Genomic DNA, 57671 nt, shown 5'->3' with positions numbered 1-57671 from the left:
ATGTGTACCCTTTACGTCCAGCAGCAGTCCCAGATAACGCGACAGCGCCACCTCGTTATTACGCAGGTGATCTACCATGTTAAAGTCCGGCGCGAGCTCAGCGGCATAACGTCGCTTCGCCTCGGCCAGAGAGGCAGTGCGAATACGCACGGCATCGAGCAGATCGATTACGGTTGCGGATGAGCTCATGCCAACACCGCCTCAACGACACGCTCAGCTTCTGGCAGGCGCAGCTGGCCGGAGATCAAGCGGGACAAAAGGGTGTCGCGGAGTTGGGTGAGGGTTTGGGCCTGTTCATGATTTCCCGCAAGACTTGCAAACAGCGGTTTAGCGATCTGATGGAATGCAAGCAGGATCTGAGTAGGTGGAATCGTCGTAGCCAGACCAGCCACTACCTCTGGCCGTATAGCTGGGTAGGCACCACCATCTGCAATATGAGTTAAGTATTCAATATTGGCGTCCGAAGTTGCCGCCAAGTAGACAAACTCCATGCTCTCACTGCTTTTCGGTCGTAAAACTGCGAACCCGGTACTACCCGTAAAATTCTTTGCTGCGTTGGCAATAAAAGCGAACGACCTATTCCCGGGACGCACAGTGCCAATAATTGTGTCACCGTCACGCAGAACGCGACGCGCTCGACTTGGAGCATCATCAAAGCGATAGTCCGCGATCTCTGCAATCACGTTTTCTTTAGCATTAGCCAGATCCACATATGCCACTGTCTCGGGTCGAGTCTTGGCTGTCCAAGACTCAGGGTTCAGATTGGCTAGGTCGGATAATGCACCACAGGCCCACCCCTTCGGCACCAAGCCCAGCTCGGACTCTTCGAAGCTATCGGGGAACAGGGCGGTGCTGGTGGCGTCCATACCTTCCGGCTGGCGGCCTTCAGCCTTGGCGCGCACGGGGTCGAAATCGACGAACCAGGACTTGAACAGCGCCTGAGCGATTGCTTCCAGGGTGGCGTTAGTCTCTCGAAGTAATTCAATACGGCTACTCAACTGGAAGTAACAGTCTCCAACCCAGCGCTGTATTTCAGAACCTGGAAGCGGGATTAACAGTTTGTCAAAATCCGTTTTCTTAAGATGAGGAATGACGGCATCTACATTCAACGCCCTAATTCTCTGCTGAACAAGATCCGAGCGAAGTGCTGCAAACAAGTACAACGGGTACAGTTTCTTAGCGTCAGCCCTTAGTGCGACCATATCCTGCGCGATGCAAAAATCTACAGGATTAGGGACAAGGCAAACAGCTCCATTCTGACTACCCTTATTTGTCAGAATTATGTCTCCTGGCTTCGGATGTGCACGAAACCATGTATCGTAAATCTGTTGACCAACATAGCGGAGATTCAGCTTTTGAGGGTAAAGATATTTGTTATTGACGCAATTAGTGGCGATTAGAGCTATTCCCTTCTCTACTATCGGGGCAGTTCTACCACGATTATCAACAATGAACTCCACGGCATCCTTAAGCGAAATACACCTCCAATCAGAACTCATACCCCAGCCCCCCTAGCTTCTGCCGGATCAACTGATCGAGTTCCGCGCCCTTGTGCATCTGCTCGCCCAGCTGCTTGGTCAGCCGCTGCATCTTCTCGGCAAAGGCTTCGTCGTCATCTTCCACTTCCTCGGCACCGACATAGCGGCCCGGCGTCAGAACGTGGCTATGTTCGGCAACCTCATTGAGAGTGACGCTGCGGCAGAAGCCTGGGATATCGGAGTACTCGCCAACCTGCCCTTCCTCATCCAGAGCCTCACCGCGCCAGGCCGCCACGGTGCTGGCAATGCGTTCGATATCGGCATCGGTCAGTTCAATCTGCACCCGGCTAACGTTGGTGCCGAGCTTGCGCGCGTCGATAAACAGCACCTGCCCGCTACGGTCGATCCCGCCAGTACTGAGGGCATGACGCTTGTCCTTGGCAAGGAACCACAGACAGGCAGGAATCGTTGTATTGAAGAACAGCTGACCGGGCAGCGCGACCATCACTTCGACCACGTCGGCCTCGACCATCGCGCGGCGAATCTCGCCTTCGCTGTTCTGGCTGGAGCTCATGGAGCCATTGGCCAGCACGATGCCGGCGCGGCCGCTGGGCTTGAGGTGGCAGAGCATATGTTGCAGCCATGCGTAGTTGGCGTTGCCCTGCGGCGGAGTACCGTAGACCCAGCGCGGGTCGCCTTCCAGGCTGCCGTGCCACCAGTCGCTGATATTGAACGGCGGGTTGGCCAGCACGAAGTCGGCGCGCAGATCGCTATGCTGGTTGCGGATAAAGGTATCCGCCGGCTCTTTGCCGAGGTTGAAGTCGATGCCGCGAATGGCCAGGTTCATCGCTGCCAGGCGCCAGGTGGTGGGGTTGGACTCCTGGCCGTAGATGGATACATCGCCCAGTTTTCCGCCGTGGGCTTCGATGAACTTTTCCGATTGCACGAACATGCCACCCGAGCCGCAGCAGGGGTCGTACACCTTGCCGTGGTGCGGATTGAGCACCGCCACCAGGGTTTTCACAATGCTGGCCGGGGTATAGAACTGCCCGCCCTTTTTGCCCTCGGCGCTGGCGAACTGACCGAGGAAGTATTCGTAGACCTGGCCGAGCAAATCGCGCGCCTTGCCAGCGTCGTCACCGAAGCCGATGGTGGAGATCAGGTCCACCAGCTCACCTAGCTTGCCGTCTGGTAACTGAGCACGAGCATAGCGTTTGTCGAGGATGTTCTTCAGCTTGGGGTTTTCCGCCTCGATGGCAGCCAGGGCTTCGTCGATGCGCTTGCCGATATCCACCTGCTTGGCGGCGGCGCGGATCGACTCCCAGCGCGCCACTTCCGGCACCCAGAACACGTTGACCTCACGGTAGTAATCGCGGTCTTCCAGTTCGGCATTGAGCGCCTCCGGGTCGTCATCGCCCAGGTAGTAGTCGTCGCTCTCGTCAGTCAGCTTGCGTTCCAGCTCGGCGCGGCGGCCGGCAAAACTGTCGGAAATGTACTTGAGAAAGATCAACCCAAGTACGATGTGCTTGTATTCGGCGGCGTCCATATTGGCGCGCAGCTTGTCGGCGGTGGCCCACAGGGTCTTCTCCATAGCCTCAATGCTGGTGGCCTGCTGCACCTTGACCGCCCTAACCTTTTTCACCGAGGCTGCGGCTTCAACCACATATTTAGCTGACGCCTCTGCGGCGGCTGTAGGCTCGAAGCTCGCGCGCGATTTTCTCAGTGTCTGCTCGGCCAGGCTGCCACCTGCAGCTTGCGCGCGGAGCACCGAACCGCCGCGACCACGACCTTTAACCAGCACGCCTTGCTTGATCAGGGCATCGCGCGCCGCCCAGAACTGCTCCTCGGACACCTCGGAAAACTGCCCACGCAATTGCTCGAACAGCGACTGGTTGCCGATGCTGCCGTCGGCAGGCACGGCGGCAAGCAGGGCCTGAGGTAACAGGGCCAGATCTGTCATGCATAACTCCTCATGCGAGCCCTATGCAGTGGGCTCGCCGATACTTAAACGGTAATGGCAAAAAGGCTTTGAGCCGAACGGGGACGACTTTATAGCGTACTGACCGAGCGGGCAGTACAGATTGGAGGGCCATCCCTGGGATACCGCGGCCTGCCATGCTGTGATGCCCGTCACCTTATCCATTGGCTGAGGACGGGTAAAGCCAGACTCACAGCTTTTTGCCAGCATGGTCGGCTTATTGGTGCATTCATGCCTAAGGAACCAGCAACCAGAGGCTGGGCGTTGCTCTGCGCAAAGCCCGTGTACACCTATAGGAGACGGCAACAACCTCATGCACCTTACTGATGTTCACCAGGCTGCCGCGTAGAGTTCATGGAAGGAGGTCGCCTCAAAGCAGTAACGCAGCTAGCCCGTTTGATGGTGAAGTGAATCGCGACTGCTAGTTATGCAGATAGAGTTCCACAATCTTCTGAAGAATTGAGCTCTTGGCCGACTCTCGGAGCTTCACGATGTCGTAGGTAAAGGTGGAAAAGAACAGTTCGCCGAGCGGATGGGTCAGCACTGGAATCCGGACACCATTCTCACCGGTAACAACGACGTTATAAGCAAGGCTTTGCTTCGCAATAGTGTTATTGGCCGCTTTGTTAGACGAAACAAAGTACCACGCACCGTCTACACCATTGTCTTGGATAAAGATGCTATGGCGCTGTTTCTGCTTGGTCGGCGTCAGATAGTACGGAAGTGAAGCCTTTTCGACAGCAACCTCGCGCGAAGGGGAAATACCGCTATCTTGACGTTCCTGGTTGTCGAAAAGGGTATTCCCGATGATGGCGGGAACCCGAAGGGTGTTGTAGGCGTTCAGCCAGGTGTTAGAGCGCTTGTCGCGGATCAGAAATGCGCTGTTCCAGAGGGCATCGAACGCTTTCGTGCCGTCCTTCCCAAAAACTGTACCGAGCTGCTTGAATTCGTGGTTGAACTCGCCTTTAGAGCTCTCGTCAAATCGACGAGAGCTTTCGATTTTGATCGTCTCGCCACCGACAGCTATATCGAGAACCTGAATGTAGACATTCTCATTCCAGTCCCTTCTGCAGCTAACCAGTTGTAGCGAATGCATCGGCAATTTCGCACCGCTGATTGTCAGAGCCTTGTCTCTGAAAATGGACTCTTTCAGAGCCAGTTCCTGCAGGCTCTTTTCGATAGCCGCTTCCGATAAGCGCTTTTTAGGGACTACATCAAAGCCCTGACAGATCAAGTCGACCGCCGCGGTGAAGCGATGCAGCTTTACTGATGTGTAGTAATCAAATTCTGCATCCGGGTTGCGCTGTTGAGCGTTGAGAGCCTGCCAGAAGCTGTTGTACGACTTATCGCCTTCGGCATTGGTTTTGAGGATGCTAGAGCCATTTTTGCTCCCACCTGGAGTCTTGACCTTCTCATTGACAACGAGGTAGTTCGTAGAGCCCACCTCAAGCGCAGTGGGTGCCGGTAGGCTGTCAGCGGCCACCACCCTGGACGCACCAAACTTGCTAGCCAGCGTAGCGATCGCGCTGAGCCAGGCCTGGTTATCCGAAGGGCTCTTGGCCGTATCGAGTAACCAGAGCGGATTAGACATGGTCGGAAGCCCTTCCAAGAAGGCTTTGACTTGGTGCGTGGCCTCATAAACAACAGGACTGAACTCAACGTCAGCATGCTCCAGCAACCGCTCCAGACGGTTCAGGCAGTCAGTCTGATGGTAGTTAATGCTGTTGTGATACTGGTCGAGCGCTTTCGCGTTGGGGTTGCCTGTGGCAAACGCCATGTAGTTGCGATCACTGTTGGTGGTTGCACTGAGTGACCGAGAGCGCTGAAAGCGCTTACCAGCCCAATCGAACATCAGCATGCCAGAATCAGTGAATGGTCTACTCACGGTGTTCTGGGATGGAGTGCACTCCATAACAGCTCGTTTTAAGGTAACGACGAGCTCTTGCTCTTTGGAGAAGTACAGATCGTACTCCAGGGCCTCAAACACGCTAGTGCCATTTCTGGCAGTACGGCTAAGCACAAGCCCAATATACAGATCCGCGTTGTACTCAACTGGAGCTATCTCGTAATTTTTGTTAACGTCCGATAGGTACGAAAGCTTGAGCTTCAAATCCAGCAGCGCCTGAATCGCATAACTGGGATTGAGTGAGTATTCAGCAATCACCTGGCGAACTTGGCCAGGCGCTGATACCAGAGTACTGAGGTAGAAAAAGCCGAATAGCCCTTTTCTGCCGTTAAATTTGCTGTAGTGCACCTGCGTCGAGTCGGGAATACCGAGGGTTTTGCGAATAAAATCCTTGATGGTCGAGTCGACTCGTTGGTAATACGCAGCAGCTTCTTCTCCGGCTCTCCTGGTGACTTCGACAACTGCTGCCTGAATGTGACCAATCCCCTCGCTGGGAGCCGACAAGCGATCGATGATGCCCTCAAGGTCGCCAGGCAGACGCAGCATGTTCGTGCGCGCCTTCGCGGCGGTACCAGACTCCAGAAGATTGAATAGGGTCATTGCGCGTTCCTTAGCAGCTGTACCAAAGTGGGATTGATCATCAAGCGGTCATCGACTCTGTGCATGCGTGTCGTGCCTGTGAGAGGTACGTACTGAGTGATTTTCTTGAAGGCGTTCAGAAAATGAATGGACTCCCCGGCATTAAACTCGCGTTCAGCATTCAGGCTGTTGTCGTCGGGTTGTGTGTTGACGTAGAGGAAACGTGGTTTCAGATTCAGGCGTTCACACAACTCGGAAATTTCCTTTCTTTTGGTTTCAGCACTGCGCAGGGTTTTCAGAGATAGGTCTTCGTTTGCCAGGCTTCCCGACCAGCGCTTCACATCAATGCAGATCAGGGTGTTTTCATCATGAACATAGGTGTCATAGCGCTCGTATACTGCAGGCCCCAGCAGATCGACCAACTCATCCAAGCTCAGCGGCGAAACGCCAAGTGCGGATAGCACTTTCGAGAAAATAAATTCCCCGACATTCCCCTTCAACAAAGGGATCAGCGCAGGATTCGGCAGATGCACATCAATCCCGCCGTTGGCCATATTGCATGCCATGTTGATGATCCCAGGGCCCTCATCGCGATTTTCGCCATCAGCACGCACGTAGTCGGGCACAAGCCATTTTCCTGGCTGGTAGACGGTCTGCCCGTGCAATAGATCGCTGAGGTGAAGGGAGCTCTCCGAGGTAGTGCAGACAGTGATCCGATCTGTGATTTGCTTCGGTAAGTAAAAAGCGCTGATGACCTCCTGGTAGTATGTGGAGGCCTTCACCAACGGTGATGACAGCAGCATGCTTAGGTACTTTTCCGGGGCGGTAATGCTCTCCGGCAATCTAAGCATCTCGTTGAACGACATCGCATCACGATTGCCTTCACGCGCGCTTCTCAGAATCTTGCTGCGGAATGCTCCTTTGAAGAAGTCCTCGATATCACCGGCTGCGCTAGCCACAGTAGCGGTGAACTTCTCACGCTCTTCCCTGGTTGCGAAACATCGGCTTTCTGCTTCCTCCAGGCAGAATTGCATGAGTCTATGATTCAGCAACGAGAGGCTGTTAATGAGCAAGTCGTTACCGTTTCGGCGAAGCTGGCTATAGCGCACCACCAGATCATCAATGACGTCACTGGGCAAAAAAATCTCGCTATGGAGATAGCTGTCACGCCGCTCGACTCGCCCTACAGCCTGAATGATCGCCTTGAGAACCGCCAGATCGTGTTCCTGATTCAGAATACGTCGGTTCTTAGGCTGCATCAGATTGGAATCGAACTCTGCCAATCGAATAGCCTCGCTCGCCCCCGATGAGATGTGCTTGAGCAAAAGGATGTGATTTTTAACTGTATTGAGGCCAGTGTCTTTCTCACGGATCGCGCTGTAGAAAGGGGTATTCACCAACACCAGACGATCAAAGTCCTGGTAGAAGTTGTCTTCTGCCCGCTCTACGAACAGATTCAGGCCGGTGCCGGCGCTGCCATAGGCAGAGATCAAGCAGATCCGTGTATCAGCATCTACCTTGAGATACTTGTCGATGTCGATCTCCCTCGCCAGCTGAGCACTGAAGAGGATGACCCTAATCTTAGTTTTGCCCTCAAAGGGTTTGAGCTCGAATATCTTATCTTGATAGAGCCGGCTGAGCCCTCGAAGTTGGCCATTACTATCTTGTGCGAACAGGTTCTTGAAGAGCTCCGCAAAGCGATTATTGAGGGAAAGAACGAAGGTGTTCTTCTCATCCCAAGCCGCCATGAGCATTGCCTCGATCTGCCTGCGATATGCAGACATTCGATACTTGTTTTCGTGGTAGCCAGGTGGGAGCAGCAGACCTGACCAAAATCTGTATGCACTCTTGAACGTCGGTTCATCCCGCAGACCGCTGACGTGATCGGCAGACGTATTGTGGAAGGGCCTGATTTCCACCGTTCTGGCCTTGGCGCGGGCATCTCGAAGATCTGCCATCGCGCACACATCATCTTGAGAACGCAGAACCACACGCACATCAAGGTTATTGGGAGCAGCCTCCCCATAGCGAGCGAGCATTTTCCTAGAGAAGTTGCCGGAGTAGGAATCCTTGAAGCCAGTCGTGGCGCTCAGGCACATAACGCTATTCTGGGTTCCATGCAGGATTCGAAGCAACTTGACCTCGGGCAACTCCAAGATCAGGTCGATGTGGAAATCGACGAAGACCCGGTTCTTCACTGCGTCGCCACCGAAGGGGATCGTGCCTACCTTTACCAAGGAAAACACGATCTTCGGGGCGAAAAAGGTGAAGAACGCATCAACAAAGATCTCCGCATCCTTGGCACGGTCGAATACGGATGCTACGTAGGATCGGTGTTGGCGAGACTTCTTGATGAACTCAGACAGAGGGGCGTTCTGAGTAGCATCCTCACCCAACTCCAGCAGATGCTGCAGAGGGCTGTCCTGAGAAATTTTGGAGCATGCATAGAGCGCACAGAGCATGACCTGCAGGAAGTCATGTAGGGTCGGATCGGTGCACGGAGCGCCATCATCAAAGTACAGACGAATCTCGCTCTTTCCGCAGACTGAACGCATGCGGATTCTTTTTAGCGCTTCCTCGTTGTAGAAGCGCCGAGGCGTCAAGCTGAAGATATTCCGTGACAGTGCAAGGATTTGCTCAACGTCACGGTTGTTGATCGTAATATGACCCACATTCCCAGAGCACATCTGAAGGATGTCATCCAGACCTACACTGGTTTCGCAGTCCTGTTCGTAGTGCCGCCGGAAATCATTCATCAGGTCAACTGTTTCGTTGAACGCGATGGGCTCATCATCATCTGGGCCATACTCTGCCGTGATCGTCTCCATCAGACGGTGAAGACCGGCAATGACATGAGGCGGTTTAACTCTCTCACTGACCAGCTTCTTCTTGCTCTCCTCGAAGATCCGATCGTAGCTATCGTGCTCTTCATCTACGACCAAGTTAAAGGTGATCCCGTGCTCCTTGAAGTAGTTGGAATCGTCACGGATGAAGAAGCCATCCCTCAAGTAAGCAATTTGCTCGCCGTGGGGCAGACTACAGGCCTCTCCGATCGGGGCAATTTCCTCCTGCTCAGCATCCGTAGGCGGCCGTTTAGCCCCCAGGATTGCATCAAAGCTCAGCTTCTTGATATTCGGCTCTCGTTTCTTGTCGAGGTACACGATAAACGCGCGTTTGAGAAATCGAGCGGTGGTGGCGATGAAAATAGTCGGGCCGACCTTGGCTCGCTCGAAGGGTAATACATGGTCGATGACCTGGATCTTCGCGCGCTCTCGATCATTACCGGCGAGCTGAAAAAGTCGTTGCGTGGTCACGAATCGATCGTCGACCTTCTCTTGGATAACGGCCTTGGCTAAGTCCTGAAGCGCATGGAGCAGACGCTGTTTGGAGAGATTAACCCGTCGCTCCAGCTCAACTTCGCGCAAAAAGTCGGCGATACCCGATTTGATATACCGCGCTCGTTCAGACTCAGTAGCCTTGAGCCCACTAACCGCATTGTCCAGCTCGCCAATCGCCTCCTGGTAATAGCCGGCTTTGAAAGCCTTTATCCAGCCGAGGTACAGGTCTTCATTGCGCACCTTCGACACCCAACCGACGAAGTTGAGGTCGGACAAGTCTTGCTCGGCTAGGAAACTCAGGATGCTGACGCCACGCGTAGCGGCTTTCTCTTGAGTCACCTTAGAAACGTCTATTTGAGCCTTGTGCGGAGTAATGAAGAACAGGTTGCGATGGCCGCCACGCTCACACCGCTCTGCCGAGTGCTCGACGAACTGATCGAACACGTTGTATGACTTGCCAAAGCCAGTACCATCATTCGCAAAACTCACCGAAGGGTTGGCTTTGGCATTCCCGTTAAAGAAGGCTGCTAACTTCGCTCTGTGCGAGTTGATTTCGTTTCTTAGTTCAGCGGGGATACTACCGTCCAGGAGGCTCATAGAATTCCTTTACGTGGTCGCAATTTAGTACTGGTTGACGGAGCTAGTTAGCTGACTTCAACGCTGACATATCTCGCGGGATCACCCCGAGGTCTCGCCAGCTTTCCGGGTGGCAGCTGAACAGCAGGATCTGATGTCGCTGAGAGGCGTCAAACAGCACACGCTTCATTTGTGCAAGACGCTGTTGATCGCTATGAACCAAGGCGTCATCCAGGATGATCAAAGTCGGGCGACCAGCTTCTTGTAGAAGGTCGGCATACGCCAAACGACTGATCAGCCCCATCTGCTCGCGTGCACCGAAACTCAGAGCAGGTAGCTCTCCGTATTCAATACGGTTATCGACCGAACGCATGAGTTGAACGGGCTCAAGCTTGTCGTTGACGACAAGCTGCGCCTGAGGGAAAAGCATCTGCAGGTAGCGATTGAGGTGGCGCTGCAAGGGAGCCTGGAGTCGCTGCGTCAGCGCATGACGTTTGCCGTTGAGAAGCTCCAGCAGCAGATCCAGAGCTTTCGCACGACGCATAAGCTCAGTATGCCGGGTCGTTGCCATCTCGAGCTCTTGATCGACCCCAGCCAACTGCTCCTCGAGTCCCTCCGCCCCCAGCGCCTCGAGCGAGCTTTGCAGTCTGACTATATCAGTCGATCGATTCCGAGCAGCCTCCTCCAGTGCTTTAGCGGTATTGGTAAATCGCTCAACATCCTGGCGAAGCAACTGCAGTTGAGCCGCTTCGATCTGGCTCGCCCTGGCATCGATAGAGGTCTCCAGGCGCTGGAGCTCACTTTTCAATTCAACCAGACGCGTACGAAGATCCTGTTCGCGCTGCTGCCGATCGGGTGCATTCAGCTCATCGCGCAAGCGCTGCCACTCCTCGCTGGCTGCCTCCAGGCGCTGCTGAGCTACAGCAAATTGAGTCTGGTACTGACTCATCGCAGCGCCCGCCTCGCTCACGCCATCGGCAGCGTGTTGCAAAGTCGTCTCCGCCACGGTGATCGAGGGCAGATCAGGCTGGGTCTGCGGTAGCGCTTGCACCTGGCTCTGCAGATCGCTCGTCCTGAGCTCATCGAGTCGACGTGCCTCCGAGAGCACATCGACCCCTTTCGGTGCCAACTGATTCAGCAGCAGCTCGACTTGGGCAATCTCTTCACCAAGCGCTCGATTGCGTTCTGCTCGCTGCTCAGCCTGAACCAAGCTATCGACTCGCAAACTGGAAAGCAGGCTTGCGATCTCGTCTTGCAAAGATTGCGAACGCAGCGCCAACTCATCCAGGTCTTCTCCACCGGGGCTGATCTGCAGTTTACCGATGCCTTGGATATCTATTTCCGTCGGCGCCAGCAGAAGCAGCTCATCCTGTCCGCTGATAACGGTTTCTCCGACACGCAAGCTCTGCCTAGGATTAAGGGCGTAACGCAGTCGCGTCGCTACAGCCTGTTGCTTGATCTGTACGGCCTCAAGATCACGAGTGAGCGTGCGCAAGCGCTTCAACTGAACCGCATCGATAACTGTCGCCTGTCGGCTCTCCTGCAATTGGCCGAGCTTGCTCTGAAGGTCTTTCGCTTGGCCAAGACTGTCCCCTGAGGCGTCCAAACGCTGCTGCACGACCGTCAACTCTCTGGACAGAATACTGCGTTGCTCAGCCAGTCGTGCCTGCGCCAAAAGCTCACGCGCGACATCATGCTCTGTGCGCAGGCGAAGCAAACGCTCCTGCAAATACGCTTCTCGCCCTTGCAGTTCCTCCAATGCAGACAACGCAGCATTCCTGGTTTTTTCGCGTTTTTGCAGCTCGTCTTCCTGCGAAGCGAAGGTCTTCAGTTGCTCCAGCGTATAGGCATGGTTCTGCTCGCAGTGACCACGCGCCTGCTGCTCCCTCGCTTGCTCTTGAAGCCACCCGTCTACTTCATCGACACGCCGTTGAGCTTCCGCCGCTTGCTGACGGAAGCTGTCCCAAGGCTTGTCTCTGTCTTGGTGCTGCTCGTGTAGGAGAGACGTGAGTCGATCCACTTGCTGCTGGTAAGTCGCAACCTTGCCTGACAGCTCATCACGTTGCCCCTGAAGCGCTGCAACCTCTTGCTCCACGAGTGCCAAATCGCCGGTGGACTTTCCGGTTTTAGAGAGCAATTTGCTTCGCTCAAGGGTAACGTCATCGATCAGCTCACCGCCCGCGCTGCTGACCAACTCGCCGAGGCTTTCACCCAGTGCAGATTGCAGATGGCCGCCGGCATGTTTGACCGAGTCGTTGAGCTCCTGCCCTGCCCCTTGCTCGACCCACAGCAACCCCGGGATGCCCCAGTGCTCAGCCTTGCTGAGACCACGTCCAGAAAACTCATAGCCAAGTAGATTGGCCAGCTGATCTTCAGCCTCATCACCATTGAAGGAGCGGCCATCAATCAGCAGGTCGCAACGCCTCTTTCTCACAAAAGTTTTGCTCAAGTGCCAGCGTTGATCTTGCCAGTCGAATTCAAGCTCGACTTTGGGAGCAGCCTCGGAGTCGCCCCAAGGCTGCATAGTGTCGAGGCTGGTGGATTTTGATCGCTCAAAGAAAGCCGCGCGAATCGCACTCACCAAGGTGCTTTTGCCGGACTCGTTGGGGCCGACGAACAAATTGATGCCTGGTTGAAAATCGCGGATTTCTACTGGCTGACGGAATTGACGCAACTGTTCGACACGTAGGGCTCGCAGCTTCATACCCGGCCCTCTTGATTCCGCTCACGCAACAGGCCAGCAATAATGACTAAAGCATCCCGTGCATCCTGAGAGTCATCCGCTAATTGGCGCTCACGCAATTCGGCGATCACCTCCCCCACATAACCATCAGCCTGCAAAGCAGCGATGTCGTCATCGGTGGGCTCAAAGCGCAGTCCAGCCATATTGCACTGCACACTTCGATGGCGTGCCTCGGCAATGGACAGGGCATCTTTCAAACGTTGTTGACCAAGCAAATCGATCTGACCTGACAAGCTGATACTTAGTACCGACTTATCGTCAGTGGCTTCGATTCGCTCAATCAATCGATCCAGATCCGAGGCAACCGAGAGCTGCTCACTCCACTGCTGCCAGCGATATTGACCGACGCTTCTCGACTCAACCAAAAGCTGCTGCCCTGCTCCTGAAATGTCTACCAAGAGAACCTGCCCCGCGCCGTTGTCTTTGAAGCGCTCCTGCTCTGGCGAACCGCTGTAGTAGGTACGCGCGTCGATCTGCTTGAGCCCGTGCCAGTCCCCCAGGGCCAGGTACTCAAGACGCGCTCTTAACGCACGATCAGGTGCAATCGGATTGGGGGAGTCGACTTCATCAGGCAACATGCCCTGAATGCTGCCATGAGCGATACCGATGCGTAGCAATGCCGGGTCAGTTTCAGCAGTATCGAACCACTCGGTCAAATCGTCGTAAGTCTGCCGCTGAGCCAAGGGGGCCGCGAGCACCACCAAGCCAAGATCTGTCAGAGGGTATGCATATGGCTCCAGCAATACTTGAACATTTGCCGGCATGGCTCCAATACGCGCTGCACGGGTCCAGACACTTTCTGCCAATGCTGCATCGTGGTTGCCAGGAAGCATCATCCATGGCCCAGTGAAACCTTGCATCGCATTGAAGAGGCGGCGGATAGTTCGCTCGCTGACTGTTTGGGCATCGAATATATCGCCGGCAACCAGAACAGCATCAACCTGCTCCTTGGTCGCCAGCTCAGCAATGCGCTCGACAGTTGAGAAGCGCGCTTCGGCTAGTGCAACCGCATCATCCACAGCAAAGCGGTTGTACTGACGGCCAACCTGCCAGTCAGCAGTATGAAGAATCCTTGGCATACTTTCCCCTCAAATCCTGTTCTCGAGTGCCAGCGTGCGGGTGCCAAAGCATCACCGTCTTTCACTGGCACGGTGCCTGCTGTCAACTTCGCTTAGCCACTGCAAAATGGCACGTCGACATTAGTCGTGTTATGACGCATTACATCTCAAATACCAGATGCTGAATTGCTCAGACTGGCCCAAGGCCATATGAAAATCAAAGCTGAGTAGCGGTCTCGCTTGAGTGGCCTGTCAAGGATATGTAATCTAAAAAGACACATCCAGAGTGTTTACACGTACAGGTAAAGTTTTCGTGCAGGTGGAGTGGCTATGAAACGCAAGCAATCGATCGAATCCGTGCGCTGGGACTTGGCGCTTCGCTACCGCCTGATCGAAACAGTAGCTTGGTGGGAGGGCCGTCTGACCACCAATCACCTGATGCAGAGCTTTGGAATCAGCCGCCAACAGGCCTCCAAGGACATCAATACCTACATCGCAGAGCATGCGCCGAAGAACCTTGAATATGACAAGCATTTGAAGGGGTATGTACCCAGCAAACAGTTCAAACCGCTTTTTATCGACGACAGCGCTAGCGCCTATCTTCATCTGCTGAACCAGAACCACGAGCGCGCACCTCACATTGAGGGCCTGGCTGTCGCCTACACGCATACCGAAGTGCTGGGTGTACCGGATCGTTCGGTACGTCCTGAGGTTTTGCGGCCACTGCTCAAGGCCTGCCGAGATAACCTGCGCCTTGAGTGTGATTACGTTTCCTTCAGCACCCCTGAGAGCGAAACGCGTCTGATAGCTCCACATACACTGATCTATACAGGCATACGCTGGCACGTACGCGCCTACTGCGAGAAAAACCGTGACTACCGGGACTTTGTGCTTAGTCGCTTCAGGGACACTCCAGAGCTGATGGACGACCGATCCGAGCAAGGCCGCGAACACGATGATGATTGGGAAACACGGGTTTCAGTCATTATCACTCCAGACTCTAGGCTCGAACCACGGCAGCGCTCGATCATCGAAGCCGACTATGGAATGCAAGATGGGCAGCTCGTCATCGAGACCCGCGGCCCTCTGGTGCAATACGTGCTGCAGCGCTATCAGATAGACCCCACCAAGGTGCATACCAAGGCTATTGCCCAGCAGATCGTGGTAGGCAATTTAGATGACTTGCGAGACTGGCTTTACCACTGATAAGGATTTGCCTCTCGCTCGACCTCCCCCCTCTCAAATCTAAGCCCTCCGTAGCGAATTCATCGACCCGAAGGGCGATAAACCCAATTAAATTAAAAATTTACGATGCTTGATCGCTTACTTGTACGCCTACTTGATCGGTAGCAGCACCTACAAGCACCTAACCCGCCCAGGTTCACGTGACCTAGCTCGATTCAAAAAATTTTCAGACCTGTATTACCTAAGGGAAGACGGGCAGCTATCGCCCCCTTCAGCCCTTCCCTACGTATGGAGTCTGAACGATGTCGATCCACTGTCCTTTCTGTAATTCCGAGCGTGTCCGAACACGCAATATCGCCCGCAAGGTGGGCGGGGCTGCTGGCGCTGCGGGTGGTGCGGCGACAGGCGCTGCCAATGCGGTGGTGGGTGCACGCAGCGCGCCGTCGCCGGGCCAGAGGGTATCGCGCTGGGCGGTCTGGCGGGCGCCATTCTTGGCGGCTTGACCGGGGTCGCCGTGGGTAGTCTGGCGGGTGCCCGACTCGGCGAGGAGATCGATGCCCGGGTGCTCGACAACTTCGAATGCCAGGCCTGCGGGCATGTGTTTTCTGATCCCGACAGCTGATGCCCTCTGTTGCGACGCAGCGTGTTCGGCGCCTTTACCAGTGCTGACTACCAGCGCTTTCTGACTCTCAACACGCTGGTCTGCAGTATGAGTGCCGTCGGACATTGCCGGCGCCAACGCTGTCTATGAAGGCTTCTAGGGTCTGCTCAAGCAGGAGCGCGTTGTCCATCAGTCGCATCGAACTCGTGATGAAGCACGGGCGGATATATTCGACCACATCGAGCGGTTTCATAACCCACGAATGCGTCTTAGAGTCTCCCGGCAAGATCTGAAGTTTTCAGTGGCCACCTTGTTCAGCCAGCGCGTAAATCGTGTCATGACGCTCATTTAAGTCACCCTGTAGTGGTCTACTAATCCCGGACACCTTTTTAGGCGAGAATGATCGCCATACAGAGGTGTTCGATGAATAGACAACGACGTACCTTCACGCCGACGTTCAAGCGCGAGGCTGCCAGCTTGGTCCTCGACCAAGGTTACAGTTGCCCTGAGGCCGCCAAATCTCTCGACGTGGGAGAGAGCGTTTTGCGCCGCTGGGTCGCCCAACTGCAGTCGGAGCGAGGGGGCATTACGCCCAAGGCCAAGGCGCTCACGCCGGAGCAGCAAACGATCCAGGAACTTCAGGCACGCATCCACCGCCTGGAGCTTGAGAAGAAAATATTAAAGGAGGCCACTGCGCTCTTGATGGCCGAGGAACACGGGCGCAGACGTTGAAGTCGATTCGGCAGTTGGCGAAAAACTACCCGGTTCAACTGTTGTGCTCAGTGTTCGAAATACCCCGATCTTGTTATTACGCTTACCAGGCTCGGCGGTGTCGTATCGATGTCCACCGAGTAGGCTGCGTAGCCGTATCCACGAGCTGTTCAGCCAAAGTCGTAGCTCGGCGGGCAGTCGTAGTATCGTGGCCATGCTCCGGGATGGAGCGTCTGTTTCGTAGCCTGAAAACAGAGTGGGTGCCGGCGATGGGTTACATGACGGCTGCGTTGGCCGAGCAGGACATCGGTCGCTATCTCATGCAGTGGTACAACTGGACAAGACCACATCGGCACAACAGTTTCGTACCACCAGCGGTTGCGGAAGAAAAACTTAATCCTGTGTCCGGGAATTGTTGACCACTACACCCTCTACCGGCCGCAGCGAAATTTGGCGAAGCCATTCAATTCGAAGAAATCTCAGTCCTACATCACTGCCATGACATCCCCACCCTGGAGTCTCAACCCATGTCATTGCAGTGCCCCCGCTGTCATTCCCCCAAAGTCGCTTCACTCCACCCAGCCATGAAGATCGCCGCAGCAGTTGGTGCTGTAGGCGGTGCCGCTCGTGGTGCCAGTGCTGCCCTGGCCGGTGGTCAGGCTGGTGCAGTAATTGGTGCTGTTGCCGGCCCCTTGGGCATCACGCTCGGATCTGTATCGGGCGCCATCCTTGGCGGCCTCGTCGGCGGTGTCGGGGGCTGTGCCCTTGGTGCTCAGCTTGGCGACAAGCTGGATCGCCACGTACTGGCCAACAACCTGTGCCTGATTTGCGGGCACCGCTTCAACCTGCCGGTCTGATCCAGCAGCACTCTCCTTCCCTTTTATTCATTACTTCCGGCCTGTGCTGCGTGCTACGCAGCGCTTTATGCCGGCTCACCTACAGGAATCTATCTCATGGCTCATCACATCGAACAAATGGCTTATGTCGGCTCGACACCCTGGCACGGCCTGGGCAACAACCTGCCGCGCAAGCAACCCATCGAAGTCTGGCAACGTGAAGCCGGCATGGACTGGCAGATCCAGGAAAGCCCCGTTCACTTCAAGTCCGATGCCATCGGTCATCTGGGCACCATCCACTCCTTCCCCGAGCAGAAAGTGCTCTTCCGTTCCGACACCAAAGCACCGCTGTCAGTGGTATCCAAGCGCTACCACACCGTACAGCCGCGCGAGGTGCTGGAGTTCTACCGCGATCTCACCGAGGTCTCCGGCTACGAGCTGGAAACCGCTGGCGTGCTCAAGGGTGGCCGCAAGTTCTGGGCACTGGCGCGTACCGGTCAAGGGACTGCGATTAAGGGCCATGACCAGGTCAATGGCTATCTGCTGCTGGCCACCTCCTGCGATGGCACCCTGGCCACCACGGCAACGCCGACCACGGTGCGTGTGGTGTGCAACAACACCCTGACTGTCGCCCTGGACGGTACATCTCGCGCAATCAAGGTACCGCACAACACCCGCTTCGACTCCAATGCCGTGAAGAAACAGCTCGGTATCGCCGTCTCGCAATGGGACGACTTCATGTATCGCATGCGCGCGCTGGCCGAACGCAAGGTGCAGTGGCATGAGGCCTTGGGCTACTTCATGAATGTATTGTGCGAAACCTCGCCGACCGGCGCCCTGCCGGAAGTGCTGCCGAACGAACGCGCTCTGCGCAAGGTACAGGAGCTGTATGAAGGCCGGGGTCGTGGCTCGAATATGGAGTCCGCCCGCGGCACCGCCTGGGGCTTGCTCAACGCCGTGACCGAGTACGTCGACCATGAGCGCCGTGCTCGCAGCACCGAATACCGCCTCGACTCAGCCTGGTTCGGTCAGGGTGCGCAGATCAAGCAACGCGCCCTGGACGCAGCACTGCAGCTTGCCGCTTAAAGGCTGCGGCATAGCCCATAGCCCTTCTGATCCTTGCCGGGATCAGGGGGCTCGAGTAGCGGATCGTCATGACTCAGGGATTCACCCAGTCCTCTACTCGCAAACCTGGGACGCGCTCGAACTCTCGAAGATTATTCGTCACCAGAATCAGTCCTTGGGAGCGAGCGTGCCCTGCAATCATCTGGTCGTACGGGCCTATCGGTTTGCCAACACGGGCCAGTTCGGAACGCAGTTGACCCGAGTGAGTCGCCGCCTGGCTGTCATAGGGCAGGACGTCCAGTCGTGCTGCAAAGCCTTCAACGTCAGCCAGGTTACGCTCGGGGTTGGAGGACTTCTCCGCACCATAGATCAGTTCCATCAATGTGATCGTGCTGATGCTCAACTGCCCTGAGTGGCGCTTGAAGGTCTCACGTACCTGCTCCGGCCGATTCTTGATGGTGAAGATGCAAATGTTGGTATCGAGCATGAACTTCAGCATCAGAATGCATCCCGCTCCTGGTCTGCTGGCTGTTCACGATCGGCCATGTAGTCGGCGGTCACACCCTCGCCATCGAACCAGCTATCCCACGCCTCGCCTGCCGGGGTAATGATCCGGGTACGCCCCACCACCACGACATCGACCCGCTTTACATCCTCAGGCAGTGCTACTGCCTTGGGTAATCGCACCGCCTGGCTGCGGTTGCTCTGGAAAACAGCACCTTGTTCCATGGAACACCTCCAAGGGATATGTCTTATGTATATCCCAATCTAGCAATAAAAAGGGATATGTCAACGGTATATCCACGACTTCCCGAACCGACTCAAACCTCATAAACGCCCAGTCAGCCTCGTGCTGACTGGGCGTTTCTACGTCTGCATGGTGAATATGATGAAAGCAACGCCATTGAACAGCAGCGCCCAGAAGAAACGCCCTGCCCTGCGCCTGGTCAGCACCAAGGAACTGCCCCGCGAAGACTGGCTGGCTGTGCGCAAGCAAGGCATCGGCAGTTCGGATGCGGCAGCAGCGGTTGGCCTCAATCCGTACAAATCACAACTGGAACTGTGGCTGGAGAAGACCGGTCGCGATGCCGGACTGCCAAAGACCGATCCCCAGGACGAGGAAAGCCCGGCCTACTGGGGCAACGTGCTGGAACCTATCGTGGCCTGGCACTACAGCAAGCGCACCGGCAACAAGGTGCGACGCATCAACGCCGTGCTGCAGCATCCAAATCCCGATCTGCCCTGGATGCTGGCCAATATCGACCGTGAGGTGATCGGTGCCGAAGATGTACAGATCCTGGAATGCAAGACAGCCGGCATAAACGGGGCACGCCTCTGGAAAGAGGGCGTGCCTGAATATGTGCAGTTGCAGGTGATGCACCAACTTGCCGTCACCGGCAAGCAGGCTGCGGATGTGGCCGTGCTGCTCGGTGGCCAGACGCTGGAAATCCACCGCATCGAGCGAGACGAGCAGATGATCGCCCGTCTGATCGAACTGGAACGCCGCTTCTGGCAGTACGTGGAAAGCGATACGCCACCGCCAGCGGATGGCAGTGCTTCGGCTGAGATGGCGTTGCGTTGCCTGTACCCGCAGGACAATGGCCAGGTCGTCGATTTCAGCGGCCATGCCGGGCTGGCGGCCGCTTATCTGGAGCTCAAGGCTGTACGGCAATCCATTGCAGAGAAGGAGTCCCGCGAGGCCCAGCTCAAGCAGATGCTGCAACACGCCATGGGCGAAGCAACCAAAGCAGCCTTTTTCAACGGCTGTATCACCTGGAAGAAAGCCAAGGACAGTCTGGTGCTCGATGTCGAGCGCTTGCTGAAAGAGCAACCCGGCCTGCAATCGCACTACGCCAAACGCAAGGAAGGTAGCCGCCGCTTCCTGATCAACTGATTTCCCAACCCTCCCTCACAGGCCAGCTCATGCAGCGCGAACTGCATGGGCTGGCCTTTTTCATTTCAAGGAGAACCACCATGCTGAAAGGCCTAGCAATCACCCCGCCTGTGCTCGGGCGGATTTCCATTGGCAGGGTCGTCGAAAAGAATGGCAAGCGCCTGCCCGAGAAAGACGATCAGTTCACCATCACCTCCCAGGTGCAAAGCAAGGATGGCTGGCTGCTGCACCCGCTCAACGATGAGTTGCGCAAATCCCAGGAGGGCAAGCTGCGCAGCATTCCGATTCGCCTGCTGTTCAACGAACCGAAGCTGAACTTCCGTGCCGACTACACCATGTTCGACCGGCAGACCGGGCGCCCGGTCTGTGTCGGCAATGGCGAGACGTGCAAGCGGTTGGGCAAGGACGGTATCCAGTCACTGCCCTGCCCCTCGCCGGATGCCTGCCCGCTGGCCAGGGGCAACGCCTGTAAACCCTATGGGCGTTTGAATGTGGTGATCGGCGATGACGATCCGCTGGGCAGTTTTGTCTTCCGTACCACAGGATTCAACAGCATCCGTACGCTGGTCGCCCGGCTGCAATATTTCCGGGCCATCTCGGGTGACCGCCTGGCATGCCTGCCACTGGAGTTGCGCCTGCGCGGCAAATCCACCCGGCAAAGTCATGGCACGCCGATCTTCTACGTCGACATCACTGTGCGTAGCGGCCTGTCGGTAGAAGAGGCCTTGCAGACGGCGAGACAACTGGATGAAAGCCGCCAGGCGGCCGGCTTCGACCAAGCGGCCCTGGATACCGCCGCTCGCCAGGGATTTGGCAACGGCGCTTTCGAGGAAGACGCCGACGATGGCGGCAGTGTCGTCGAAGAGTTCTTCCCTGAGTCAGCCTCCCTCCCCCAACCAACACCAGCAGAAGCCCCCGGCTCCAGCAAAGCGTCTCTGGCCGAAAAGCTGGAATCCCAGGCCAGGCGCAATGCCTCGCCGTCAGCCCTTCAATAATCCCCTTATCCCGGCAGCGAGCTTCTGATGGTTCGCTGTCGGCAGGTACCTGTCCATGAAACTCCACAAACTCCAGGCCGGAGAAAAGGCCGGCAGCTACGTCATCGATTCCCCCGTCACCGAAGCCGACATCCTGCGCATGGCCCAGCAGTTGGCCAACCGGCGAATGGCCAAGGGAAAACACCTCGGCAACCCTCAGCAAGCTGCCGAACATCTGCAAACGCTGTTGCAGGACCTGGAGCATGAAGTCTTTGCCCTGCTGATGCTCGACAGCAAGAACCGGATCATCGGCTTTCGGGAAGTGTTCCGGGGCACGATCGACACCACCCGTGTCTATCCACGCGAAGTGGCCAAGACCGTCCTCAAGCACAACGCAGCCTCCGTGGTGCTGGTGCACAACCACCCATCGGGCGATCCGGAGCCTAGCCAGGCCGACTACCTCCTGACCAAGAAGCTCAAGACTGCGCTCGAGCTGGTGGGCACTCGTACGCTGGACCACATCGTCGTGGGGCGCGAAGGCTTCGTGTCACTCGCCCAGTTGGGCTACCTGTAATGCAGGAGGCCAAGGCATGAACCTTATTCGCTTCATCGTCCTGCTGTTCGTGTTCGTCGGCGTACTGGCCAGTTGCACCGTTGCAATCGCCCTACTGGTACTCGCGCTGCGTTTCTGGCCAGTGCTGCTGGTGGGTGCCCTGGCACTCGCACTGTTCAGCTGGCTGCTGCGACGCGCAGGCATCCACATCACATCCAGGCGCTGATCCTCAGCGCCTTGTCTCCACTGCTTAATCAAAAGGAATACAGCATGGCCTCTGTGAGTCATCCATCGTGCTTTCCCAGAACGAAGCACGGGCAATCGCTTTACTGGTAGGCGCTCTGAATGGTTTTTTGCAGGGCATTCAACGTCCCCGTAAGGAAGTCCCGGAGCGTCCTGGTGCGGAGCCTCTGGAACCTGTCGCCAACCTGATCATGGCGGGCTTATCCAGCGCGCTATCGAGCCAGAGCGGGACAGAGGCATTTATCCATGACGTCAGGAAATTCCAGTTCAGGGGGTATGACTGTCTCTGCCTGCGCTGCGGGGCGCTGTTCGATGAGCAGGATGCTGGTACGGCCACAGCAGAAGAGCCTGCCAGTTGAAGCTGAGCACTTCAGCTACGTGCCAGGCGCTCTACAAGGCTTTCAACCACGCCCATGACGAGTTGCCTGTCGTCCTTGTCCAGGATTGCAAGCAGGGAATGAAGGTGACGGGCCTGGTCCTCGGCACGAGCACTTGCTTCAGTCAGTAGTTCAGCCGTTTCGCAGCCAAAAATCTCGGCCAGCTCGGCCAATCGCTCGATGTTGGGCATCACGATCCCACGCTCGATACGTGACACCGCCTCACTGCCTATCCCCAATCGCTCGGCGACCTGTTCCTGGCTCAGCTTGCAGCGCACCCGCTGACGCGCAATCGCGCGCCCTACGACATCCGCCAGCTTCTTCACATCGGTCTTTGGCATCTCACCCTCCAGTCAACCTAGATGGTCGAGGCACAACCCCATTGACATGAAGGACTTGGAAAACCGAGACTCAACCTATTAGGTTGTTTTTAATCACAAAAGGAGGTGACCAGGCAGGAAGTCCAGCCCCCTCTCCACATCCACGCACACAGCAACGTAACCCACAGAAGGAAATTCAAAATGAAGGAAACGTCCGCCATCACAGCAGACAAGTGGTTCTATGAAGAAAAAGGCCAGCGCCTCGGAGGCATCGATGAGCCGGCGATGATCGCCCTGATCCAGTCAGGCAAGCTCGGCCACGGCAGCAGTGTCTGGAAACAGGGTTTCTCGGACTGGGTGAAGCTGGAAGACACCCCTTTGCGAGTACACCTTGACCGGGTGGCTCCGCCTCCCCTGACGGGCCGGAACGTCAACAACACGCTGGTCTGGGTACTGGCGTTCGCCCCGCTCCTGGGCCTGTTCCTTGAGAGCTTTATCGCCATGCTGGTCTACGGCGATGAAAACAGCGCCATGGAAGCTGTCGCCGAAAGCAAGTTCTTCTACATCACCATCGCGCTGAACATCTTGCTTTCCGTACTGGATGAAAAGCGCCTGCAGAAAGCCGGCCACAACACCAGCGCGTTCAAAGGCTGGGTCTGGCTCGTACCGGTCTACCTCTACCAGCGCGCCAAACAATTGAAGCATAACCTGGCTTACTTCAGTGTCTGGATTGGCTGCTTTGCATTGGTTCTATTGAGCACAATGGCCTGACTCTCCATATATCAACAACAGCACACTCAACCAAAACGCACGGCAAGAACAAGACCAGCTTAGACTCTAAGCTGGTCAACAAAACATGCAGTGAACAAAGGAAAACTGATCACTAATAAAATCGCCCTCTCTTTATATTCCACTCACCTGATACAGGGAACCATCCGAATGAGTAAATCGCTTACCCAACTTCTTTTATTACCGCTCCTGGGCTTTCTGATCGTCGTTACAGCACAGGCTGGAACCTATGAATGGACATCTGGCTGGGCCATGGGCACCACCGAATACCTGGTCGACGATGGCAATGGAAATGAACTGAATATTTCTTGCCCTGATGACGAAGATCGCTACATCAGCGCTTTCGCAACGATACAGGGAAAGCGGTATAGCTCGGATGAAGGTGCAGGCTTCGATGTGATTGTCGACGGCGAGCTGTACAGCAATCCCTTCAACACGGATTGCCGAGTCTGTGCAGATATTTTCAAGCATGCGTTCTGGGAGGATTTGTATCGAGCCAATCGACTGCAAATCACTGCTGATGGCCAGACTGTCAACCTGCCGGTCAAGAACATTGGCAACGTCCTTCTACCGCTCAACGATCCCTACAACAGTTGCCGAGTCGCATGGTAAAGCGACACCAGTATTGGCCACTAACCAAGTCCATCAGAATCAAATAAATTCAACTATCTTAGACATAGACCAAACCATCATGAGACCACATAAAGCGCTTCCATTACTGATAGCCATCGCTGCACTGACAGGATGCGATCAAGACATCGAAAGCATTAAATCCTCAAGACTCGAATTCAATGACACCTATACCATTGACCAAGCGTTCAGTAATAGAGAGATTTGCGAGCATGTCACATGGACAACGAAGAAAGACTCAAGAGATAGAAAACTGGTCCAGTACAGGTGTGAAATAAAAGGAGCATCCGAGTACATTAGGGCGCAGAAAGAGCAAACAAGGCTACAGATAGCCAATGAAACAGAAGCAAATAAGGAATTTCTTGCAAGAAAAGAAAGTGAAGCGAGGGAGGCCTATCTGAAAGAACAAGAAAGTAATCACCGGCTAAAGGAATCCACTGACACAACACCTGAATCCATTGAAAAACAAGTACAAAACAGCCCTGAAGTGAAAAATATAAAAAACCTCCTAAGCTCGCTTAATCAAAAAGAAGCACAAGGATTTTCAATTTCCTCAGACGCCAAGAATTACCTCAGCCTAAGTAGCAAGACAGAGAAACTTTCTGACATATCTCAAAAGCTGGGATTCCAAAAAGCCAGAGCAGCCTCCAGGCCTTCTTTCTCTAAAAGCGCAGAGAAAGACAACGAATACATAGAAAATTTGAGCAAGCAATACAAAGAGGAAGCAAAAAGGCTTATACCCATTATAAATTCAGAGCTGGAACTCACTATAAAATCAAAGACAGAAGAAATAATCAAAGACGCCAAGCTAGCCCTGCAAGAGAGTGAATACAGAGAAGAAAAAGCATTAGAACGGTACGAGCAGGCAAGGATTGAAACACAGGAGAAGAGCAAACTTGCAGACCTGAAGGCGCTCAAACGCATTGCAGAGGTTGACCAAAACCCCGCTATAGAAAAAGTCACCGAAATCTTTGAATGGGTCATAAAAGGGGACGAAATAGAGATCGTAAACCGTAAGATTGAGCACACCGACTCTAACAGCAAGGCATCTGCAAGATCTCTGGATATCATGGCCGGGCTAAGGCAGGTTTATGAGAACGATGCAAGAAACTACGCCGATTTTTCTTTCTTCAGATGATTATGCCTTCAACAATATAGGCTATATATAGCTGGAAATAAATTAAAGACAAGCCATCAATGGAATTGAAAAATACAAATGACGATTACGCACTAACATATCCACCATAATTAAACCAACCTTTGGACCGCGGCGACCTTCACTGCAATGGGTGACCTAAAAAATCACCCATACTTCATAAAGTATCAGAGCAAATAAAGTTAAAGTCCGACAGCCATTCTTGCTCTGAACCTGGACACATCACCTATTACATTGAAACGCTCACAGCCGGGGGCTACCTCATTCGGATTTAGAGCCAGCCTCCATTATTTTTTTCATCGAATTTAAATCCGGTCAGTAGTGTGCAACCGACAAAACGACTGGGGGCAGAGGTGAGCACCTTATAGCCTAACTCGGCAGTACCAACCAGCGCCCGCGCGATACCTTCAATAGCAACACCTGCACCTGCAAAGAGTGACTCTACACCGTCGCCACCGTTTTCGTAGGGTCCACCAGCATGGTTGGTACCACTGAATAGTGGCTGAGTATTCGTATTGGTTCCGACATCAATTCGCGTGCCTAACCGACACCTATTCACCCCACGCCGACAGTTCGCTTTGCCGACACCCGAAGATAGCCAGTCACTGACTCGCAGTTCCAAATGGCCTCTCGCCGACGGCCGCTACCGGCCATAAGCTGCCGGTGGCATTTAGGCAAAGCAGACGCTCAACAATGGAGTTCAGCGGCAGTCTGCCAGCTTCGCTGTCGGACTGCCGCTGGAGCGATTTGTTAGGTGTACTTGAGCAATTCTTTTTCCCAAGCATCAATTGAATTTCTATCGCTATCCATTGCAACCCATTCCAAAAATTCATTTTCTCGCTGTTTATTATATTTACGGCTTTCAATAATGACGGCCATGTTTTGACCGACCATATGCGAGTAATTCTGGAGAAATTTTTTTAACATCGCCCGCCAAGTTGCATCCGATATGGCAGTGTAGAACGGGTTCGCAAAATCGTTGTTGTCCGCTTCGGATATAAAACTGAAATCATTAGAGATCCAGATGTGAGAGTGAAAATCCCTAGCCCGTAATATGTCGGTCAAGTAATCAAAGGATCGAATCTCTATGCCTTCGTCTCGAAAAATTTGGTTTCGCTTCTCTATTTCGTCTTGGCTAGAGTTTCTCCTGCCGATTACAACCATGTAACGTATTGAGGGGACGCCGGTAATCAGGAAGCGCTTTGAGGGAAATAGGCGTTTGGCAGTGTCTGTGTTTGCGGCAATCCAACGCTTCCAATCCCTTACTTGCTCAAGTGCGCCGCTTAAGTCAGAAGTTTGTTTTCCGGATCTAGTGTAAATTTCGTCATGTGGCGACTCAATTTCAATAAAGGTGTATTCGAAACCGTAGCTCCGATTCCCATTAATATTTACAAAATCCGTTATGTAATCTGAACCGAGGCTAATCTTTTCCAAGACAAGTTGATCGCCAGAAATGTCATTTTTTCTCGAAAAAAAGAAGCCAGCATGCTCCCGTAGAAAGATCTGGTAGTCTTGTTCTTTCCTTGTGTTGTCATCTAAGAGCGCAGACCATTCATTATGAATTTTTGAGAAAACTGGCGATTTTCTTAAATTTTTCCAGGCAATCATATTTTATATAGATGATTAGCGGTGACGTGTTTGAGGCGACACCTAACGTTTGACAAGAGAGGCGACGAAAGGGCACAACCCTTTTTTTGAAGAAATGTGCCCATGACAGCTAACGCCCGAATTAAGCCGTACCGCGAAGCGGCATCAGTTTGAATGAATTTTTAGGCATCCAGCCTATTTACCGAAGTAATAGAACCAATGTCAACTACCACCTCACTCTCTGAGCCGCACTCAAATACGTGAATAATATTGCTGAAGTTTAGACTTGTAACCGCAACTATGCCATCTTGTTGATCTTCGTATGTGGCGGTGGCGAATTTTCTGGCCACCTCTATGTCTGTTGTCCAAGATTGCCCAAAACCCCTCGAATCAAACTCGGCGCAGGACATGCCTCGGTAGATATTATCTTTACCTGCCAGAAGATTCAATTTTGGGTTTGGGCAATCTGACTTGGCCAGTCTTACTATTGGGCCCTTCCATTCGGCCTGTCTGTGTTTGTATAAACCTATTTTTCCGCCGTCCTTAAAGCATCTCAAATAGTTAAAAAAATCGTATGCCGAATCATGGATTGCATCTTCAGTTGAAATTTTTGTTGTGGCAAAAAAAGCATTAAATTGAGTATGGTCCAGGTGCTTCAAAGGCGTGTTCCAAAAGGAGTCGATCAGGCTTTTGAAGATTTTGCTTTGATGGCCAAACTGATCTGCGAGCTGCTGGTGATATTCGCGTGCGTCGATTCCCATTTCTTTGAGTCGATCAACGCTTATTTTATCAAATGTCATGAATTTTGCCTGATGCCTAACGTAATGCAGACCGCACCAACCCGCAGGCCATATCTGGCGCTTGCGATCTAAATTAGCACGAAAAAACGCGGAAAGGGGCTTGTAGCCTAGCTTGACGGAGCGTTTGCCATATGAAAATACAGTGCCAATTCCAGCCATGAAACCCGCCTCCCCTCCTATGTTGCGCGCTACACGGTTGCTGGATCAGGTCCGTGAGCGAATTCGTTACAAACAACCGAGCATGCCTATGTACAGTGGTCCGGTTTGCGACCTCGCGTGACATGGGGCTGCAGGAAGTCGAGGTTTTCAGACCATGTTGGCCAATGAGTGAGGGCTTTCTGGCTTCTCGCTGGATGGCGGCTTAGGGCCGGTTGCTGCCGGTGACGACAGGCTGGAGTCGGCCAAAAGCGGACAGCCTAATTACAGGTAATCCGCCCGTTTCTTACTCGGCACTTGAGGCTAAGAGCGCCTCCACTTGATCAAGGAACAAAGCAAGATTGCCGTTGCCGGCCCCCCCCGACCTCCATTCGTCCATCGGTCTAACCATCGCTAACTCGCGGGTGTCCAACGACAGTCGCTCCAGTTCGTTGTCAGTAATACCGCGCTCACGCAAGTAGTATTCACTCCAACGGGCAAAGGTCAGTATCCACATCGATACCACTAAAGCATCGTGCCATCTTGTCCAATCAGAAGTGCTAGCGAGAGGCTGACGCACGATCCGTTGCTGCTGCCTCAAGATGTTCCACATCTTTTTCAGACAGTCCTGCTGCTGCTCGTGGCCGCTATAAGCAAAGAGAAAAGCAGCTGTGTTGGTCATCCTCCCCTCACGTGAAAGCTCAAACAGCCTTGACTGATTTTTAAGCTTTGGCTCCAGTAAAATCGTCAGTTCCTGAACCCAGATACCGCAAGCATCGTCAGTATTTGCGCGATCATTTTGCAGCAAGGGGAAAATTACATCCTGAGGGAGCCACGGCTCGGCCCAAGTTAGGTGCCGCATATGTCCGCGCATGGAGTCGACTATATGCCTTAGTTCTTTGCCAGAGATGTTCGCTGCCATTACCCCATCGAGTGCTGCGATTAGGCCTTTGTATATCTCACCTTTATCTGGTCTCCCGGCCGCGTGGCAAATCATCCAGCCTAGAGCTCGCACCTGTTCGTCGTACGGAAAATCGGACACCAACTGCAGTACGCTGTCGAGCCTCCCAGATTTTTCCAACTTCATCTCAATTGCGTTCAGTCCCATCCATTGCAGCAGACCGCTACTGCTATGGACGAGCCGGCGCTGTTGTACCTCACTAATTTGGAACTGCAGTGACAGTGCAATTTCATTGATGACCTGGCTTAAGAGGGACAGCCTCACTGCATCAGACTCTTGCGGTTCAATCGGTACGTCGACTATCTGCGTCTCGACAATTTCCAGCAGAGCGTCTGAGGCATACCACCAAAGAAATTTAATGGTGAAATACTCCGCCCAGGTTAGAGCTGAATACTTTGTCGCATGACAAAAGTGGTGTGGTTGATAAGAGCTGCGTAGCAAAGTCTCAATCGGCTGCTGAAAGAACCGAGTGTCTGCCACAGCCAATTCCTCATCCCCCCGCTCATGCGTTCGGTTGAACGATGAGTTAAGGAACTGTACCAAGCACTTCAGAATACCGCGCTCGAATTCGAGTTCATGAAAGTGGCTGTTCTCAGTGCGTGAATGTGCAAGCAACTCGCCTAGCACCTCCCAAGTTGCTGTGAAACCTTCCAAATCGCCAGTCTGCCGCTCTAGGCAATTGCGCAGGCTTTCCGTCTCAGGCAGGGCGAGCGAGTCCCCCTTGAGTATGTTCAGTGTCACCATCCGTTCCCTCAACGGATCGCCACTCAGCCCTTGTAGTGATGGTTCTCCGGCCCATACGCTTAGTACGTCACCTGCCTGTGGCTTTTCTAAGAAGCGCAGTGGTTCATAACGGCGCGGTGCCATTGGCAGCGCTGTGGAGTCGAATAGAATCCGCATGGAAGGATTCCCGATTTCGCCCTCAGACAGTACGGCCTCCGTTTCCCGTAACAGCACGGACTTGTATTGTTCAACCTGCAGCAGGACATCCGCTGGAATTGGAGTAACCAATAGGGGGTAGTTTTCGGCGGCTTTCTGAAACGAGTTGGATAGATTGAAGCCCGCGACCGGTAGCCCATCTGATCCCATGACTAGAATGTAGCGGTCATGCAGTCGGCCTTCCTTAAGCCCGTAGATACGTAGCTTGAAGCGCGCCATGAGATGGCGGTTCTGTTCGCAGTTTGCCAGCAAGTTATTAACACCTTCCTGGCCTGTCTTATCGGACTTACGACGTAGGGGTTTATCTTCCTTGATGTGCTTTGGAAGGGATCTGAAGACGATGTAGTCAGTCTGCTGTGCTGCACAGATCAATACCAATCCCAAGCCAGCGGAGTCGAAATACGGATCGAAGATAATCACCTGATGCTGCTGGTATTTGGTTAGCAGTGTCTTAAACCACTCCACAAACTGCAGCCGTCCCTCGCCACTGCCTTGGCTAAAACGTTGGAAAAAACACCCCTCTGACTTAGGCGGATGGAGCCGCGTAAACAAAGATGCGAGGTCGCGGTTAGCCGGAACCCAAGGATCCGCCTCGCGTCCACCTACACGGCTGGCGAGATCCATATTTCTGCGGCTGATCGTCAGGGCAGCTTTCACCCGGGGCGACGTGGCGGGACGAGTAGTTCTTTCTAGCCAATCGAACTTGACCGGGTTGGCTCCTTGACCCACCGCATGCCCCTGAAAATGAATCTCTCTAACGTATCCGGTTCCCCATCGGCAACACAGCGTGCTCCCGCGTAGAGGATCATCATGAATGCCGAAAACCTCTAGTTCTGTGCCGTCGACCCTGGCATGCAACTGGTCGCCCAGAACGAACTTGCACTCAAATATTCCTTCCGCATCAAGTTTCGCAGTGATGATATTTGAGTAGACAATTTGGTCGCCGTTCGTGACTTTCAGGTGGAATTGGAAGCCTTTGAAGTGAGGTATCTGAGCCGGATTGAAGCGGGCAACCAAGGCACGAGGTTTATCAACCCAGTTCGCGCTCAGTAAACATCGCTCTAGGTCGTCCAGCGCAGGAAAAACTAACAGCTCAATATCGCCAAATCTGACGGTATCAGCCCCTCCAAAGTCCAGGCCTGTATCTGCGCTCAGGTGATTAACTACCAATTCGGTCAAGGCGACATCGTAGCCCTGCCCCAGATGAAACAGCGCCCCCTTGTCTCTCTGAGAGATCGATGCACTGAAAGCGCCGGAGCCACCGTGAGGGCTGGAGATTGAATGGCGGTCATGCGCATCTCTATTGAGCAGGTAGGCTGCGGGTCGATAAACCAGATCATCTGCAGCGAGTGCGGTCGTGCCGAACTGCGCTTTTAATTGGTCCGCTAGCCCAATATTCAGGTTTTCGCTGATTGTTGAGATTGAGTGGCCGACGCTTAGTTGTCGTAAAAGCTCCGCACAGTGGACGCTGCTTACGCACAGGTTGAGCCGGACTACCTGAGCCTGGAACAACCCAAAGTCCTGAAATTTATTGTCGTCGCTGTATGACCAGCTATTACTGGAGTAACTGTAGGGGAGCAAACGGCCATAGACGATGCGATTTTCGATCTGTTGCTCGAACCTGATCTGCAAGATCCACAGCTGCAAGGCACAGTGGCGAGCATCCGTTGAAAAAAGCCGTGCCAGCCGATCATCATTGAGCAGGTCATCTAGCGTAGGAGCCATTGATTCCTTTCGAGTATCTTTCCGTATTCTCATTTGAACCCCAACGCTGGAATAAGCCACCTTGAGGGAGACTTATCGACGTCCGCGAACATCGAGCTCAATCCCGCATGTTTGTAGGGGCCGCGCACATATCAGATGGCTCATTAGGTTGTCGGCGCGGAGACTCAGAGTCTGAGTCGGTGCCAACAGTATACTGTTCGCCTCAGGTCGGCACCGGCTATAAGCAGATGTCCGCTTCTGGCCGAAAGCTCCCTCTCACGGGCGACCGCTATCGGCCACGGGTTTGTTTCATCTGGACTGATTGTCTTGCCATGATTCACCTCATTGCAGTTTATCGCTTAACGGGGTGTCCACTGGAGGTGTAGAAGATCAGTTGTAGAAGTCGCCCAAAAGCACAACGCAGCCACATTCTGTCACCCGCGACGGGGACGCTTCAGCTGGCCCGTCCGCAGGCTTCGAGCCCCCTCGGGCCTCAAGCGCAGATGCTGAGCGTCTTTGACCATATACTTCACCGTATTGTGCACATGGCGCCGAATTGCTCGATCACTCCTCAGAATGCGACCGATACCACACTCGTCACCGTACCGATCCTTGTCGTGGTTGCAACTGTGCAGGTAGCCCTGGCCGTCTGTGATGTCGTCCCATAGCTCGCCTAGCTGGATGGCCTTGTAGACGTCGCCCTGTACTACGTTGCCATTGAAAAAGTAGGCGGCATGGACGTGGTAGCCCCCGCCATCACTCCTATCTCCCTGCTCCACCGAATAAATGTGACCGAGAAGGTGCTCGAATAGAGGGTTACGCCTGTGCTCGTAGATCAGTTCATTCAAGTTATCGAACACGTGCTCGACTCGTAGACTGGCCTGCGCCTCTGAACGGTAGTGGAGGTCAACCCTGATGATGGTAATGCGCGAATAGATCTCACATAAGGCATCGACGTAGTTGCAGACCTGGATCTCCTGCCCCTTGGCCTGATGGCGGAGGTCATGCTTCCTGCGGAGATACCACCGCTCACGGGTCAAATGTCGAATCCGGTCGACCAAGACATTCATGCTGTGATGATGCCCCAGGTATGCCGTACCCTCCTTATTCAGACAGGCAGGACCACCGAGATGGCGCTTCAGCCCAATGTCTTGACATGCAGCCCTGAACGCTTGCAGGTGTTCGCTGTAGCTGTACGCGATACGGCCTTCGAAGAGATCGACCATCTGCTGAATGTGATCGAAGTACCGAGAGAGCTTTGTCTCTTGGACCCGCTCGTACCCGGTGCGGACTGGCTTGATTCGGAATGCTGGTGAATCGGAGTCCTCGATGGCCTGGACAAGTCGCTCGATCTGAAGAGCAATGTCGGCCTGCGAAAGGCGGGTGTAAATCTTGCGATTGGTCATGGGTGGGTACCTGGTTGGTTGTTGTGCATACCAGATACGTGGTGTGTATTTTTTAACCGACGACCTACTCCTACCCGTGCAATAGGTGCAGTACTGGATCAGTGCCAATGGCTATTGATCGGTTATACATTGATAGTCAGTAGCTATTAGCTATATCACTAGAAGCAGCCCACCCCATCACCAAATCTCCCGGCGAGACCTGGAAATGGGGAGCAACATTGCCCTACCTACCCAGAGATTTGCCGAATCGCATCCTGGGAGAGTTAGCTGAGAACACAGGACCTTCCCAAGCGGCATAAACGCCATGACCAGCCATAGCCAGTCATGGCGCAATTGGTCAGTTCTAGCTGGCCACACGGAGGCCGGTGCCGCGCCCCGCACTACCTTCTGCCAGATCGCGCTCCTCAATCCTAGCCAGGATCCAGCAGTGCACTTCGCTGTCGACCCAACCGACGCAACGGTCTCCCAGCGAGACCGGTTTCGGGAAAGTGCCTTCCGCAATGTATTTGTAGATGGTCGACCGGGCCAAGCCGGTCGAATCGATGACTTCTTTTAGACGGATGATCCTCATGAACGGGGCTCCTCGTATTCGTTCAGAGGATTGGCAGAGCCGGTTAAAAAACACTGAAAAACGACACGCAGGCGCCTCACCGGGGGCCTAGAAACTGTAAATACCCGACAGCTCTCTGGTCCCGAACGCAGACTCGATACCTAGCTAGCCGAGTCTCGTGACCTGCCAATCGTATTCAGGTACCACACAGCACAACATGCCCAGCAAGGCACCCAGCTTGAGCATTAGATCACCGTCTTATTCATCAGCCCGCTACCCAACCTCCAGATGCTCTATCACGTGTCGAAGCGTGGTTCTCAGAACCGAGCCTACAGCACCAACGTTCCGTAGCAAGCTCTTGCCTTGAACAAGGACAAGCATGAAAAAATCCTTAAATCTGCAAAAGACCAATAGAACCCCAATAAAAATAGGCCTACAAGCAAAAAAATAAATTTAGAATCACCATAGAATCATCATAGATCGCACATAGAAATAACCTAGATGAGATATAGAAAAGCTCTAGAATCATCTAGGCTTACCCCATAGCGGCCCACAGACATGGATGAAATAACGTGACAATCGAGAGCAGAAAGGATGCGGACAGGCTGAGCGAGCTGCTCCAAGATCCTCATCGGAACCATCGCCACGACATCTGGCTGTGGCTGTACCTCTACCACTACGAAGAGGCCAGTCTTGATCGCAGAACCTGTAACGGTCTCACCATGCGTGACGAGATAGCCAGAGCCCTGAAGTACAAAGAGCGCCTCCGGTCCCGCATCCCTGGAAAAAAGGACCAGTTCCTGCTTCCAAACGAAAAGCTGGAATGGATCAAAGAAGATGAACGGCAGTATCAGTGGCTGCTCCGCAAGATACGGCAGATGACTGGCCTACGCCTGCCTATTGACTTAGTTCACCTCATTGGCAGAGATCACCTTATTGCCATGATTGACCTTTGGGAGATCGACATTGGGAAGAAAGCCTTCGAGGTCGAACTCCTTCGTGATAGCTGGCTCAGGCACAAAGCAAAGGACAGCGAGCTCGATTGGTTCGCCGATAAAAAAGACGGCGAGAAGCGGTGCGCCTGCGCCTGGGAGTGGCTTCAGAAGAAGTATCTGGCGTTATTCTCAAGGCAGCCTTCCATCAGCAACCACCAAGAGCTACTGATGTTCTTCGACCATGAGGATATAGGTCGAAATGAACGAACGGCCATGATTCGAGAGATCAAGAAGCGATGGGACCGTAAGCAATTCAACGAGCGCACCCCCGACAAGAAGCAGGTCAACGTAATACTCTCGAAAACGGTGATTGCCCAGTTGGATGCGCTAGCAGAGAAGCATGGCCTGAAACGCGCCCAAGTCATTGAGAACCTGGTGAGGATGGAAGCTGACGCTGGCGTATACTTCACCGATGCTTGAATACAACCCCACCGGCAGAGACCATAAGATCAGCCACCAGTCGCGCCACGACATCCTGAGAATCCAGCCGCCCGGTGAACATCGTCAATATCAGCGACAGCGAGCTGTCCAACTGCATGGCGCAGAACACCGACGGTCGTGTCTACAGCACGCGCAACAGCGATGAAATTCGCAGCATGCTGCGCGAAGCCAGCGAAGAGGTCTCAGCCTCGGCAAGCTGCAACAGCAAACTCTAGCTGTACCCAGCCATATAGTCGCTACGGTGCCCTCGCTGGCTGATCTGATCATCGACAAAGCTTTTGAGGACGTCCGGCCAAGAGATATTCATGGCTTCCTCCGTCGCTGATAGAACTTACCAGCGCATACACCGCTGCCCCCTACCCGCACCAGGGTCGAAACCACTATTCCAACTCGCGACAGACACGCCATCCAATCACAATCCGAGATCAAGCTTGCTAACTGAGCTGCGCGATATTGTCGTCGATACGCGCCTGAACCGTACGCAACGTGTCACGGGTGATACCACGAGGGAACTGGCGATTGGCGCTGGCAGTAAAACCGCTGGCCACTTGGCAGGTCCGTTCGATGACGTCGGCGGCCTCCCGGGACGAAAGATCCGCCTCCTCCTCAGCCAACTTGAGCAGATGCTTACGCGTGATACGAAGCGCCTCCCCCATGACGTCCATCTGGTGGTATCCGCCCGGCCCTTCGCAGAACGTCACGTCGTAAGCCGGGGCCAACTTCCATTGGCCGCGAGAAGACATGAGGTAAGCGAAATTCTTGGGGTGATCATCACGGTTGTTGAACGCCACATTGAATACGATCCGCTCGAAGGCTATCGCTTTCTCCCGCACGTCGTTGCAGCAGTACTGGGTCGCTCGTAAGAAATTGCTGTAATCCAGCGCGCCAGCTGCGCGGAAATCCGCTCCTGTAAAGGCGGCAAGGCTTTGCATGGGTACTCGCATGCCGTTTTGCCGGTCGAATCGGCGGGTAGCGAAAGCTGCCTGTCCATTCGGTAAATCGAAATGTTCGGTATCCGGAGTATCGATGGCGCATTCGCGCAGGCATTGTGCGTAGACGGCCTCGATGGCACATACCTCGGGATGCTCACGCGCCCCCGGGAATTTGATCAACCAGGCTTCCAGGCCAGGTGCCGCAGCGGTGCTGAAGCGGCCGTGCTCAGGATCGCGATAGAGCAATACCTTTGGACGCGCACCATGCGGCGAGCCGCCCATCAACAGCAGTTGCTGCAGGAACTCCCCGCCCTCGCCATCGAGCACGTCTTGAACCTCGGCAGCCAGTTGCTCAAGAAGAATACCTTCGGGCAATGCGAGCAGTTCCGGCACCACGGGCTCGAACGACATAGCCCCTATGGCATGGGAGCCGATGTAGGCCAGGCGCTCCAGGGGACCAATACGCGCAGGATTGAGACCTCGGCGTTTGAACAGGCGATCCATCAGCAGCATGCCCCAGCCGTCGGGCAGCGAATCATAGACCGGCCCGGGCAGCCATAGCTGATGATCGGGAAAGTCCTTGCGCAACCTTGGCCCCTTCAGGGGTAATCGTAGCGCCGACAGTTCCAGCCTCCGCCCCAATGCCTCTTCGCTATACTCGAAGGCAACCAGCGGGCGCCCGGTGAGCGCGGTCGAGGATACGAGCGAACCCCAGCGCCAATGCTCTCCCCAGCCATCGTAGTAGACGTCTACCCGCTCAAGCATTGCCGGACTTCCTTCTGACACGCTGACGCTGAACACCATGCTCGTAACGAAGGACGTCGTCTAGGCTATCCAGTTGCGGCCGGAACAACGCCTCCAATTCATTGAGACGCCCCAGAACCATGGCCACGCGAACGACACTGTCGAACGCTACGCTACGCCCCGCCTCCAGATTGGACAGAGTACCGACCCCGATGCCGGCACGAGCGGCTACTTCAGCCTGCGTCATCTGCTGGGCCAGGCGCTCCTGGCGCAATCGCGTGCAGAGCAGTTTGACGACCTCTTGCGGCCTGGTAAGTGATAAATTCATAATTTTGAGTCTTAAAATACAAAATAAAACTTAATAATCGTAATTATAGAGTTATATGGAAATCATGAGAAGACAGTAGCCGACCACCAGCATGCGCCATCGACTCTGAATCAATCGACGATCGCACGGTGAGGCTGGAGAAGTGAACCAGCACTGCCTCGTAGGAGGTGTTGAGAGCACACCATGGCTATCAGGATCAGGAATACCTGGGATGACGACTGTAAGGCCGCTGAGAATGCCCTCACCCATCCGAACTATATGGCTAAATGCCTTTATTTCAGGCAGTATTTCCAAGGTCGCTAAAGGCCAAGGAAGACCGACCCCATGACGTGGGTACTGACAGTAGTAATAGACGAGAGTACCTACCCGCTGAGGGTCGCGCAGAAATCTGCATACGCTTTGTCTTCGACCCTCTCGATACTCATTGCTCGACAAGAGGGCTGCCTGCACCTCACCGTCACGCCTGCAGATCCTAGAATCGACGCACCTCAATTGAGTGAAGCGTACGCCCGCATGCTGATTACTCGCTCGCTGAATGACTTTTCTCTTCGAGAGCAGATTCAGCAAGAGACTGCAGGCCTGCGAGAACTGCTGGCCGGCGTCGCTCTCAGGGAGGCAGGGGTTTAAATTGGGGATAGCATTGGTAGCGAGGGAGGTCGGCTACAAGCTCCTGCCTTTCCGATTCCTGCGCATGGAAGATACCAGCACGAACAATGTGCTCATTACTGCTGAAACAGGGGAATACCTGTTCATATCCGCGCAACAGCTGCGCCAACTCGTAGATAAGCAGCTCGAACGTGGGACGTCGCTGTACAAAGACCTATTGGCCCGACACTTCATATTCGAGCCGCAACGGCACAACCCGATCCCTGAAATCGCAGCACAATATCGCAGCCGGAAAGAGTTTCTGTTTGGTGGGCCGGCCCTGCATCTATTCGTCGTCACGTTGCGATGCAATCACACCTGTCAGTACTGCCAAGTATCTCGGGCGCCGCTCGGGGGCTCAGGCCACGATATGTCGCCTGAGCATGCACGCCATGCAGTTGATCGGCTGTTTGAGTCACCCTCACCCGTTCTCACGGTGGAGTTCCAGGGCGGCGAGCCGCTGCTCGCATTTGATCGCATTCGGCAGATCGTTGAAGCCGTGGTGGAACGAAATGAACATGCGAAACGCAGCATTCAGTTCGTCATCAGCAGCACCCTGCATCACCTGACAGATGAAATACTGGATTTCGCGAAGACCCACGGCATCCAGTTTTCCACCTCTCTGGATGGCCCAGCATTCCTGCATAACGCCAACCGCCCTACTCCCGGGAAAGACGCCTACGAGCGCACACTGGAAGGTATCGAGAAGGTCAGGGAACGGTTGGGGAGCGATGCTGTATCGGCGTTGACCACCCTGACCGCAAGAAGCCTCCAATACCCGCAGGCCATTATCGACGAGTACGTGTTGCGGGGCTTCAACAGCATTGCACTGCGCCCACTGAGCCCATACGGATTCGCGAAGAAATCCAGTCAGCGCCTGGATTACTCAATGGATGAATACCTCGATTTCTACAAGGCATCACTGGCCTACCTGATCAAGATCAACCAACAGGGCGTCTACCTTTCTGAAGGCTACACCTCCCTGTTGCTCAGTAACGTACTGACGCCATTTTCGTCAGGCTACGTGGATTTACGCTCGCCACTCGGGGCAGGACTGGGCACCCTTCTCTACAACTATGACGGTGACGTCTACCCATCCGACGAAGCACGCATGCTGCTCGAAATGGGAGAAAACGGCCTGAAACTGGGACACGTGACACAGCCACTACAGAGGCTGCTGAGCTCACCAGTCATAGAGCTACTGCTCTCCGCTGGCGTGGCTGAAGCCCTCCCAGGCTGTTCAGATTGTGCGCTCGTGCCTTACTGCGGCGCTGACCCCATCGAGCACTTCGCGCGTCAGGGTGACCCCGTCGGCCACCGGGCGTTCAGCACCTTCTGCCAAAAGAACTCCGAACTGCTCACCCACCTATTTCGCCTGCTTCGCGACGGTGATGAGGCCACGCAGCGGGTACTTCTTTCCTGGTTATCTCGGCGCTCCCTGGGGGATCTTCCAGTCGCCGGCTACAGAGGGTAGAAATGCTTCGCCTGGATACTCAATTCGATATACACAACCTGACTTGTACCCGCCTGTTCAAGGTCATCACTCCAGCAGAGTTGATCGAGAAAGGCACGGCCGTGTGTGCAGGAGAAGCCAGTTTGAGCGACTTCGCTCTTTGGCTGGAGGAGCCCGAATCAGCCTACTCCCAGCAACTGCTTTCCCTGCCCGTCGGAGGCCTGATTCTCCCTGGGAGCGAAACGGCGATTGACGATTTCCATGGCCCGCAGATTTCCAACCCCAATGACCTGAGCGTCGTTCAGCCTGGAGATGTGATCGTCGTCTCTCCGGACTCCCGAGTGGTAAGGGTGCTCTACAGACGCGGCTCCAACAGCAATCTGATGTTCATGACTGATCGCTGCAACAGCCTGTGCCTGATGTGCTCTCAGCCCCCTAAAGATATCGATGACCTCTGGCACGTCGAAGAAAACCTTCGCCTTATCGACTTGATGGATCCTGGCGAGGAACAGGTCGGAATCAGTGGTGGAGAGCCCACGCTGCACAAAGAGGGACTTCTCGCGATCATCGCCAAGGCCAAGGAAGTCATCGCAGAAAAATCATTGCACCTTCTAAGCAATGGCCGTCTACAGAGCGACTCCAACTGGATTTCCGACCTCAAGGGAATCGATCACCCGTATCTGACTTGGGGCATTCCGCTATACGCCGATAACGCAGATGACCACGACCATGTCGTCCAGTCTCCCGGTGCCTTTAGCGAAACGCTTCAGGGGCTCTACAACCTCGCTCGTGCGAACCAGCGCATCGAGGTTCGCGTCGTCTTGAGCAAGCTGACAGCACCACGGTTGCCAGAATTGGCGCATTTCATTTTCAGGAACATGCCCTTCGTTCAGCACGTCGCACTGATGGGCATCGAAAACATGGGGCTCGCGAAGAAACACTATGACGAGCTGTGGATCGACCCGCTGGACTATCAGAAGGAACTGGGCCTGGCTGCGCACTTCCTGGATATTCGTGGCGTGCCAGTCTCGGTCTACAACCTCCCCCTCTGCGTGCTTGAGCCTTCGCTCTTCACCTTCTACCGGCAGAGCATTTCGGATTGGAAGAATCTTTTCATCGATGCCTGCCAGGACTGCGCTGCGGTCACACAGTGCGCCGGTTTCTTCAAGTCGCATTCCTCTCGGTGGCAGAGCCGAGGCATTCGCCCCCTTACAGCAGTTGAGCTGGGCACATACGCAAGGAGAGCAATATGAAACTCATCAGTCGATGGAAACTGTTGATTGGCCAAACCATCGCCATGCTCCCAGTAGTGGCAACCTCTATGGCTCAGGCCAACCAGGTAGCCCTGGCGGGCTCCGATTGGACACCCCGCGCGAGTGATGGGCCTCCAGTGTTCAAGAACACGCTGAACTCGGCGGACGCCATAAACATCTACGCAGCGCATCGCTCACATAGCTCCCACCGTTCGCACAGCTCCCACCGCTCCCACTACAGCGGTTCCGGAGGAGGCTACAGCGCACCCAGGCAATACACTCCGCCTCCAGCCCCTGCTCCGCGCACTTCATACAGCAACCCCAGCCCTGGCCCCGCGCATGGCTCCAGTTCTAACTTCAATGGCACTCCAAGTAGCTCAACATCGAACACCCAGGTTCCCTCCCAGAAAGCACGGCCAGCAGGCAGCGACCTCTCCCTCCTGATCATGCGGGTACAGATGGCACTGATGGTGAAGAAGTACTACACCGGATCTATCGACGGGATCATGGGCAACGGCACACGTGGTGCCTTGATGGCATTCCAGATGGACTCGGGGCTTGCCATTAGCGGGAAGATGGATACAGCGACGCTGAACGCTCTCGGGGTCGCGATTCCATAGGACGAACCCCATGGACTCCAGCAACTGCGCCACCTCTACTTTCAACTGGCTCAGATTTTTTGACCGGGAAGCACCGCCGATGCCCGGCTCGTCCAATACAACCTTGAGATCCACGTCCTTGGACATGCACCCGATCAGGCCGTATGCCTTGGACAAACTGGTGCCGCCGCAGAACAGAAGATGGATCGCGGGATACTCCAGACGCACAAGGCATCCGTAACGTGGATATCCTTTCTGGGATGTTGGCAGTGAGCATTCATAGGGTAAAAACCCGCGGTGGGGCAAAAAGTGGGGCAAAAATCGGAAGCCCTCAAAAACCATCGGGCATAAAAAAATCCAGTCACCGCTAAGTGACTGGATTTCTTGAGGTTTTTTGGTCGGGACGGAGTGATTCGAACACTCGACCCCTTGCACCCCATGCAAGTGCGCTACCAGGCTGCGCTACGCCCCGACACATGCTGTTTCTTTTACAGCGAGCCATATTCTACATTAACCATTTGAAACTGTGAAGATTTTTCTTGCTGAGCCACTACAGGGGAACGTAATAAGACAATCACTCAGGCCTGCAGCACCAAGAGAACCTCTTCCAGTTCGGTAATCGTCTGCCTGATAAGCTGCTTGTATTGCGTGCTGTTATCATGGGCGGCTTCGCCGGAAAGGCGCTGCCTTGCACCACCGATGGTGAACCCTTCGTCGTAGAGCAACCCACGGATCTGGCGAATCATCAGAACGTCCTGGCGTTGGTAATAACGGCGGTTACCACGCCGCTTCACCGGGCTGAGCTGAGGAAACTCCTGCTCCCAGTAACGCAGGACATGCGGCTTGACCAGACATAGCTCACTCACTTCGCCAATGGTGAAATAGCGCTTACCAGGAATGGTGGGAAGCTCATCGTTATGACTTGGTTCCAGCATAGGCTTCTACTCTGGCCTTGAGTTTCTGTCCTGGGCGGAAGGTCACTACGCGGCGAGCCGTGATAGGTATTTCTTCACCCGTCTTGGGATTGCGTCCTGGCCGCTGGCGTTTGTCGCGCAGGTCGAAATTGCCGAAGCCGGACAATTTGACCTGCTCGTTCTGTTCAAGGGCCTGACGAATTTCTTCGAAAAAAAGCTCGACCAGTTCCTTGGCCTCGCGTTTATTCAAGCCGAGCTCTTCGTGAAGACGCTCCGCCATTTCTGCTTTCGTCAGGGCCGCCATGCGCTACTTCCTTAACGTTGCGTTGAACCTGTCTCTCAGTAAGTCAAGCGTGCCCTGCAGGGCACTGTTTATTTCATCGTCATTTAGAGTGCGTGAAGGGTGTTGCCAGGTCAAGCCAACGGCCAGGCTTTTGCTGAGTGGGTCGATTCCTTTGCCTTGGTAGACATCGAACAACCGCACATCCGTCAAATACTCACCGGCAACCTCACGTATGGCCTCCAGTACGGCACCAGCAGGAATATCCCGCTCAATCAGCAATGCAAGGTCGCGGCGCACTTCGGGAAAGCGTGATAGCTCAACGAATTGCGGCAAACTCCCTTCCAAGAGTTCCGGCACCAGCAGCTCGAACAAATAGACAGGCTGTTCGATACCCAGTTCACTCGCCAGACGCGGGTGCAGGCTACCGACAAAGCCAACCAGGCGCCCATCACGTTCGATACGCGCAGTCTGCCCCGGATGCAGCGCTGGATGCTCGCCAACAACGAAGCGATAGGCAGCAGAATCTCCAGCCACCGCCAGCAATGCTTCTACATCAGCCTTGGCATCGAAAAAATCGAAGGTGTCACGCGAGTTGCTCCAGCTTTCAGGGAAGCGGGCGCCACTCAGCAGTCCAGACAAAACACGCTCCTGGATGAGCCCTTCGAGCCCATTCTGCAGTTGCCCGACAAAGCGCAGTCCAGCTTCGAACAAGCGCACACGGGTGCGCTGACGATTCAGGTTGTACTGCAACGCCTTGACCAGCCCTGGCCAGAGAGAGGAGCGCATCACTGACAAGTCCGCCGAAATCGGATTGGATAACGACAACGGCTGCTGGTCTGGATGGAACTGAGCGAAGGACTTGGCATCGATGAAACTGTAAGTAATCGCCTCCTGGTAACCTCGTGCCACCAACGTCTTACGCAAGGCAGGCAACTCAATGGAAGACTCCGAGCGAGCGCCAGGCGCCAGGCGTACTTGCGGATAACGGACCGGTAGACGGTCATAACCATAAAGCCGTGCAATCTCCTCGATCAGATCGACTTCCAGGCTGATATCGAAGCGATGTCTCGGCACTTCGACAAACCAGACACCTGGTGATTGCTCAAGCAGCTTCAGCTCCAATGCGGATAGCAGAGCGACAACTTGCTCATCAGGTAAGGAGAGTCCCAGAAGCTGCTCAATTCGCTCATGCCGCAAGGTAATCGGCGCTACGGATGGCAAGTGATCCTTGGACAGCGCCTCGATGACGTGCCCTGGCTCACCACCAACGATTTCCAGCAACAAGGCTGTCGCACGCTCGATAGCCTTACGTGCCAACTCTGCATCCACGCCACGCTCATAACGATGCGAAGCATCGGTATGCAGGCCGTAGGAGCGGGCCTTGCCCGCCAGTGCGATGGTGTCGAAGAATGCACTTTCCAGGAACAGGTCCCGCGTATCCTTGGCGACACCACTGAACTCTCCACCCATGACACCGGCAATGGCCAATGCACGCTCATGGTCGGCGATGACCAGTGTATCCGCCCGCAAGGTCACTTTCTGCCCATCCAGCAGTACCAGTTGCTCGCCCTCTTCCGCCATGCGCACACGAACTCCACCCTGGATCTGCTTCAGGTCGAACGCATGCAAAGGCTGGCCCAGCTCAAGCATCACATAGTTGGTGATATCGACTACCGCATCGATGCTGCGAATATCGGAGCGGCGCAGGCGCTCGACCATCCATACGGGCGTCGGACGCGAGATATCGATATTGCGAATGACACGCCCCAGGTAACGCGGGCAAGCCTCGGGGGCAGCCACTTCGACGCTGCGGACTTCATCATGGACAGCACTCACCGGCACGACCTCAAGGGCTTGTACCGGCTCGCCATAAATGGCGCCGACATCACGCGCAAGGCCTGCAATGGACAAACAGTCGCCACGGTTCGGCGTCAGGCCGATTTCGATACTGATGTCGTCGAGGCCAAGGTATTCACGAATGTCCGCACCAACGGGAGCGTCCGCCGCCAGTTCCAGCAGGCCGTCGTTCTCATCGCTGATCTGCAACTCGGAGGCCGAGCAGAGCATGCCGTTGGACTCGACACCTCTCAACTTGGCCTTCTTGATCTTGAAGCCACCCGGTAATTCCGCGCCGATGGTTGCAAAGGGAATACGCAGGCCTGGCCGCACATTCGGCGCACCACAGACCACCTGCAGCGTCTGCGCGCCATCGCTGACCTGGCAGACACGCAGCTTGTCCGCATCGGGGTGTTGCTCGGCACTCAATACCTCGCCGATGACCACACCGCTGAAGGCTCCCGCCACAGGCGTTGCCGAGTCGACTTCCAGGCCTCGCATGGAGAGACGAGCAACCAGTTCATCACTGGAAACATCAGGGTTCACCCAGCTACGCAGCCACTGTTCACTGAACTTCATTCTGTACTCCTAGAATCCTGCCGGGCCTTAACGGAACTGCTCGAGAAAGCGCAGATCGTTATCGAAGAAGATCCGCAGGTCACCTACCCCGTAGCGCAGCATGGCCAGGCGCTCCACCCCCATGCCAAACGCGAAGCCCTGATACTTCTCAGGATCAATCCCGGACATGCGCAGCACGTTCGGGTGGACCATGCCGCAACCCAGCACCTCCAGCCAATCGGGCTTCTGCTCGCCATTGCGGGTGACCACTCGGCGAATGTCCACCTCGGCCGAAGGCTCGGTGAACGGGAAGAACGATGGGCGGAAACGCACCTCGAGATCGGCCTCGAAGAAGGCGCGCAGGAACTGTTCAATGGTTCCCTTCAGGTCGGCAAAGCTGACGCCTTCATCGATCAACAACCCTTCGACCTGGTGAAACATGGGTGAGTGGGTCTGGTCGGAATCGCAACGGTAGACACGCCCAGGGCAAATGATGCGAATCGGCGGCTGCTGGGACTCCATGGTCCGCACCTGCACCGATGAGGTATGTGTACGCAGCACGGTGGTCGGATTGAAATAGAAGGTATCGTGCATAGCACGCGCCGGGTGGTGGCCCGGCATGTTGAGCGCCTCGAAGTTATGGTAGTCATCTTCGACTTCCGGGCCTTCCGCGACGCTGTAGCCGATGCGCGTGAAAATCTGCTCCATGCGTTCAAGCGTTCGGGTAATCGGGTGCAGTCCACCGGACTGCTCGCCACGTCCCGGCAACGTGACATCGACACGCTCCTGCGCCAAGCGACTGGCCAGCGCAGCCTGCTCCAGGGAGGACTTTTGTGCATTGAGCACATCCTGCACCTGGTTCTTGGCCGCATTGATCAATGCGCCAGCCTTGGGACGCTCTTCTGCGGACAGCTTTCCAAGCGTCTGCATCAGCAGGGTCAGCTCGCCTTTCTTGCCCAGGTACTGCACCCGGAGTTGCTCCAGGGCGTTGATATCACTGCTTTCCCGCACAGCTGAAATGGCCTGCGAAACCAGTGCGTCAAGGTGTTCCATTTACAACCTCCAGAGGCTCTTACAGAACCACGCAGACATCCGCGCCCTTCTGTAAAAGCCCCACCCAGATACGAAACAGGGGAAGAGCACAAGGCTCTTCCCCTATCGGTAACACTGCTACGAATCCGAAGACCCGTGATTGCCGTGAACTCAGGCCAAGGAAGCCTTTGCTTTTTCGACAATCGCAGCAAATGCTGCTTTCTCGCTCACAGCCAGATCGGCCAGAACCTTGCGGTCGATCTCAATGGAAGCTTTTTTCAGACCGGCGATGAAACGGCTGTAGGACAGACCGTTAGCACGAGCACCAGCGTTGATACGAGCGATCCACAGAGCGCGGAACTGACGCTTCCGCTGACGGCGGTCACGGTAGGCATATTGACCGGCCTTGATCACCGCCTGCTTGGCAACACGGAACACGCGCGAACGTGCACCGTAGTAGCCTTTGGCGAGTTTCAGGATTTTCTTGTGACGGCGACGAGCGACGACACCACGCTTAACACGAGCCATGAGTTATTCCTCTGAGTCTTGACCGGATCAACGAACGCGCAGCATGCGCTCCACTTTTGCAACGTCGGACGGATGCATCAACGAAGTGCCCCGCAGTTGACGCTTACGCTTGGTGGTCATTTTGGTCAGGATGTGGCTCTTGAAAGCGTGCTTGTGCTTGAAGCCGTTAGCAGTCTTCTTGAAGCGCTTTGCAGCACCACTTTTGGTTTTCATCTTTGGCATGTTCGGACTCCACATAGTGAGTGATTGCACATAACCGCAAGGCCTGCCAGTGCCCTGGTGGTTATTTCTTTTTCTTGGGAGCGATGACCATCATAAGTTGGCGTCCTTCCATCTTGGGGTGCTGTTCGACAGCACCGTATTCAGCCAGGTCTTTCTCGACCCGCTTCAACAGCTCCATCCCCAGCTCCTGATGCGCCATCTCACGACCACGGAATCGCAGGGATACCTTGGCCTTGTCTCCCTCTTCAAGGAAACGTATCAGGTTGCGAAGCTTGACCTGATAGTCACCATCTTCAGTCCCTGGTCGGAACTTGATTTCCTTGATCTGTTGCTGGTGCTGATTTTTCTTAGCTGCAGCAGCCTGCTTTTTCTTTTCGAACAGGTGCTTGCCGTAATCCATGATTCGGCAAACCGGTGGCACCGCATCCGCGGAAATTTCCACCAGATCCAGCTTTGCTTCCTCGGCAGCGTTCAACGCTTCATCGATGGAAACCACACCAATCTGCTGGCCGTCCACTCCAATCAGACGAACTTCACGCGCGGTGATGTTCTCGTTGATTGGCGCCTTAGGGGCGGCCCGCCTATCCTGTCTCATTTCACGCTTAATAGTTCTTACTCCAAGTCTTGGCGACCACGCCGGGAAACCGCTTGCTGCAACTGGGCGGAAAACTGTTCGATGGGCAAAGAACCCAGGTCGACACCTTCACGGGTACGCACAGCAACGGATCGAGTCTCGACTTCCCGATCTCCAATAACCAAGAGATAGGGAACCTTGAGCAAAGTATGCTCGCGGATTTTAAAGCCGATCTTCTCGTTTCTCAAGTCAGCCTTGGCACGAAAACCGCTTTGAAGGAGAGTTTTCTCGACTTCGCGAGCGAAATCGGCCTGCTTGTCGGTGATATTCATGATCACCGCATGCACAGGCGCCAGCCAGGCTGGGAACGCACCTTCATAATGCTCGATCAGAATACCGATGAAGCGCTCGAAGGAACCCAGGATCGCGCGGTGCAGCATGACCGGACGCTTGCGACTGTTGTCTTCGGAGATATAGCTGGCATCCAGCCGCTCCGGCAGGTTCGGATCGTACTGCAGAGTCCCGCACTGCCAGTTACGCCCCAGGCAATCTTTCAGCGTGAATTCGATCTTCGGCCCATAGAAAGCACCCTCTCCCGGCTGGTATTCCCAGGCCAGGCCAGATTCATTCAACGCATCGGCCAAAGCGCTCTCGGCACGATCCCACAGCTCATCGGAACCTACACGCTTGGCTGGACGAGTCGAGAGTTTCATCACGACATCGGTAAAACCGAAATCGGCATACACCTGCAGCGTCAGCTTGATGAAATCGGCCGCTTCCTTCTTCACCTGCTCTTCCGTGCAGAAGATATGCGCATCGTCCTGAGTGAAGCCACGTACACGCATGATGCCGTGCAAGGCTCCGGAGGGCTCATTACGATGGCAAGCACCGAACTCGGCCAGGCGCAGGGGAAGCTCGCGGTAGCTTTTCAGCCCCTGGTTGAACACCTGCACATGGCACGGGCAGTTCATCGGCTTGATCGCGTAGTCGCGACTCTCCGACTCGGTCGTGAACATGTTCTCGGCATAGTTACCCCAGTGCCCGGACTTCTCCCAAAGCACTCGATCGACCACCTGCGGCGTCTTGATTTCCAGGTAACCGTTTTCACGCTGCACCTGGCGCATGTACTGCTCGAGCGCCTGGTACAACGTCCAACCATTGGGGTGCCAGAACACCATGCCTGGCGCCTCTTCCTGGGTATGGAAGAGATTGAGGCGCTTGCCGATCTTGCGGTGATCGCGTTTCTCGGCTTCTTCAATACGCTGGATATAGGCAGCCAGCTGCTTCTTGTCCGCCCAGGCCGTGCCATAGATACGCTGCAACTGCTCGTTCTTCGAGTCGCCACGCCAATAGGCGCCGGAAATCCGGGTCAACCTGAATGCTTTGAGGAAGCGCGTGTTCGGCACATGCGGACCACGGCACATGTCGACGTACTCTTCGTGGTAGTAGAGCCCCATCGCCTGCTCGTCAGGCATGTCGTCGATCAGGCGCAGCTTGTATTCCTCGCCACGCGCTTTGAATACCTCGACGACCTCAGCACGCGGGGTCATTTTCTTGACGACATCGTAATCCTTGTCGACCAGCACCTTCATGCGCTGTTCGATGGCCGACATATCCTCCGGCGTGAAAGGACGATCGATGGAAATGTCGTAATAGAAGCCTTCATCGATGACCGGCCCGATCACCATCTTCGCATCCGGGTACAACTGCTTGACGGCATGACCGACAAGATGCGCACAGGAGTGCCGAATGATTTCCAGCCCCTCTTCATCCTTTGGCGTGATGATCTGCAGGGTCGCATCCGTCTCGATCAGGTCGCAGGCATCGACCTGCCGACCATTGACCTTGCCAGCCAGGGTGGCTTTTGCCAGCCCCGCACCAATGGATTGAGCGACCTCCAGCACGGAGACCGGATGATCGAATGAACGTTGACTACCGTCGGGAAGAGTAATGGTGGGCATGGCGCCTCCTCTCCTAGTGGTGACCCCTACCAAAGGCCACATGGGTTGGGATGAGCCAGTAAAGCGATCCAACGGACAAACCTGCCTCACAGTGGCAGGGCCTTGACTGTCCGCGTGAACCGGAGTCACTGGAAATCGATGAACCGATACAGACCAGCTTGCGAAACCCCGGAACTTCCGAGGCACCTTCGCACCTGAAATTTCGCCAAACAAAAAGGGCGACCCTTGGGCCGCCCTTCTTGTAACTTACGCCATTGCGTAAGCATTTGCTTGGTAGGCACAATTGGATTCGAACCAACGACCCCCACCATGTCAAGGTGGTGCTCTAACCAACTGAGCTATGTGCCTTCAATGGGGGCGCATTCTATAGATACCCTCAGGGGAGTCAAGCACTTTTTTGAGGCTAACCTGCTGATATTCGGAACATTTGCAGAGAGCCCACAAAAAACGCCCATCCATGCCCGCGCCTTTCAGCGCAACAGAGTCTGTATCGCGTATCCGGAACAGGGGTTCATCATGCCGTACACCGACTATCCAGCCTCCTACTATGCCGCTTCGGCCAATCCATCCCCGGCACGCCCACCTCTTGAGGGCGAACTGCAAACTGACGTCTGTGTGATAGGCGCAGGCTATACCGGACTGTCGACAGCCCTCTTTCTACTCGAACAGGGCTTCAAGGTGGTCGTACTGGAGAGCGCTCGCGTCGGCTTCGGCGCTTCCGGGCGCAATGGCGGACAGATCGTCAACAGCTATAGCCGCGACCTGGACACCATAGAGCGCTGCGCCTCCAGCCGGCACGCAGAACTGATCGGCGCCATGGCGTTCGAAGGTGGCCAGATCATTCGCGAGCGCATCTCGCGCTACAACATCGACTGCGACCTCAAGAACGGCGGCATCTTCGCCGCCATCACCAACAAACAGCTCAGGCACCTGGAAGCACAGAAGAACCTCTGGGCTCGCTATGGATATGACCGACTGGAATTGCTGGACGCCAAGGCGATACGCAACGCCGTGGCAAGCGAGCGCTATATAGGTGGAATGCTGGACCTGGGCGGCGGGCATATTCACCCCCTCAACCTTGCCCTGGGCGAGGCAGCCGCAGTGGAGTCTCTTGGAGGCGTGATTTACGAGCAGAGCCCGGCAATCAGAATCGAACGCGGCGAAAATCCGACCGTCCACACCCTCGAAGGGAAAGTGAAGGCCAGCTTCGTCGTGGTTGCAGGAAATGCTTACCTGGGCAATCTGCTACCCGAACTGACCGCAAAGTCGATGCCCTGCGGCACACAAGTCATCGCGACCGAACCACTCAGCAAAGAGCAAGCCGCCGGACTCATTCCACAGGACTACTGCATCGAGGACTGCAACTACCTGCTCGACTACTATCGCCTGTCAGCCGACAAGCGCCTGATCTATGGCGGTGGAGTGGTCTACGGCGCCCGCGACCCTGCCGATATCCAGGCGATCATTCGCCCCAAGATGCTCAAGACCTTCCCGCAACTGGAGAACGTCCGCATCGACTACTCATGGACAGGCAACTTCCTTCTGACCCTGTCGCGCCTGCCGCAGGTCGGCCGCATTGGCAGCAACATCTATTACTCCCAGGGCTGCAGCGGACACGGCGTGACCTACACCCATATCGCCGGAAAGGTACTGGCGGAAGCACTGCGCGGACAGGCTGAACGCTTCGATGCATTCGCCAGCCTGCCACACTACCCATTCCCGGGAGGACACAGCCTGAGGGTGCCGCTCAGCGCGCTCGGTGCGATGTACTACAGCCTGCGCGACCGCCTGGGTTTTTAGTTAACCGAAAGATGCCGGGCCCATCCCATCAGAAATAGGCCCGGCAGCACGAACCGACCAAGCAAACGTCAACACCTCATTCAAGGACAATCCGGCAATGCCTGGCACTGCCCGCGCAAATGCCCCACCGACGAAGGCAAGTCACCATCCAATCGCCGATCATCTGGTGCCAGCTTGCGCGAGCAGGCAAGCGCCATGGATGCTTCAGTAGCGCATCCACTCTCAACCAGCGCGTGGGACAAATTGAACCACGCAGCCGCAAAGCTGGAATCCTTGCCGACACTCTTGCGAAATGCCTGCTCCGCACCTGGCAGATCACCCGAGGAATGAAGACTGTTGCCCAACGCGAACCAGGGCAATGGAGAATCCCAGCGCTCGGCCGCACGCTCATAAGCCAGACGCGCAGCTGGCTGCTGCCCCACCAGCTCAAGGTCACTGGCAGCAGCCAGCCACGGCATCAACTCGGCGGTAGCAGGCAAACTGTCCGGCATCTGCGTCACCGCAGCCCAGCGCCCGCCCTTGTGCCAACTGCGAAGGAACGAGCGAAAATCATCGACCTGCCGCTCAGTCGTCCCGGAGCGCAGAATCACTTCCTGACGCTCCAGGTCATACCCAACCACCACGGCAAAGTGCCATAGAGGCCACTGATCGAAGCCCAGATTCTGCAAGACCAGTACAGGATTGCCCGCAGCGACTTCCGCCAGCACAGCCTCCAATCGCCCGCCCACTGGGTAGACCAGCAGCCCATGGGCTCGCGCCGCAGCCACTATCTCCACCTGCAGGCTGCCCTTGCGCCCCGGGATATAGACGCTATCGACCAACGCCTGCGCACTGGTATCGACACCACGCTGAACCAGCACGGTGGCCAGCGCCGCCGGGCCGCACTGGTATTCGTCCTGGGCGAAAAAAGGCACATCGACCAGTTCGGCCTGCCGAGGCAGATCCAGGCTATCGACCGGAATGACCGGAACGCGCGCGCAAGCCCCGAGCAGGCCAAACAGGAAAAGCAGCGACAGCGAACGGATCAGCGATTGATGCATTTGACGAAGTTGAAGATGTTGGTCGCACACAGCATGTCAGTGATGATGAAGATCACCAGAAACAGCACGATCACACCCAGCACACCCGCACCGGCGGGCGCCTGATCCAACTGCTGATTGAACTGCGCCAGCTCAGCCGGGGTAAGGCTGTTGATGCGATTCTCGACCTGCTGCCGGTCCACACCCATGGACTCGAGCTTCTGCTTGACCGCTTCGTCATCCAGCATGCCGAGCAACTGCTGCTGATCGACTCGCTGCTGTTGCTCGACGATAACTTCGGGCGTCCCGATCATGGCCGCCTGAGCAAGCGGCACCTGGGCGAACAGCATGAAATGCAATGCAGCCACTATCGCAGCGATACGCTTCATGAACATGGACTGGAACATGATGGGACTCTCCTTCTTGTTGAATTAGCCAGCCGCCACCCCAGGTGACAACCACCGCACAATAAGACGCACCACCCACCCTACAGTTCCACAGCGACGACAGCGGGAACTTAACGAGAAGCGCCCCGTCACAATCGACACCTCCCCCTGAAAAAGGAAATCCATCATGCGCTTCCTGCAGCTACCGGCAATGTTGATGATCGCAGCCAGCCTGGCATTGGCCGGCTGCTCCACACCCAGCGTCATCACGCTGGATGACGGCCGGGAAATCCAGACCTTGGACCGCCCGAGCTACGATGAGGACGCAGGTTTCTACGAATACCAATTGCTTGACGGCAGCTCTGGCAAGGTCAACAAGGACCGGGTTCGCACCGTACGTGACCTCTGACTCGACAGAGAAAACCCATGCGCAGACCTTGCCCTGCCAGAAAAAACAGGTAGAATGCGCGCCACCTTCGGAGTGTAGCGCAGCTTGGTAGCGCGTCTCGTTCGGGACGAGAAGGTCGCAGGTTCGAATCCTGTCTCTCCGACCAAATACCATTCCAGTGAAATGGAACCTGAAAAACCGGCCAATGGCCGGTTTTTTTATGCACGCAAAAAAACACATGCAAACACCGTGCAAGTTTCTGATTGACAGAGGAACGTCAGGCTGTAGAATGCGCGCCACAGACGCGGGATGGAGCAGTCTGGTAGCTCGTCGGGCTCATAACCCGAAGGTCGTCGGTTCAAATCCGGCTCCCGCAACCAAACATTGAACCCCGCTGGCGATTGCCAGCGGGGTTTTTTGTTTTATTCGCGAAAAGCATTGTTCCCGCGCGCCCAGCCAACGCGAATGAAAGCACCCGCCCCAAGCAGCAGAGCGGCGGACAATGCCAGAACCGTCGCAAAGGCAAGGTCGAACGCCTGTTTGCCCGCAACAACCAGTGCCTCCGCAGACTCCGGCGTCAATCCCTCCGCAGCCAGCATCGCCTCATCCAGGCTGTCACGCACCATCGCAGGCAACTCGGCGCCCTGGGGCAGAACCAGCGCCAACCCATAGACGGCAGTCAGGACGCTCCCCATCAAGGTAACGCCGATCGCACCGCCCAGCTCATAGGACACCTCCTCTATAGAAGCCGCCATGCCAGCCCTCGACGCGGGAACCGACTGCATGATGGTGCTGGAGGCCGCAGTCATCACGGCCCCCAGCCCGACGCCCAGCACGGCCAGGTAGAAGACTTGCAACCCACGATGAGCATCATAGCCAAACAGATAAGCCAGCATCGCCACGCCCGAGAGCAACAGCGCGGCCACCAGCAAGCGCTCCGCCCCCACACGCGGCAGAAACCATCCCGCCAGAGGCCCCGCGACGAACGCCCCCAGCGGTAAAGGCAGCATGAACAGCCCCGCTTGCAGCGGAGACATGCCCAGCACGAGCTGCAACCGCTGCGTGAAAGCCAGCTCCATGCCGATCAATGCCGCTGCCGCAACCAGCGCCGCGATCACCGCCGAGGAAAATCGGCGGTTGGAAAAAATCGAGAAATCGATCATCGGATCATGGCTACGCCGTTGCCGGCGCACGAACCAGTGGATCAGACCCACGCCAAGCAGCAAGGCCACCAGCGCCCCGAGCACCGAAGCCTCACGCCTGGCCAGTTCCTTGATGGCGAATGCAACCGCAATCAGCCCGAACATGATCTGCAATGAACCACGCCAGTCCCAGACCCTGTCGCCCTTCACCGGCTCCACGGCAATCAACGCCATGCCCAGCGGCAGCGCCACCAGTACGATGGGCACGTTGATCAGGAATACCGAGCCCCACCAGAAGTACTCCAGCAGCAGTCCGCCCAGCAACGGCCCGAGGGCAGCTCCACCGGATGCCACCGAGGCCCAGACGCCAATGGCCAGGGCGCGCTCACGCTCGTCCTCGAACGTCAACCGGATGATCGAAAGCGTGGCCGGCATCATCATCGCCGCGCCGACCGCCAACAAGGCTCGGGCAACAATCAGCATGGCAGGTGATGCCGAATAGGCCGCCCACAGCGACGCCACGCCGAACACCACCAGCCCACTGATGAAGAGCCGCTTGTGGCCAAAACGATCCCCTAGCGCCCCCATACCCAGCAGAAGACCTGACACCACCAATCCATAGATATTGACTATCCATAACTTCTGGGAGGCCGAAGCGCCCAGGTCATGGGTCAGCCTTGGCAGGGCCGTGTACAGCACGGTCATATCGATGACGATCAGCAGCAAAGCGCTGGATATCACCCCAAGAACCAGCCATTTCCTCGAAGCATTCATTAACCGAATCACCTTTGTCCGGAGCCGCGCATAGCATGCTGCGACACCATCGAGCTTGACCCCTGATAGAGGCATTTTTAGAATCCCACCAATTTTGCCCCAGGGATTTTTTCCAGCCAATGCTTTCAAATGCCCTCAAAAGCTCGACTCCAGACGCCTTGGCAGCCTCTGGCAGAGCACTCGCCCTCCTGTTCGCCGTCGCCCTGGCAGGCTGCCAGAACCAGACCACGGTACCGACCGAGCACGTCCAGCCTGTACGTGAGCCGGCGGCTGTCATGCAGATCATCCCCCAGGAAGATGTCTGGCTGATGCAAGCACCCGAGGAAACGCAGACGCCACAGGATATCTGGGCACGAGTGCGCGAGGGCTTCCGACTTCAGGAACACCTGGACAACAATCCACGCATCGAACAGCAGCGGCTGTATTTCGCTGGCCGCGCCAAAAGCATCGAGGCCGCCAGCGTCCGTGGCGCTCCTTATATCCACTACATCGTCGAGCGTCTGGAAGAGCAGGAAATGCCACTGGAACTGGCGCTCCTGCCCATCATCGAGAGCGCCTACGACCCCTTCGCCTATTCGCCTTCACAGGCCGTTGGCCTCTGGCAGTTCATCCCGTCCACCGGGCGCAACTTCAACCTGCGCCAGACCAACTGGTACGACGGTCGCCGCGACATCACAGCCTCGACCCATGCCGCCCTGCGCTACATGAACTACCTGCACAGCCTGTTCAACGGCGACTGGCTGCTGGCACTGGCGGCCTACAATGCCGGCGAAGGCACCGTGAGCCGGGCCATCGAGCGCAACCAGAAACTGGGACTACCGACGGACTACTGGAACCTGTCACTGCCCCAGGAGACACGCGACTACGTGCCCAAATTACTGGCGCTGTCGCAACTGGTGCTGGCACCACAAGCCTACGGCATCAACCTGAACCCCATCGCCAACGAGCCCTACTTCGAGGCGATTGCCCTGAAGCAGCCGGTGGCGCTGTCGCAGATCGCAAAACTGGCCGAGCTCGACGAAGACGAAATCTACCAACTCAACCCGGCCTTCACCCGCCGCATCACCCAGGACGGCCCACAGCAATTGCTGGTTCCCTCGGAGAAGGCGGAAATGCTGATGGCCAACCTGGCGCTGATGAAGCCCCAGGAGCCGGTACAGTGGCAGCAATACAAAGTGCGCGCCGGCGACACCCTGGGCTCCATCGCCAACCGTCACAGCCTGTCCGTCTCGGTCATACGCGACATCAATCGCCTGCCCCATGATCGACTGCGCATTGGCCAGACACTCAATATCCCCGGCGCCGACGGGCAATCCCTGCATGTCGTCAAACACTCGCCGGCACCACGCAGCTACCGCGTAAAGACCGGAGACAACCTCTGGGACATCGCCAAATCACAACGCGTATCCGTGCGTGACCTGCAACGCTGGAACAACCTGTCAGGCAGCAGTCTGAAAGTCGGCCAGACCCTGCATTTGCAGGACAACGGTACTGGCATCCGGGCCAATGGGCAGCGCACACCGACCTATTACCAGGTCAAGCCAGGCGACTCCCTCCACCGGATCGCCAAGCGCTTCAACATTCGAATCAACCACCTCAAGAACTGGAACCCCCAGCAGACCGCCGCCCTCAAACCCGGCCAGACCCTGACCCTGTACCTCGCCAGATAAGCCCTCATGGCGCGCCAGTGCAGGCCCTGCCCGGCACTGGCGCACTGAGGCGAGCTTTTTCCCGGCAATACAAGCTGTTACTGTAATCGACCGTCAGACTCCGAGTGCTCCACGGATCGTGCACCCAATCGTCCTCCTGCTGCTCTGCCTCAGCGCCAGCTTCGGCGCTCTCGCCGCCCCCCATGAAAGCCATGGCTACGCTCAGTTCGGCACGCTCAAATATCCAGCGAACTTCACCCATTTCGCCTGGGTGAACGCGCAGGCACCCAAGGGCGGCACGGTTCGCCTGATGGCCACGGGCACCTTCGATACGCTCAATCCCTATACCTTCAAGGGCATCAGCCCGAGCGCGACTGCCAGCTTCACCCAGTACGGCATCAACGAGTTCAACGAGCCACTGATGGCTGGCACCGGCATCTACGACCCCTCCGGGGATGAACCGGCTTCCAGCTATGGGCTGATCGCCCGCTCGGTCGAATACGCCGAGAATCGCAGTTGGGTGGTCTTCAACCTGCGCAAGTCGGCGCGTTTCCATGACGGCATCCCGATCACCGCCTATGACGTGGCCTTCTCCTACCGCACACTCATCCGCGACGGGCATCCGCAGTACCGCACCAACCTCAAGGGTGTGAAGCGGGTCGATATCCTCGGCCGGCACCGCATCCGCTTCGTCTTCGATGCTCCGGACAACGGCCTGCTGCTGATGCGCCTGGGCGAATTACCGGTATTGCCGCAGCACTACTGGAAAGACCGCGACTTCAAGGCCACCACCTTCGAAGCGCCGTTGGGCAGCGGCCCTTACCGCATCACGCAGGTGCAACCGGGACGGAGAGTCGTCTTCGAACGGGTGAAGGACTGGTGGGGCACCGACCTCCCGGTCAACCGCGGCAAATACAATTTCGACCGGGTCGAGGTCGAGTTCTACCGCGACAACACCGTGGCCTTCGAAGCCTTCAAGGTCGGCGCTTTCGATATCTTCCTGGAGAACCAGGCGAAGAACTGGTCCAGTTCCTACCAGTTCCCCGCCGTGCTGCGTGGCGACGTGATACGGGCGGAAATCCCGCACCAGATTCCCACGCCGGTGCAGACACTGTTCATGAACACCCGCCGCGCGGCGTTCAACGACACCCGCGTTCGCGAAGCACTGGGACTGATGTTCGACTTCCAGTGGACCAACCGCGCGCTGTTCTACGACGCCTACCAGCGCAGCGGAAGCTACTACCCCAACAGCGACTTCGCCGCCACCGGCACACCACGCGGCGCCGAGTGGCTGTTGCTCTCGCCCCATCGCAAGCAATTGCCCAAGGCACTGTTCAGCCAGGCCTTCACCCTGCCGCACACCGAAGGGCGCGGCATTCCCCGGGAGAACATGCGCCGCGCCCTGTCCCTGCTGGGCAAGGCCGGCTTCCGACCGACCGGAGAACGCCTGGAGAACGCCCAGGGGCAACCGCTACGCTTCGAGATACTGCTGGTCAATCCGCGCCTGGAACGCATTCTCCAGCCCTACGTGGAAAGCCTCTCGCGCATCGGCATACAGGCCAGGGTACGCAGCGTGGACAGCGCCCAGTACAAGCAGCGCCTGGACCAGTACGACTTCGACATGATCCTGATGACGCTGCCGCAGAGCCTGAGCCCCGGCATGGAGCAGTGGCTGTACTTCCACTCCAGCCAGGCGGACGTGAAAGGCGGACGCAACTACGCCGGCATCAAGAACCCGGTCATCGACGAACTGTTGCAGAAGCTCCTGGCGGCCCGTACACGTGACGAACAGATCGCCGCCACCCGCGCCATCGACCGCGTCCTGCTGTGGAACCACTACAGCATTCCCAACTGGTACATCGATCATCACCGCCTGGCCTATCGAAACCGCTTCGCCCATGTCACCACCCCGCCCTATACGCTCGGGTTGCGTGCCTGGTGGCTGAAAGACCTGGAGACGGCACAATGACCCAACGCAATCGGCATGGATTTCTCGCAGGCCTTGGCCTGATCGCCCTCGCCTGCCTCGGCGGCCCATTGCAGGCCGGCCCGCGTCACGCACTGACACTGTACGACGAGCCGCCCAAGTACCCGGCGGGCTTCCAGCACTTCGACTATGTCAACCCCGATGCGCCCAAGGGCG

The 57671-nt window shown here is 55.8% G+C and carries 49 protein-coding genes, 4 tRNA genes and 3 pseudogenes (2 of these 56 cut by a window edge); 25 read left to right on the top strand and 31 right to left on the bottom strand.

The genetic code is table 11. The annotated features are described in order from the left end of the window. The 7 genes from HW090_RS17620 to HW090_RS17590 form a co-directional block, all read right to left on the bottom strand. Positions 1-189 carry the 5' portion of a PD-(D/E)XK nuclease family protein gene (locus HW090_RS17620; protein WP_179114741.1) on the bottom strand. The gene continues 1047 nt to the left of window position 1, outside the view, so only the first 189 of its 1236 coding nucleotides appear in the window; the start codon lies at positions 187-189; its stop codon lies off the left edge, out of view. Further along, positions 186-1499: a restriction endonuclease subunit S gene (locus HW090_RS17615; protein WP_179114740.1), complete on the bottom strand. Its 1314-nt coding sequence runs from the start codon at positions 1497-1499 to the stop codon at positions 186-188. The genes HW090_RS17620 and HW090_RS17615 overlap by 4 nt, the downstream gene beginning before the upstream one ends. Then, positions 1489-3438 (bottom strand): class I SAM-dependent DNA methyltransferase, encoded by a 1950-nt coding sequence (locus HW090_RS17610; protein ID WP_179114739.1) that lies wholly within the window; start codon positions 3436-3438, stop codon positions 1489-1491. The genes HW090_RS17615 and HW090_RS17610 overlap by 11 nt, the downstream gene beginning before the upstream one ends. 439 nt (positions 3439-3877) lie before the next feature. Next, positions 3878-5962, bottom strand: a complete 2085-nt coding sequence (locus tag HW090_RS17605; protein ID WP_179114738.1) for a hypothetical protein — start codon at positions 5960-5962, stop codon at positions 3878-3880. Beyond that, entirely contained in the window at positions 5959-9876 is a 3918-nt protein-coding gene (locus HW090_RS17600) for a hypothetical protein (protein WP_179114737.1), read from the bottom strand. Before HW090_RS17600 ends, HW090_RS17605 begins: the two co-directional genes overlap by 4 nt. A gap of 43 nt (positions 9877-9919) precedes the next feature. After that, positions 9920-12559 (bottom strand): AAA family ATPase, encoded by a 2640-nt coding sequence (locus tag HW090_RS17595; protein WP_179114736.1) that lies wholly within the window; start codon positions 12557-12559, stop codon positions 9920-9922. Beyond that, complete coding sequence (locus HW090_RS17590; RefSeq protein ID WP_179114735.1) at positions 12556-13677, bottom strand: DNA repair exonuclease; 1122 nt, start codon at positions 13675-13677, stop codon at positions 12556-12558. Before HW090_RS17590 ends, HW090_RS17595 begins: the two co-directional genes overlap by 4 nt. A gap of 309 nt (positions 13678-13986) precedes the next feature. On the opposite strand from HW090_RS17590, the gene HW090_RS17585 reads away from it, so the two are divergent. The 5 genes and pseudogenes from HW090_RS17585 to HW090_RS17560 all read left to right on the top strand — a co-directional run bounded on the left by HW090_RS17585 (position 13987) and on the right by HW090_RS17560 (position 18075). Then, entirely contained in the window at positions 13987-14862 is an 876-nt protein-coding gene (locus HW090_RS17585; protein ID WP_179114734.1) for a YafY family protein, read from the top strand. 634 nt (positions 14863-15496) lie between these two features. Then, positions 15497-15794: pseudogene (locus tag HW090_RS17960) on the top strand (IS3 family transposase); the annotation flags it as partial. Positions 15795-15865: 71 nt separating this feature from the next. Then, positions 15866-16572, top strand: a pseudogene (locus HW090_RS17570) (transposase). A 165-nt stretch (positions 16573-16737) separates the two neighbouring features. Next, positions 16738-17010, top strand: a complete 273-nt coding sequence (locus HW090_RS17955; protein ID WP_256930694.1) for a hypothetical protein — start codon at positions 16738-16740, stop codon at positions 17008-17010. A 96-nt stretch (positions 17011-17106) separates the two neighbouring features. Continuing rightward, complete coding sequence (locus HW090_RS17560) at positions 17107-18075, top strand: DUF932 domain-containing protein (protein WP_179114732.1); 969 nt, start codon at positions 17107-17109, stop codon at positions 18073-18075. Positions 18076-18148: 73 nt separating this feature from the next. Here the strand turns inward: HW090_RS17560 and vapC are convergent, their stop codons facing one another. Together vapC and vapB are read right to left on the bottom strand one after the other, a co-directional pair. Continuing rightward, positions 18149-18553, bottom strand: coding sequence for a tRNA(fMet)-specific endonuclease VapC (gene vapC / locus HW090_RS17555; protein WP_179114731.1), 405 nt, complete (start codon positions 18551-18553; stop codon positions 18149-18151). After that, positions 18553-18783 (bottom strand): type II toxin-antitoxin system VapB family antitoxin, encoded by a 231-nt coding sequence (gene vapB, locus HW090_RS17550; RefSeq protein ID WP_179114730.1) that lies wholly within the window; start codon positions 18781-18783, stop codon positions 18553-18555. Before vapB ends, vapC begins: the two co-directional genes overlap by 1 nt. A gap of 160 nt (positions 18784-18943) precedes the next feature. Here vapB and HW090_RS17545 point away from each other — a divergent pair, with 160 nt between their 5' ends. The 4 genes from HW090_RS17545 to HW090_RS17530 all read left to right on the top strand — a co-directional run bounded on the left by HW090_RS17545 (position 18944) and on the right by HW090_RS17530 (position 21701). Next, positions 18944-19948 (top strand): YqaJ viral recombinase family protein, encoded by a 1005-nt coding sequence (locus HW090_RS17545; RefSeq protein ID WP_179114729.1) that lies wholly within the window; start codon positions 18944-18946, stop codon positions 19946-19948. Positions 19949-20028: 80 nt separating this feature from the next. Further along, on the top strand, positions 20029-20943 hold the full coding sequence (locus tag HW090_RS17540; RefSeq protein ID WP_179114728.1) for a hypothetical protein: 915 nt from the start codon (positions 20029-20031) through the stop codon (positions 20941-20943). Between the two features lie 55 nt (positions 20944-20998). Next, complete coding sequence (radC, locus tag HW090_RS17535) at positions 20999-21496, top strand: DNA repair protein RadC (RefSeq protein WP_179114727.1); 498 nt, start codon at positions 20999-21001, stop codon at positions 21494-21496. A 16-nt stretch (positions 21497-21512) separates the two neighbouring features. Beyond that, a complete protein-coding gene (locus HW090_RS17530; RefSeq protein WP_179114726.1) occupies positions 21513-21701 on the top strand; it encodes a hypothetical protein in 189 nt (62 codons plus the stop codon). A 387-nt stretch (positions 21702-22088) separates the two neighbouring features. On the opposite strand, the gene HW090_RS17525 is transcribed toward HW090_RS17530, so the two are convergent. After that, a complete protein-coding gene (locus tag HW090_RS17525; RefSeq protein WP_179114725.1) occupies positions 22089-22436 on the bottom strand; it encodes a helix-turn-helix domain-containing protein in 348 nt (115 codons plus the stop codon). 180 nt (positions 22437-22616) lie between these two features. On the opposite strand from HW090_RS17525, the gene HW090_RS17520 reads away from it, so the two are divergent. From HW090_RS17520 to HW090_RS17510, 3 genes are all read left to right on the top strand, one after another. Next, positions 22617-23186 carry a DUF4339 domain-containing protein gene (locus tag HW090_RS17520; RefSeq protein ID WP_179114724.1) on the top strand — a complete coding sequence of 190 codons (570 nt, stop codon included), beginning with the start codon at positions 22617-22619 and terminating at the stop codon, positions 23184-23186. Positions 23187-23354: 168 nt separating this feature from the next. Further along, positions 23355-23816, top strand: a complete 462-nt coding sequence (locus HW090_RS17515; RefSeq protein WP_179114723.1) for a hypothetical protein — start codon at positions 23355-23357, stop codon at positions 23814-23816. A 79-nt stretch (positions 23817-23895) separates the two neighbouring features. Beyond that, positions 23896-24972 carry a hypothetical protein gene (locus HW090_RS17510; protein WP_179114722.1) on the top strand — a complete coding sequence of 359 codons (1077 nt, stop codon included), beginning with the start codon at positions 23896-23898 and terminating at the stop codon, positions 24970-24972. 768 nt (positions 24973-25740) lie between these two features. On the opposite strand, the gene HW090_RS17505 is transcribed toward HW090_RS17510, so the two are convergent. The 5 genes from HW090_RS17505 to HW090_RS17485 form a co-directional block, all read right to left on the bottom strand. Then, positions 25741-26598, bottom strand: a complete 858-nt coding sequence (locus tag HW090_RS17505; protein WP_179114721.1) for a Shedu anti-phage system protein SduA domain-containing protein — start codon at positions 26596-26598, stop codon at positions 25741-25743. 161 nt (positions 26599-26759) lie between these two features. Continuing rightward, a complete protein-coding gene (locus tag HW090_RS17500) occupies positions 26760-27536 on the bottom strand; it encodes a hypothetical protein (RefSeq protein ID WP_179114720.1) in 777 nt (258 codons plus the stop codon). 283 nt (positions 27537-27819) lie between these two features. Beyond that, the gene (locus tag HW090_RS17495; RefSeq protein WP_256930693.1) at positions 27820-31170 is read right to left on the bottom strand and encodes a VPA1262 family protein; all 3351 of its coding nucleotides are present in this window, start codon (positions 31168-31170) and stop codon (positions 27820-27822) included. A 380-nt stretch (positions 31171-31550) separates the two neighbouring features. Then, the gene (locus HW090_RS17490) at positions 31551-32522 is read right to left on the bottom strand and encodes an inovirus-type Gp2 protein (RefSeq protein WP_179114719.1); all 972 of its coding nucleotides are present in this window, start codon (positions 32520-32522) and stop codon (positions 31551-31553) included. 343 nt (positions 32523-32865) lie between these two features. Then, positions 32866-33093, bottom strand: coding sequence for an AlpA family transcriptional regulator (locus tag HW090_RS17485; protein WP_179114718.1), 228 nt, complete (start codon positions 33091-33093; stop codon positions 32866-32868). A 551-nt stretch (positions 33094-33644) separates the two neighbouring features. Between HW090_RS17485 and HW090_RS17480 the strand changes: the two genes are divergently transcribed. Both HW090_RS17480 and HW090_RS17475 read left to right on the top strand, forming a co-directional pair. Further along, positions 33645-34487 carry a hypothetical protein gene (locus HW090_RS17480; RefSeq protein WP_179114717.1) on the top strand — a complete coding sequence of 281 codons (843 nt, stop codon included), beginning with the start codon at positions 33645-33647 and terminating at the stop codon, positions 34485-34487. Between the two features lie 74 nt (positions 34488-34561). Continuing rightward, entirely contained in the window at positions 34562-34723 is a 162-nt protein-coding gene (locus HW090_RS17475) for a hypothetical protein (protein ID WP_179114716.1), read from the top strand. 219 nt (positions 34724-34942) lie between these two features. Here the strand turns inward: HW090_RS17475 and HW090_RS17470 are convergent, their stop codons facing one another. Then, positions 34943-36205 carry a type II toxin-antitoxin system HipA family toxin gene (locus tag HW090_RS17470; RefSeq protein WP_179114715.1) on the bottom strand — a complete coding sequence of 421 codons (1263 nt, stop codon included), beginning with the start codon at positions 36203-36205 and terminating at the stop codon, positions 34943-34945. Further along, positions 36198-36515 carry a helix-turn-helix domain-containing protein gene (locus HW090_RS17465; protein ID WP_179114957.1) on the bottom strand — a complete coding sequence of 106 codons (318 nt, stop codon included), beginning with the start codon at positions 36513-36515 and terminating at the stop codon, positions 36198-36200. The genes HW090_RS17470 and HW090_RS17465 overlap by 8 nt, the downstream gene beginning before the upstream one ends. A gap of 321 nt (positions 36516-36836) precedes the next feature. Here HW090_RS17465 and hxsD point away from each other — a divergent pair, with 321 nt between their 5' ends. From hxsD to hxsA, 4 genes are read left to right on the top strand one after another with little or no spacing between them, the layout of a single operon-like run. Further along, positions 36837-37139: a His-Xaa-Ser system protein HxsD gene (gene hxsD / locus HW090_RS17460; protein ID WP_179114714.1), complete on the top strand. Its 303-nt coding sequence runs from the start codon at positions 36837-36839 to the stop codon at positions 37137-37139. A gap of 7 nt (positions 37140-37146) precedes the next feature. Beyond that, positions 37147-38631 (top strand): His-Xaa-Ser system radical SAM maturase HxsB, encoded by a 1485-nt coding sequence (hxsB, locus tag HW090_RS17455; protein ID WP_179114956.1) that lies wholly within the window; start codon positions 37147-37149, stop codon positions 38629-38631. A gap of 2 nt (positions 38632-38633) precedes the next feature. Beyond that, a complete protein-coding gene (gene hxsC, locus HW090_RS17450) occupies positions 38634-39863 on the top strand; it encodes a His-Xaa-Ser system radical SAM maturase HxsC (RefSeq protein ID WP_179114713.1) in 1230 nt (409 codons plus the stop codon). Beyond that, positions 39860-40483: a His-Xaa-Ser repeat protein HxsA gene (gene hxsA / locus HW090_RS17445; RefSeq protein ID WP_179114712.1), complete on the top strand. Its 624-nt coding sequence runs from the start codon at positions 39860-39862 to the stop codon at positions 40481-40483. Before hxsC ends, hxsA begins: the two co-directional genes overlap by 4 nt. A gap of 75 nt (positions 40484-40558) precedes the next feature. On the opposite strand, the pseudogene HW090_RS17440 reads toward hxsA, so the two are convergent. From HW090_RS17440 to HW090_RS17390, 11 genes and pseudogenes are all read right to left on the bottom strand, one after another. Further along, positions 40559-40804, bottom strand: a pseudogene (locus HW090_RS17440) (nucleotidyl transferase AbiEii/AbiGii toxin family protein); the annotation flags it as partial. A gap of 53 nt (positions 40805-40857) precedes the next feature. Further along, positions 40858-40934 (bottom strand) — tRNA-Pro (locus tag HW090_RS17435). 106 nt (positions 40935-41040) lie between these two features. Continuing rightward, on the bottom strand, positions 41041-41397 hold the full coding sequence (locus HW090_RS17430; RefSeq protein WP_179114711.1) for a MerR family transcriptional regulator: 357 nt from the start codon (positions 41395-41397) through the stop codon (positions 41041-41043). Beyond that, on the bottom strand, positions 41378-41680 hold the full coding sequence (gene ihfA, locus HW090_RS17425) for an integration host factor subunit alpha (protein ID WP_179114710.1): 303 nt from the start codon (positions 41678-41680) through the stop codon (positions 41378-41380). Before ihfA ends, HW090_RS17430 begins: the two co-directional genes overlap by 20 nt. A 3-nt stretch (positions 41681-41683) precedes the next feature. Continuing rightward, positions 41684-44074, bottom strand: a complete 2391-nt coding sequence (gene pheT / locus HW090_RS17420; RefSeq protein WP_179114709.1) for a phenylalanine--tRNA ligase subunit beta — start codon at positions 44072-44074, stop codon at positions 41684-41686. A gap of 27 nt (positions 44075-44101) precedes the next feature. Then, entirely contained in the window at positions 44102-45106 is a 1005-nt protein-coding gene (gene pheS / locus HW090_RS17415) for a phenylalanine--tRNA ligase subunit alpha (RefSeq protein ID WP_179114708.1), read from the bottom strand. A 150-nt stretch (positions 45107-45256) separates the two neighbouring features. After that, positions 45257-45613 (bottom strand): 50S ribosomal protein L20, encoded by a 357-nt coding sequence (gene rplT / locus HW090_RS17410; RefSeq protein ID WP_179114707.1) that lies wholly within the window; start codon positions 45611-45613, stop codon positions 45257-45259. Between the two features lie 27 nt (positions 45614-45640). Then, positions 45641-45835 (bottom strand): 50S ribosomal protein L35, encoded by a 195-nt coding sequence (gene rpmI, locus HW090_RS17405; RefSeq protein WP_179114706.1) that lies wholly within the window; start codon positions 45833-45835, stop codon positions 45641-45643. Positions 45836-45896: 61 nt separating this feature from the next. After that, positions 45897-46430 carry a translation initiation factor IF-3 gene (gene infC / locus HW090_RS17400; protein ID WP_179114705.1) on the bottom strand — a complete coding sequence of 178 codons (534 nt, stop codon included), beginning with the start codon at positions 46428-46430 and terminating at the stop codon, positions 45897-45899. Positions 46431-46447: 17 nt separating this feature from the next. Further along, the gene (gene thrS / locus HW090_RS17395; protein WP_179114704.1) at positions 46448-48370 is read right to left on the bottom strand and encodes a threonine--tRNA ligase; all 1923 of its coding nucleotides are present in this window, start codon (positions 48368-48370) and stop codon (positions 46448-46450) included. Between the two features lie 271 nt (positions 48371-48641). Next, positions 48642-48718: transfer RNA gene (locus HW090_RS17390), tRNA-Val, on the bottom strand. Between the two features lie 168 nt (positions 48719-48886). Here HW090_RS17390 and HW090_RS17385 point away from each other — a divergent pair. Further along, entirely contained in the window at positions 48887-50170 is a 1284-nt protein-coding gene (locus HW090_RS17385; RefSeq protein ID WP_179114703.1) for an FAD-binding oxidoreductase, read from the top strand. 80 nt (positions 50171-50250) lie between these two features. Here the strand turns inward: HW090_RS17385 and HW090_RS17380 are convergent, their stop codons facing one another. Together HW090_RS17380 and HW090_RS17375 are read right to left on the bottom strand one after the other, a co-directional pair. Next, positions 50251-51210, bottom strand: a complete 960-nt coding sequence (locus HW090_RS17380) for a PA2778 family cysteine peptidase (RefSeq protein WP_373416354.1) — start codon at positions 51208-51210, stop codon at positions 50251-50253. Further along, on the bottom strand, positions 51195-51596 hold the full coding sequence (locus tag HW090_RS17375; RefSeq protein ID WP_179114702.1) for a PA2779 family protein: 402 nt from the start codon (positions 51594-51596) through the stop codon (positions 51195-51197). The genes HW090_RS17380 and HW090_RS17375 overlap by 16 nt, the downstream gene beginning before the upstream one ends. A 166-nt stretch (positions 51597-51762) precedes the next feature. Between HW090_RS17375 and HW090_RS17370 the strand changes: the two genes are divergently transcribed. From HW090_RS17370 to HW090_RS17360, 3 genes are all read left to right on the top strand, one after another. Further along, positions 51763-51984 carry a YgdI/YgdR family lipoprotein gene (locus tag HW090_RS17370; RefSeq protein ID WP_179114701.1) on the top strand — a complete coding sequence of 74 codons (222 nt, stop codon included), beginning with the start codon at positions 51763-51765 and terminating at the stop codon, positions 51982-51984. A gap of 68 nt (positions 51985-52052) precedes the next feature. Next, positions 52053-52129: transfer RNA gene (locus HW090_RS17365), tRNA-Pro, on the top strand. A 137-nt stretch (positions 52130-52266) separates the two neighbouring features. After that, positions 52267-52343: transfer RNA gene (locus tag HW090_RS17360), tRNA-Met, on the top strand. Between the two features lie 42 nt (positions 52344-52385). Here HW090_RS17360 and HW090_RS17355 read toward each other — a convergent pair. Beyond that, complete coding sequence (locus tag HW090_RS17355) at positions 52386-53879, bottom strand: MFS transporter (protein ID WP_179114954.1); 1494 nt, start codon at positions 53877-53879, stop codon at positions 52386-52388. Positions 53880-53998: 119 nt separating this feature from the next. Between HW090_RS17355 and HW090_RS17350 the strand changes: the two genes are divergently transcribed. From HW090_RS17350 to HW090_RS17340, 3 genes are all read left to right on the top strand, one after another. Next, positions 53999-55549 carry a LysM peptidoglycan-binding domain-containing protein gene (locus HW090_RS17350; protein WP_179114700.1) on the top strand — a complete coding sequence of 517 codons (1551 nt, stop codon included), beginning with the start codon at positions 53999-54001 and terminating at the stop codon, positions 55547-55549. 118 nt (positions 55550-55667) lie between these two features. Then, positions 55668-57497, top strand: coding sequence for an extracellular solute-binding protein (locus tag HW090_RS17345; RefSeq protein WP_179114699.1), 1830 nt, complete (start codon positions 55668-55670; stop codon positions 57495-57497). Continuing rightward, positions 57494-57671 carry the beginning of an extracellular solute-binding protein gene (locus HW090_RS17340; protein WP_179114698.1) on the top strand. The gene runs 1694 nt beyond the window's last position, so only the first 178 of its 1872 coding nucleotides appear in the window; it begins with the start codon at positions 57494-57496; its stop codon lies off the right edge, out of view. Before HW090_RS17345 ends, HW090_RS17340 begins: the two co-directional genes overlap by 4 nt.

The sequence above is a fragment of the Pseudomonas sp. ABC1 genome, from assembly GCF_013395055.1.
Taxonomy (GTDB): domain Bacteria; phylum Pseudomonadota; class Gammaproteobacteria; order Pseudomonadales; family Pseudomonadaceae; genus Stutzerimonas.
This window is presented reverse-complemented; position numbering and strand designations above follow the sequence as displayed.

Coding starts and splice junctions, on each gene's coding strand:
- HW090_RS17615 (WP_179114740.1), bottom strand. CDS start 1,499: ATGAGTTCTGATTGGAGGTGTATTTCGCTTAAGGATGCCGTGGAGTTC.
- HW090_RS17610 (WP_179114739.1), bottom strand. CDS start 3,438: ATGACAGATCTGGCCCTGTTACCTCAGGCCCTGCTTGCCGCCGTGCCT.
- HW090_RS17605 (WP_179114738.1), bottom strand. CDS start 5,962: ATGACCCTATTCAATCTTCTGGAGTCTGGTACCGCCGCGAAGGCGCGC.
- HW090_RS17600 (WP_179114737.1), bottom strand. CDS start 9,876: ATGAGCCTCCTGGACGGTAGTATCCCCGCTGAACTAAGAAACGAAATC.
- HW090_RS17595 (WP_179114736.1), bottom strand. CDS start 12,559: ATGAAGCTGCGAGCCCTACGTGTCGAACAGTTGCGTCAATTCCGTCAG.
- HW090_RS17590 (WP_179114735.1), bottom strand. CDS start 13,677: ATGCCAAGGATTCTTCATACTGCTGACTGGCAGGTTGGCCGTCAGTAC.
- HW090_RS17585 (WP_179114734.1), top strand. CDS start 13,987: ATGAAACGCAAGCAATCGATCGAATCCGTGCGCTGGGACTTGGCGCTT.
- HW090_RS17955 (WP_256930694.1), top strand. CDS start 16,738: ATGAAGATCGCCGCAGCAGTTGGTGCTGTAGGCGGTGCCGCTCGTGGT.
- HW090_RS17560 (WP_179114732.1), top strand. CDS start 17,107: ATGGCTCATCACATCGAACAAATGGCTTATGTCGGCTCGACACCCTGG.
- vapC (WP_179114731.1), bottom strand. CDS start 18,553: ATGCTGAAGTTCATGCTCGATACCAACATTTGCATCTTCACCATCAAG.
- vapB (WP_179114730.1), bottom strand. CDS start 18,783: ATGGAACAAGGTGCTGTTTTCCAGAGCAACCGCAGCCAGGCGGTGCGA.
- HW090_RS17545 (WP_179114729.1), top strand. CDS start 18,944: ATGAAAGCAACGCCATTGAACAGCAGCGCCCAGAAGAAACGCCCTGCC.
- HW090_RS17540 (WP_179114728.1), top strand. CDS start 20,029: ATGCTGAAAGGCCTAGCAATCACCCCGCCTGTGCTCGGGCGGATTTCC.
- radC (WP_179114727.1), top strand. CDS start 20,999: ATGAAACTCCACAAACTCCAGGCCGGAGAAAAGGCCGGCAGCTACGTC.
- HW090_RS17530 (WP_179114726.1), top strand. CDS start 21,513: ATGAACCTTATTCGCTTCATCGTCCTGCTGTTCGTGTTCGTCGGCGTA.
- HW090_RS17525 (WP_179114725.1), bottom strand. CDS start 22,436: ATGCCAAAGACCGATGTGAAGAAGCTGGCGGATGTCGTAGGGCGCGCG.
- HW090_RS17520 (WP_179114724.1), top strand. CDS start 22,617: ATGAAGGAAACGTCCGCCATCACAGCAGACAAGTGGTTCTATGAAGAA.
- HW090_RS17515 (WP_179114723.1), top strand. CDS start 23,355: ATGAGTAAATCGCTTACCCAACTTCTTTTATTACCGCTCCTGGGCTTT.
- HW090_RS17510 (WP_179114722.1), top strand. CDS start 23,896: ATGAGACCACATAAAGCGCTTCCATTACTGATAGCCATCGCTGCACTG.
- HW090_RS17505 (WP_179114721.1), bottom strand. CDS start 26,598: ATGATTGCCTGGAAAAATTTAAGAAAATCGCCAGTTTTCTCAAAAATT.
- HW090_RS17500 (WP_179114720.1), bottom strand. CDS start 27,536: ATGGCTGGAATTGGCACTGTATTTTCATATGGCAAACGCTCCGTCAAG.
- HW090_RS17495 (WP_256930693.1), bottom strand. CDS start 31,170: ATGAGAATACGGAAAGATACTCGAAAGGAATCAATGGCTCCTACGCTA.
- HW090_RS17490 (WP_179114719.1), bottom strand. CDS start 32,522: ATGACCAATCGCAAGATTTACACCCGCCTTTCGCAGGCCGACATTGCT.
- HW090_RS17485 (WP_179114718.1), bottom strand. CDS start 33,093: ATGAGGATCATCCGTCTAAAAGAAGTCATCGATTCGACCGGCTTGGCC.
- HW090_RS17470 (WP_179114715.1), bottom strand. CDS start 36,205: ATGCTTGAGCGGGTAGACGTCTACTACGATGGCTGGGGAGAGCATTGG.
- hxsD (WP_179114714.1), top strand. CDS start 36,837: ATGACGTGGGTACTGACAGTAGTAATAGACGAGAGTACCTACCCGCTG.
- hxsC (WP_179114713.1), top strand. CDS start 38,634: ATGCTTCGCCTGGATACTCAATTCGATATACACAACCTGACTTGTACC.
- hxsA (WP_179114712.1), top strand. CDS start 39,860: ATGAAACTCATCAGTCGATGGAAACTGTTGATTGGCCAAACCATCGCC.
- HW090_RS17430 (WP_179114711.1), bottom strand. CDS start 41,397: ATGCTGGAACCAAGTCATAACGATGAGCTTCCCACCATTCCTGGTAAG.
- ihfA (WP_179114710.1), bottom strand. CDS start 41,680: ATGGCGGCCCTGACGAAAGCAGAAATGGCGGAGCGTCTTCACGAAGAG.
- pheT (WP_179114709.1), bottom strand. CDS start 44,074: ATGAAGTTCAGTGAACAGTGGCTGCGTAGCTGGGTGAACCCTGATGTT.
- pheS (WP_179114708.1), bottom strand. CDS start 45,106: ATGGAACACCTTGACGCACTGGTTTCGCAGGCCATTTCAGCTGTGCGG.
- rplT (WP_179114707.1), bottom strand. CDS start 45,613: ATGGCTCGTGTTAAGCGTGGTGTCGTCGCTCGTCGCCGTCACAAGAAA.
- rpmI (WP_179114706.1), bottom strand. CDS start 45,835: ATGCCAAAGATGAAAACCAAAAGTGGTGCTGCAAAGCGCTTCAAGAAG.
- infC (WP_179114705.1), bottom strand. CDS start 46,430: ATGAGACAGGATAGGCGGGCCGCCCCTAAGGCGCCAATCAACGAGAAC.
- thrS (WP_179114704.1), bottom strand. CDS start 48,370: ATGCCCACCATTACTCTTCCCGACGGTAGTCAACGTTCATTCGATCAT.
- HW090_RS17385 (WP_179114703.1), top strand. CDS start 48,887: ATGCCGTACACCGACTATCCAGCCTCCTACTATGCCGCTTCGGCCAAT.
- HW090_RS17380 (WP_373416354.1), bottom strand. CDS start 51,210: ATGCATCAATCGCTGATCCGTTCGCTGTCGCTGCTTTTCCTGTTTGGC.
- HW090_RS17375 (WP_179114702.1), bottom strand. CDS start 51,596: ATGTTCCAGTCCATGTTCATGAAGCGTATCGCTGCGATAGTGGCTGCA.
- HW090_RS17370 (WP_179114701.1), top strand. CDS start 51,763: ATGCGCTTCCTGCAGCTACCGGCAATGTTGATGATCGCAGCCAGCCTG.
- HW090_RS17355 (WP_179114954.1), bottom strand. CDS start 53,879: ATGAATGCTTCGAGGAAATGGCTGGTTCTTGGGGTGATATCCAGCGCT.
- HW090_RS17350 (WP_179114700.1), top strand. CDS start 53,999: ATGCTTTCAAATGCCCTCAAAAGCTCGACTCCAGACGCCTTGGCAGCC.